The 57174-nt window shown below is 35.1% G+C and carries 63 protein-coding genes and 10 pseudogenes (2 of these 73 cut by a window edge); 35 read left to right on the forward strand and 38 right to left on the reverse strand.

Going from position 1 to position 57174, the window contains the following annotated elements; translation table 11 throughout:
• A pseudogene (locus AAGD91_RS01345) lies at positions 1-331 on the forward strand (winged helix-turn-helix domain-containing protein) (its annotated part extends 250 nt beyond the left edge of the window); the annotation flags it as partial.
• 50 nt (positions 332-381) lie between these two features.
• Here AAGD91_RS01345 and AAGD91_RS06310 read toward each other — a convergent pair.
• Positions 382-540: pseudogene (locus AAGD91_RS06310) on the reverse strand (hypothetical protein); the annotation flags it as partial.
• Between the two features lie 260 nt (positions 541-800).
• Between AAGD91_RS06310 and AAGD91_RS01350 the strand changes: the two are divergent.
• The 6 genes from AAGD91_RS01350 to AAGD91_RS01375 all read left to right on the forward strand — a co-directional run bounded on the left by AAGD91_RS01350 (position 801) and on the right by AAGD91_RS01375 (position 6392).
• Positions 801-1988: an MFS transporter gene (locus AAGD91_RS01350; protein WP_341821225.1), complete on the forward strand. Its 1188-nt coding sequence runs from the start codon at positions 801-803 to the stop codon at positions 1986-1988.
• A 60-nt stretch (positions 1989-2048) separates the two neighbouring features.
• A complete protein-coding gene (locus AAGD91_RS01355) occupies positions 2049-2354 on the forward strand; it encodes an integration host factor subunit alpha (RefSeq protein WP_341811964.1) in 306 nt (101 codons plus the stop codon).
• Positions 2354-2689, forward strand: a complete 336-nt coding sequence (locus AAGD91_RS01360) for a MerR family transcriptional regulator (RefSeq protein WP_341821226.1) — start codon at positions 2354-2356, stop codon at positions 2687-2689. The genes AAGD91_RS01355 and AAGD91_RS01360 overlap by 1 nt, the downstream gene beginning before the upstream one ends.
• Before the next feature lie 53 nt (positions 2690-2742).
• On the forward strand, positions 2743-3348 hold the full coding sequence (locus AAGD91_RS01365; protein ID WP_341821482.1) for a M23 family metallopeptidase: 606 nt from the start codon (positions 2743-2745) through the stop codon (positions 3346-3348).
• A gap of 12 nt (positions 3349-3360) precedes the next feature.
• Positions 3361-5802, forward strand: coding sequence for a leucine--tRNA ligase (gene leuS, locus AAGD91_RS01370; protein WP_341821227.1), 2442 nt, complete (start codon positions 3361-3363; stop codon positions 5800-5802).
• Between the two features lie 371 nt (positions 5803-6173).
• The gene (locus tag AAGD91_RS01375; protein WP_410541925.1) at positions 6174-6392 is read left to right on the forward strand and encodes a transposase; all 219 of its coding nucleotides are present in this window, start codon (positions 6174-6176) and stop codon (positions 6390-6392) included.
• 18 nt (positions 6393-6410) lie between these two features.
• On the opposite strand, the pseudogene AAGD91_RS01380 reads toward AAGD91_RS01375, so the two are convergent.
• From AAGD91_RS01380 to AAGD91_RS01440, 13 genes and pseudogenes are all read right to left on the reverse strand, one after another.
• Positions 6411-6758: pseudogene (locus tag AAGD91_RS01380) on the reverse strand (IS110 family transposase); the annotation flags it as partial.
• Positions 6759-7067: 309 nt separating this feature from the next.
• Entirely contained in the window at positions 7068-8147 is a 1080-nt protein-coding gene (gene recF, locus AAGD91_RS01385) for a DNA replication/repair protein RecF (protein WP_341821228.1), read from the reverse strand.
• A gap of 16 nt (positions 8148-8163) precedes the next feature.
• The gene (bcp, locus tag AAGD91_RS01390; RefSeq protein WP_341821483.1) at positions 8164-8631 is read right to left on the reverse strand and encodes a thioredoxin-dependent thiol peroxidase; all 468 of its coding nucleotides are present in this window, start codon (positions 8629-8631) and stop codon (positions 8164-8166) included.
• Positions 8632-8933: 302 nt separating this feature from the next.
• A pseudogene (locus AAGD91_RS01395) lies at positions 8934-9380 on the reverse strand (Rpn family recombination-promoting nuclease/putative transposase); the annotation flags it as partial.
• 264 nt (positions 9381-9644) lie between these two features.
• A complete protein-coding gene (locus tag AAGD91_RS01400; protein WP_341821229.1) occupies positions 9645-9785 on the reverse strand; it encodes a hypothetical protein in 141 nt (46 codons plus the stop codon).
• Between the two features lie 229 nt (positions 9786-10014).
• Positions 10015-10572: an ankyrin repeat domain-containing protein gene (locus AAGD91_RS01405; protein ID WP_341821230.1), complete on the reverse strand. Its 558-nt coding sequence runs from the start codon at positions 10570-10572 to the stop codon at positions 10015-10017.
• Positions 10573-10574: 2 nt separating this feature from the next.
• Positions 10575-11324, reverse strand: a complete 750-nt coding sequence (locus AAGD91_RS01410; RefSeq protein WP_341821231.1) for an ankyrin repeat domain-containing protein — start codon at positions 11322-11324, stop codon at positions 10575-10577.
• Complete coding sequence (locus AAGD91_RS01415) at positions 11294-12613, reverse strand: ankyrin repeat domain-containing protein (protein WP_341821232.1); 1320 nt, start codon at positions 12611-12613, stop codon at positions 11294-11296. The genes AAGD91_RS01410 and AAGD91_RS01415 overlap by 31 nt, the downstream gene beginning before the upstream one ends.
• A 238-nt stretch (positions 12614-12851) precedes the next feature.
• Entirely contained in the window at positions 12852-13463 is a 612-nt protein-coding gene (locus AAGD91_RS01420; protein ID WP_341821233.1) for an RDD family protein, read from the reverse strand.
• A 22-nt stretch (positions 13464-13485) separates the two neighbouring features.
• Complete coding sequence (locus AAGD91_RS01425; RefSeq protein ID WP_341821234.1) at positions 13486-13911, reverse strand: RDD family protein; 426 nt, start codon at positions 13909-13911, stop codon at positions 13486-13488.
• 68 nt (positions 13912-13979) lie between these two features.
• A complete protein-coding gene (locus AAGD91_RS01430; RefSeq protein WP_341821235.1) occupies positions 13980-15134 on the reverse strand; it encodes an ATP-binding protein in 1155 nt (384 codons plus the stop codon).
• 568 nt (positions 15135-15702) lie between these two features.
• A complete protein-coding gene (locus AAGD91_RS01435) occupies positions 15703-15921 on the reverse strand; it encodes a type II toxin-antitoxin system RelE/ParE family toxin (protein ID WP_341821236.1) in 219 nt (72 codons plus the stop codon).
• 15 nt (positions 15922-15936) lie between these two features.
• Entirely contained in the window at positions 15937-16155 is a 219-nt protein-coding gene (locus AAGD91_RS01440; RefSeq protein WP_341821237.1) for a hypothetical protein, read from the reverse strand.
• Positions 16156-16305: 150 nt separating this feature from the next.
• Between AAGD91_RS01440 and AAGD91_RS01445 the strand changes: the two genes are divergently transcribed.
• Positions 16306-16542: an ankyrin repeat domain-containing protein gene (locus AAGD91_RS01445; protein ID WP_341821238.1), complete on the forward strand. Its 237-nt coding sequence runs from the start codon at positions 16306-16308 to the stop codon at positions 16540-16542.
• Between the two features lie 10 nt (positions 16543-16552).
• Here the strand turns inward: AAGD91_RS01445 and AAGD91_RS06315 are convergent.
• Positions 16553-16666 (reverse strand): annotated as a pseudogene (locus AAGD91_RS06315) (IS3 family transposase); the annotation flags it as partial.
• A gap of 32 nt (positions 16667-16698) precedes the next feature.
• On the opposite strand from AAGD91_RS06315, the gene AAGD91_RS01450 reads away from it, so the two are divergent.
• The 10 genes and pseudogenes from AAGD91_RS01450 to AAGD91_RS01485 form a co-directional block, all read left to right on the forward strand.
• Entirely contained in the window at positions 16699-16890 is a 192-nt protein-coding gene (locus tag AAGD91_RS01450; RefSeq protein ID WP_341821239.1) for a hypothetical protein, read from the forward strand.
• Complete coding sequence (locus tag AAGD91_RS01455; protein WP_341821240.1) at positions 16866-17156, forward strand: hypothetical protein; 291 nt, start codon at positions 16866-16868, stop codon at positions 17154-17156. The genes AAGD91_RS01450 and AAGD91_RS01455 overlap by 25 nt, the downstream gene beginning before the upstream one ends.
• Before the next feature lie 105 nt (positions 17157-17261).
• On the forward strand, positions 17262-19283 hold the full coding sequence (mnmG, locus tag AAGD91_RS01460) for a tRNA uridine-5-carboxymethylaminomethyl(34) synthesis enzyme MnmG (RefSeq protein ID WP_341821241.1): 2022 nt from the start codon (positions 17262-17264) through the stop codon (positions 19281-19283).
• A gap of 5 nt (positions 19284-19288) precedes the next feature.
• Positions 19289-20956 (forward strand): aminopeptidase P family protein, encoded by a 1668-nt coding sequence (locus AAGD91_RS01465; RefSeq protein ID WP_341821242.1) that lies wholly within the window; start codon positions 19289-19291, stop codon positions 20954-20956.
• A 119-nt stretch (positions 20957-21075) separates the two neighbouring features.
• Positions 21076-21414 carry a hypothetical protein gene (locus tag AAGD91_RS01470; protein WP_341821243.1) on the forward strand — a complete coding sequence of 113 codons (339 nt, stop codon included), beginning with the start codon at positions 21076-21078 and terminating at the stop codon, positions 21412-21414.
• 260 nt (positions 21415-21674) lie between these two features.
• On the forward strand, positions 21675-21800 hold the full coding sequence (locus AAGD91_RS01475) for a hypothetical protein (protein WP_341821244.1): 126 nt from the start codon (positions 21675-21677) through the stop codon (positions 21798-21800).
• A gap of 174 nt (positions 21801-21974) precedes the next feature.
• Positions 21975-22247, forward strand: a complete 273-nt coding sequence (locus AAGD91_RS01480) for an IS3 family transposase (RefSeq protein ID WP_341821245.1) — start codon at positions 21975-21977, stop codon at positions 22245-22247.
• Positions 22248-22290: 43 nt separating this feature from the next.
• Positions 22291-22485, forward strand: a pseudogene (locus AAGD91_RS06320) (IS3 family transposase); the annotation flags it as partial.
• A complete protein-coding gene (locus AAGD91_RS06325) occupies positions 22482-22610 on the forward strand; it encodes an IS3 family transposase (protein WP_410541921.1) in 129 nt (42 codons plus the stop codon). The pseudogene AAGD91_RS06320 and the gene AAGD91_RS06325, both read left to right, overlap by 4 nt.
• Positions 22611-22673: 63 nt before the next feature.
• Positions 22674-22820 (forward strand): annotated as a pseudogene (locus AAGD91_RS01485) (transposase); the annotation flags it as partial.
• A 247-nt stretch (positions 22821-23067) separates the two neighbouring features.
• Here AAGD91_RS01485 and AAGD91_RS01490 read toward each other — a convergent pair.
• Positions 23068-23448 carry a hypothetical protein gene (locus AAGD91_RS01490; RefSeq protein WP_341821246.1) on the reverse strand — a complete coding sequence of 127 codons (381 nt, stop codon included), beginning with the start codon at positions 23446-23448 and terminating at the stop codon, positions 23068-23070.
• A 249-nt stretch (positions 23449-23697) separates the two neighbouring features.
• On the reverse strand, positions 23698-24204 hold the full coding sequence (locus AAGD91_RS01495) for a hypothetical protein (protein WP_341821247.1): 507 nt from the start codon (positions 24202-24204) through the stop codon (positions 23698-23700).
• Positions 24205-25170: 966 nt separating this feature from the next.
• Here AAGD91_RS01495 and AAGD91_RS01500 point away from each other — a divergent pair.
• The 6 genes and pseudogenes from AAGD91_RS01500 (at position 25171) to AAGD91_RS01525 (ending at position 31623) form a co-directional block, all read left to right on the forward strand.
• Positions 25171-26613: pseudogene (locus tag AAGD91_RS01500) on the forward strand (IS4 family transposase).
• Positions 26614-26794: 181 nt separating this feature from the next.
• Positions 26795-27577, forward strand: coding sequence for an ABC transporter permease (locus AAGD91_RS01505; protein ID WP_341821248.1), 783 nt, complete (start codon positions 26795-26797; stop codon positions 27575-27577).
• Complete coding sequence (locus AAGD91_RS01510) at positions 27570-28274, forward strand: ABC transporter ATP-binding protein (RefSeq protein ID WP_341821249.1); 705 nt, start codon at positions 27570-27572, stop codon at positions 28272-28274. The genes AAGD91_RS01505 and AAGD91_RS01510 overlap by 8 nt, the downstream gene beginning before the upstream one ends.
• A 142-nt stretch (positions 28275-28416) precedes the next feature.
• On the forward strand, positions 28417-28914 hold the full coding sequence (locus tag AAGD91_RS01515; protein ID WP_341821250.1) for a hypothetical protein: 498 nt from the start codon (positions 28417-28419) through the stop codon (positions 28912-28914).
• A 73-nt stretch (positions 28915-28987) separates the two neighbouring features.
• Entirely contained in the window at positions 28988-30151 is a 1164-nt protein-coding gene (dxr, locus tag AAGD91_RS01520) for a 1-deoxy-D-xylulose-5-phosphate reductoisomerase (RefSeq protein WP_341821251.1), read from the forward strand.
• 242 nt (positions 30152-30393) lie between these two features.
• Positions 30394-31623: pseudogene (locus tag AAGD91_RS01525) on the forward strand (IS4 family transposase).
• Here AAGD91_RS01525 and AAGD91_RS01530 read toward each other — a convergent pair.
• From AAGD91_RS01530 to AAGD91_RS01540, 3 genes are all read right to left on the reverse strand, one after another.
• Positions 31607-32323 (reverse strand): hypothetical protein, encoded by a 717-nt coding sequence (locus AAGD91_RS01530; RefSeq protein ID WP_341821252.1) that lies wholly within the window; start codon positions 32321-32323, stop codon positions 31607-31609. The pseudogene AAGD91_RS01525 and the gene AAGD91_RS01530 overlap by 17 nt on opposite strands.
• Positions 32304-32582, reverse strand: coding sequence for a hypothetical protein (locus AAGD91_RS01535; protein ID WP_341821253.1), 279 nt, complete (start codon positions 32580-32582; stop codon positions 32304-32306). The genes AAGD91_RS01530 and AAGD91_RS01535 overlap by 20 nt, the downstream gene beginning before the upstream one ends.
• Positions 32583-32662: 80 nt before the next feature.
• Positions 32663-34066, reverse strand: coding sequence for an NAD(P)H-dependent flavin oxidoreductase (locus AAGD91_RS01540; protein ID WP_341821484.1), 1404 nt, complete (start codon positions 34064-34066; stop codon positions 32663-32665).
• Between the two features lie 166 nt (positions 34067-34232).
• Here AAGD91_RS01540 and coaE point away from each other — a divergent pair, with 166 nt between their 5' ends.
• Positions 34233-34820, forward strand: coding sequence for a dephospho-CoA kinase (coaE, locus tag AAGD91_RS01545; RefSeq protein ID WP_253307192.1), 588 nt, complete (start codon positions 34233-34235; stop codon positions 34818-34820).
• Positions 34821-34975: 155 nt separating this feature from the next.
• On the opposite strand, the gene AAGD91_RS01550 is transcribed toward coaE, so the two are convergent.
• The 6 genes from AAGD91_RS01550 to AAGD91_RS01565 form a co-directional block, all read right to left on the reverse strand.
• A complete protein-coding gene (locus AAGD91_RS01550) occupies positions 34976-36154 on the reverse strand; it encodes a ribonuclease D (protein WP_341821254.1) in 1179 nt (392 codons plus the stop codon).
• Positions 36155-36228: 74 nt separating this feature from the next.
• Entirely contained in the window at positions 36229-36357 is a 129-nt protein-coding gene (locus AAGD91_RS06330; RefSeq protein ID WP_410541921.1) for an IS3 family transposase, read from the reverse strand.
• Positions 36354-36542, reverse strand: a complete 189-nt coding sequence (locus tag AAGD91_RS06335; protein WP_410541926.1) for a hypothetical protein — start codon at positions 36540-36542, stop codon at positions 36354-36356. Before AAGD91_RS06335 ends, AAGD91_RS06330 begins: the two co-directional genes overlap by 4 nt.
• A gap of 49 nt (positions 36543-36591) precedes the next feature.
• Positions 36592-36864, reverse strand: a complete 273-nt coding sequence (locus AAGD91_RS01555) for an IS3 family transposase (protein WP_341821245.1) — start codon at positions 36862-36864, stop codon at positions 36592-36594.
• Between the two features lie 174 nt (positions 36865-37038).
• Positions 37039-37164, reverse strand: a complete 126-nt coding sequence (locus AAGD91_RS01560) for a hypothetical protein (protein WP_341821244.1) — start codon at positions 37162-37164, stop codon at positions 37039-37041.
• Positions 37165-37463: 299 nt separating this feature from the next.
• Positions 37464-38174, reverse strand: a complete 711-nt coding sequence (locus AAGD91_RS01565) for a class II aldolase/adducin family protein (RefSeq protein WP_341821255.1) — start codon at positions 38172-38174, stop codon at positions 37464-37466.
• 280 nt (positions 38175-38454) lie between these two features.
• Between AAGD91_RS01565 and AAGD91_RS01570 the strand changes: the two genes are divergently transcribed.
• Entirely contained in the window at positions 38455-39078 is a 624-nt protein-coding gene (locus AAGD91_RS01570; RefSeq protein WP_341821256.1) for an AAA family ATPase, read from the forward strand.
• Here the strand turns inward: AAGD91_RS01570 and tsaB are convergent.
• From tsaB to AAGD91_RS01585, 3 genes are all read right to left on the reverse strand, one after another.
• Positions 39073-39675 (reverse strand): tRNA (adenosine(37)-N6)-threonylcarbamoyltransferase complex dimerization subunit type 1 TsaB, encoded by a 603-nt coding sequence (gene tsaB, locus AAGD91_RS01575; RefSeq protein ID WP_341821257.1) that lies wholly within the window; start codon positions 39673-39675, stop codon positions 39073-39075. The genes AAGD91_RS01570 and tsaB overlap by 6 nt on opposite strands.
• Entirely contained in the window at positions 39675-40805 is a 1131-nt protein-coding gene (locus tag AAGD91_RS01580; protein WP_341821258.1) for a cation:dicarboxylate symporter family transporter, read from the reverse strand. Before AAGD91_RS01580 ends, tsaB begins: the two co-directional genes overlap by 1 nt.
• A gap of 263 nt (positions 40806-41068) precedes the next feature.
• A complete protein-coding gene (locus tag AAGD91_RS01585; protein WP_341821259.1) occupies positions 41069-42058 on the reverse strand; it encodes a ribonucleotide-diphosphate reductase subunit beta in 990 nt (329 codons plus the stop codon).
• 130 nt (positions 42059-42188) lie between these two features.
• Here AAGD91_RS01585 and AAGD91_RS01590 point away from each other — a divergent pair, with 130 nt between their 5' ends.
• Positions 42189-42527: an outer membrane protein assembly factor BamE gene (locus AAGD91_RS01590; protein ID WP_341812605.1), complete on the forward strand. Its 339-nt coding sequence runs from the start codon at positions 42189-42191 to the stop codon at positions 42525-42527.
• A gap of 129 nt (positions 42528-42656) precedes the next feature.
• Here AAGD91_RS01590 and AAGD91_RS01595 read toward each other — a convergent pair whose 3' ends face one another.
• Entirely contained in the window at positions 42657-43145 is a 489-nt protein-coding gene (locus AAGD91_RS01595; RefSeq protein WP_341820774.1) for a transposase, read from the reverse strand.
• Between the two features lie 158 nt (positions 43146-43303).
• Positions 43304-43597: a transposase gene (locus AAGD91_RS01600; RefSeq protein WP_253309376.1), complete on the reverse strand. Its 294-nt coding sequence runs from the start codon at positions 43595-43597 to the stop codon at positions 43304-43306.
• Between the two features lie 450 nt (positions 43598-44047).
• Here AAGD91_RS01600 and radA point away from each other — a divergent pair, with 450 nt between their 5' ends.
• Positions 44048-45391, forward strand: coding sequence for a DNA repair protein RadA (gene radA, locus AAGD91_RS01605; RefSeq protein WP_341821485.1), 1344 nt, complete (start codon positions 44048-44050; stop codon positions 45389-45391).
• On the opposite strand, the gene ftsY is transcribed toward radA, so the two are convergent.
• Positions 45378-46289: a signal recognition particle-docking protein FtsY gene (gene ftsY / locus AAGD91_RS01610; RefSeq protein WP_264731680.1), complete on the reverse strand. Its 912-nt coding sequence runs from the start codon at positions 46287-46289 to the stop codon at positions 45378-45380. The genes radA and ftsY overlap by 14 nt on opposite strands.
• Positions 46290-46492: 203 nt before the next feature.
• Here ftsY and iscU point away from each other — a divergent pair, with 203 nt between their 5' ends.
• The 4 genes from iscU to hscA are packed head-to-tail and all read left to right on the forward strand — an operon-like array spanning position 46493 to position 49477.
• Complete coding sequence (gene iscU, locus AAGD91_RS01615; RefSeq protein ID WP_114516867.1) at positions 46493-46885, forward strand: Fe-S cluster assembly scaffold IscU; 393 nt, start codon at positions 46493-46495, stop codon at positions 46883-46885.
• Between the two features lie 10 nt (positions 46886-46895).
• Entirely contained in the window at positions 46896-47300 is a 405-nt protein-coding gene (locus tag AAGD91_RS01620) for a HesB/IscA family protein (RefSeq protein WP_264328899.1), read from the forward strand.
• Positions 47293-47751: an iron-sulfur cluster co-chaperone HscB C-terminal domain-containing protein gene (locus tag AAGD91_RS01625; RefSeq protein WP_341821260.1), complete on the forward strand. Its 459-nt coding sequence runs from the start codon at positions 47293-47295 to the stop codon at positions 47749-47751. The genes AAGD91_RS01620 and AAGD91_RS01625 overlap by 8 nt, the downstream gene beginning before the upstream one ends.
• Positions 47729-49477, forward strand: a complete 1749-nt coding sequence (gene hscA / locus AAGD91_RS01630) for a Fe-S protein assembly chaperone HscA (protein WP_341821261.1) — start codon at positions 47729-47731, stop codon at positions 49475-49477. Before AAGD91_RS01625 ends, hscA begins: the two co-directional genes overlap by 23 nt.
• 3 nt (positions 49478-49480) lie before the next feature.
• Here hscA and lepB read toward each other — a convergent pair whose 3' ends face one another.
• A complete protein-coding gene (gene lepB / locus AAGD91_RS01635) occupies positions 49481-50227 on the reverse strand; it encodes a signal peptidase I (RefSeq protein ID WP_341821486.1) in 747 nt (248 codons plus the stop codon).
• A gap of 94 nt (positions 50228-50321) precedes the next feature.
• Positions 50322-50630, reverse strand: coding sequence for a hypothetical protein (locus AAGD91_RS01640; RefSeq protein WP_341821262.1), 309 nt, complete (start codon positions 50628-50630; stop codon positions 50322-50324).
• A gap of 80 nt (positions 50631-50710) precedes the next feature.
• On the opposite strand from AAGD91_RS01640, the gene AAGD91_RS01645 reads away from it, so the two are divergent.
• Genes AAGD91_RS01645 through AAGD91_RS01655 form a run of 3 tightly spaced genes read left to right on the forward strand, consistent with a single transcriptional unit; the run spans position 50711 to position 52791 of the window.
• Complete coding sequence (locus tag AAGD91_RS01645; protein ID WP_341821263.1) at positions 50711-51910, forward strand: phosphoglycerate kinase; 1200 nt, start codon at positions 50711-50713, stop codon at positions 51908-51910.
• 54 nt (positions 51911-51964) lie between these two features.
• Positions 51965-52405 (forward strand): hypothetical protein, encoded by a 441-nt coding sequence (locus AAGD91_RS01650; protein WP_341821264.1) that lies wholly within the window; start codon positions 51965-51967, stop codon positions 52403-52405.
• A gap of 5 nt (positions 52406-52410) precedes the next feature.
• On the forward strand, positions 52411-52791 hold the full coding sequence (locus AAGD91_RS01655) for an EndoU domain-containing protein (protein ID WP_341821265.1): 381 nt from the start codon (positions 52411-52413) through the stop codon (positions 52789-52791).
• 131 nt (positions 52792-52922) lie between these two features.
• Here the strand turns inward: AAGD91_RS01655 and AAGD91_RS01660 are convergent, their stop codons facing one another.
• The 4 genes and pseudogenes from AAGD91_RS01660 to AAGD91_RS01675 form a co-directional block, all read right to left on the reverse strand.
• The gene (locus tag AAGD91_RS01660; RefSeq protein WP_410541927.1) at positions 52923-53816 is read right to left on the reverse strand and encodes an RluA family pseudouridine synthase; all 894 of its coding nucleotides are present in this window, start codon (positions 53814-53816) and stop codon (positions 52923-52925) included.
• A gap of 53 nt (positions 53817-53869) precedes the next feature.
• Complete coding sequence (locus AAGD91_RS01665; protein WP_341821266.1) at positions 53870-55264, reverse strand: hypothetical protein; 1395 nt, start codon at positions 55262-55264, stop codon at positions 53870-53872.
• Positions 55265-55294: 30 nt separating this feature from the next.
• Entirely contained in the window at positions 55295-55717 is a 423-nt protein-coding gene (locus tag AAGD91_RS01670) for a hypothetical protein (protein ID WP_341821267.1), read from the reverse strand.
• A gap of 35 nt (positions 55718-55752) precedes the next feature.
• Positions 55753-57174, reverse strand: a pseudogene (locus AAGD91_RS01675) (ComEC/Rec2 family competence protein) (it continues 509 nt past the right edge of the window).

Below are 57174 nucleotides of genomic sequence, written 5' to 3' on the forward strand. Positions count from 1 at the left end.
ACGTGAACAAGTTGAGGTGTGGATAGAGGAAAACCCCAATATTACTATAAAAGAAATGAAAATAAGAATTCAGGAAAGGTTTGGTTTAGCAAGTTTACAGTACACCGTAATATGCAAAGAATGAAATTCTCATATATCACACCAAGACCAGTGCATAACGGACAAGATAAAAGTAAACAAGAGGAGTTTAAAAAAAAATCTTAATGAAACTATTGTCATGTATCCTGAAAAAGAGCTGTTTTTCTTCGATGAATCGCGGTTTGGCACACATTCAAAGATTGGACACGGGTGGTTTAAAAAAGGCATTAGGACACAGGTTAAGGTAAAACTACTATAAGGACTATCTTGTACGTTGGGATCAGCTCCCTGATCTAACAAGCATTGGACTAGTGGTGCACATGCAGCACTTTTCCTGCATTGAATGGCAATGTGCAGTAGCGTTGTTTCTACTTCATAACCATCGTCTAATTTGAATCTGAAGTTTGGATTAAATTCACTACTTTTCCATTCTTCATATACATTATTAAGTTCTTCTCTCAGCTAATTTTTTATTTCATCATAAATCTCAATAGAATCACCCTTACCAGAATCAATGGTGTCACTTATTCTTGCTAATATATTGTCAAACTTTTTGAATTGAGATTTATCTTGTGGTGCCATATTACCAACCTCTAGAATAAAATTATTTAATTGTACAATAAAGCTAAAGAAAGTCAAGTCCAGCACTTATTCAGGAAACAATAGCTTAAAAAGAGACTTAGTGTTAAATTTCTAATAGATTACTTATAAAAATAAATCTTATGGAAAGCAGAGCTAAGGCTTGGTTCATTTGGCTGATCAGTAACTTGGTTGTTATATTCAGCAATATTCAGATAGTTTATACTTTTATAAGTGTGAATCTTGAAAAAGAACTTGGACTTACAATCGCGCAAGTTGCGCTAGCTAACTCAGTATATACTTGGACTTTTGCTATCTTACAATTTTTTAGTGGGGCAACGTTTAATGTTTTTTCCAGTAAAAAAATTTATTTTTTCTCGTTATCAACTATGATCTTGGGGTTTTTTGTCCTTATTAATAGTGACAATTTTTCCCATTTGATTTTATCTCAAGTATTGATTGCAACTGGAGCATCATTTGGTTTTATTGGTGCTGCTCATACAAGTAGCATATGTTTTTCCATTGCCCAATTTGGATTAATGTTTTCACTAGTGCAGACAATTTCAAGTCTTTCCGCTTTGGTGATTCAAATGTTGTTCTCTAGCTTGCTTGCCGAAGGTGCAGATTGGAAGAATCTGATTGTATGCATAATACTATTTGGTGTGTTGATATTTGTACTTACGCTTTTTTGTCCAAACACACTTCCAGAAAGCAGTTCAGAAGAATGCACAATAAAAAGCTCTATAAGAACAGTAATGTGCTCTGTACTCAAAGTGCTAAAATTAAGAGATATCTGGATAACTTCAGTGGTGGGTGCTATTACTTTTGGAACATTTTTAGCACTGAATACCTTGTGGGCTCCAAGGTTACTGAGCAACTCAGAACTTGATGCAGTGGAGTCAGGTGTAGCAACCGCAATATTATGGCTTGGTCTTGCAGTTGGTGCTCCAATTGCAGATCGAATCTCAAATCTATTTAAAAATAGAAGGCATGTAATCTCTGCTTTTGCTCTGTTACAAGGTATTTCAATGATTATTTTGTTGTACAGCCACTTAACAGTCCACGTTGTGTACTTTTGTATGTTAATGTTCGGGTTTTTTGCGGGAGGACATATGCTTAATTTTACTGTCGGCAGCGAGATTGTGAAACGAAAATACATTAGCACATCATCATCCATTATCAATGGGTTTATGTTTATTGTCAGCGGAATTATAGTGTCAATGCTAGCACTTTTTACAGATCATCAAATGGCGCTTTTTGCAATATTTGTAATGTTGGCAGTTGCTAGTATTTTAAATTATGCTACAGAAGAGACATACCCTAAAAAATAAAGTAGCTGAATCTCGAGTCGATTGCTATATTATATTTACGTATTGTAATATTTATCAATAATGGATCACGTTACAACAAAAGACACAACAGTAACTAAGGCAACGATAGCTGAAAATATAAACCAAGAAATAGGATTATCAAAGGAAGACTCTGCTTCGATAATAGATGATATATTGAACGAAATAAAGACAAGCTTGGCAAAGGATGGAATAGTAAAAATATCGTCATTTGGAACATTCTTGGTTAAGAAAAAGAAGGAAAGACCAGGAAATATACCAAATACATCAGAGAAAGTGATGATTCAGGCAAGAAATTCAATTTCTTTTAGGCCTTCAAAAATTATAAAAAAATTAATCAATAATTAATGAATAAGGAAAAATTATTTTATACGATTGGGGAAGTAGCTGAAGAGCTACATTTGGAACAGCATGTTTTAAGATTTTGGGAAGGTCAATTTCATCAAATTAAGCCTACAAAGCATAAAGGAAGAAGGCTATATGATCTTAAGTGTATAGAGGCTATAAAGAAAGTAAAATACATGCTATATGATAAAGGATATACAATAAAAGGAGTGCAAAAAGAATTTGGTAATGATATAAAAGTCAATCGTGATCCAAAGAATTTGTTGCAAGAACTTACCGATTTGAGGGATTATTTAACTAGTAAAATAAATAACGAGGAAAGTAACGAACAGGCGTGAAACACTACGTCTCGCTAAAATTTTGGAGTTTTGTGAGAGTTGATATATCTAAAATGTGGCATATAGCTTCATTTCTTATATTATTAGCAATATTAATAGGCTGTGGCCTGCAAAAACCTGCACCTGTGCTGCTTAAAGGCGAAGAATTTTACGGAAAAAGAGAGCTGGAATATACAAGAGAGTACCATTTAATTAGGGAGCCTTTAATAAAAAAAGAAAATAGAAAAGCCATCATAAACAGGATATACAAAAATAACAATAATGCACAAAACGTGGGGGTAAATTGCAAATTTGTAATGCCAGTTAAAGGTACAGTTATTTCAGCTACCTCTTCTGATGAAATGTGTAAGGATGGCATAAAAATTGCTGCTCAAAATGGAACGAATGTAGTTGCCTCTGCACCCGGCAAAGTGGTATATGTAGGCAAAGGGCTGAGATGGTATGGAAATTTAATTATAGTAGAACACAAAGATAATTACATGACTGTGTACTCCTATTTAAAAAACATACATGTTGAAATTGGTGATAAAGTAAAGCAAGGTCAAGTGATTGGATCTGCAGGTAAATCAAGCACACAAGATAAAGATCCACAGATGTGTTTCACAATACGGCATAATGGCCAAGCGGTTGATCCTTTGATGCATATGAACTGTAATTGAATTTGGATTTATATGAAATATGATTTTAAAAGTGTTGAAAAATTTTATCAAGATAAATGGGATTTTTCTGTAAGCAAGAATAGTGAACAAGAGAAATGTTACGTATTGGAGATGTTTCCATATCCATCCGGTAAAATTCATATGGGGCACTTACGTAACTATGCAATAGGGGATGTGATAGCGCGTTACAAGAGAGCTCGTGGATTTGAGGTTTTGCATCCAATTGGCTGGGATGCGTTTGGATTACCAGCTGAAAATGCAGCAAGGGACAATAATATTAGCCCTGAAACATGGACAAAAGAGAATATAGATAATATGCGTACACAGTTGAAATCTATAGGTCTTTCTTATAATTGGGAGCGTGAACTCTCCACATGTGAGCCTGATTACTACAAACACGAACAAAAATTTTTCCTGGATTTTTTAAAGCATGGGCTTACCTATCGAAAAGAGTCATGGGTTAACTGGGATCCAGTGGACCAAACAGTGCTTGCAAATGAACAGGTGGTTGATGGAAAAGGGTGGCGATCAGGTGCAGTTGTTGAAAAACGTAAGTTGTCCCAATGGTTTTTAAAGATTACTGATTTCGCTGAAGACTTACTCAAGTGCCTGCAAAGTTTGAAAAATTGGCCAGAAAAAGTCAAAACAATGCAGGAGCGTTGGATAGGAAAATCTGAAGGAGCAACTATAGAGTTTGAAGTAGTTGGCTTAAATAAGAAATTGAAGGTTTTTACAACTTATCCTCATACTTTATTTGGGGCTTCTTTTTGTGCAGTGGCAGCAGAGCACCCTATTGTGCAGGATTTAAAAAATAAAGAAATACAGGACTTTATCGATAACATAAAAACAAATGGGGAGAATGATGAAAAAATAGGAGTTTACACCGGATTAAACGTTAAGCATCCATTTCTTGATAAGGAATTGCCGCTTTACATAGCGAATTTTGTGTTGATGGAATATGGGGAAGGCGCGATTTTTGGTTGCCCTGCACATGATCAGCGTGATTTTGAATTTGCACAGAAATATGATTTGCCGATTATTCCCGTAGTTCGTGAAGAGGGTACACAAACTATAGAGACCTTGAAGGTCGTTGATGGGATAATGTTTAACTCTGAGTTCTTAAACGGATTAACGGTAAGTAGAGCAAAGGAAGTAATCATTAAAAAGCTCAAAGAAAAAGGGATAGGTGAGAAAACAACAAACTATCGTTTACATGATTGGGGAATTTCGAGACAACGTTATTGGGGATGCCCTATACCTATAATATATTGTAAAGATTGTGGAACTGTGCAAGTGCCAGAAAAAGACCTTCCTTTGGTTCTACCTGCAGATGTAGAATTTACAAGTGGTGGCAATCAGCTGGATAAGCACCCAACTTGGAAGTTCGTTGATTGTCCAAAATGTGGAAAGCAAGCAGAGCGTGAAACTGATACATTCGACACCTTTTTTGAGTCTTCCTGGTATTTTGCTGCATTCTGTAGTGAAGATAAATCAATAGACAAAGATGCATGTAATCGTTTTATGCCTGTTGATTATTATATAGGTGGGATAGAACATGCAATTCTGCATTTGCTTTACTCACGATTTTTCTGCCGTGCTTTAACCAAATGTGGCTATTTTGCTATTAAAGAGCCTTTCTCTACTTTAATCACTCAAGGAATGGTCTGCCATGCAACTTATAAAGAAGAAAATGGTAAGTGGCTATTTCCCGCAGAAGCAAAAGAGTTGATTGCACAAGGAGCTAAGGTTCAAGTGGGCAAAGTTGAAAAAATGAGCAAGTCGAAAAAGAACACAGTTGATCCAAATTTTATCATAGAAAAGTATGGTGCTGATACTGCTCGCTTGTTTGTGTTGTCCGACACTCCTCCAGAAAAAGATATGGAATGGTCCGATGATGGCGTGGAAGGTTGTTCTCGTTATGTAAATAAATTGTGGCGTATGGTCATGCAGCTGAGACCTGTAAATATACACTATGATAATGAAAGTATTACGGGTGGACTTCTAGAGTACAGAAAAAAAATTCATAAACTCTTACACGGACTTACAGATGACTTGGAAAACTGCAGATTAAACTGTGTAGTGGCAAAATTTCGTGAGATGACGAACTTAATAGCTGAAATAGATGTAAAAACTGGAAAATCTCTTATTGATGAAGGTATATGTATATTAATCAGAGTAATCGAACCATTCATACCACATCTAGCTGAAAGCCTATGGCAAGAAATAGGAGGTCAACCTTGGCCAAAAGCTGATGAATCATTATTAGTTGACGATACGGTAACTATAGCAGTGCAAATCAATGGAAAATTACGCACAACAATAAAGGTAGCAATTAACTTACCTCAAGAAGAATTGAAGAAAATAGCGATAGACTCTGTGTCCAGTAAGATCGGTCAAAGCAAAGTTCGCACTGTATATGCTATACCAAATAAGATAGTAAATATAGTTATATAAAAAATCCGAGTGTATCTGTTCAGGCAATGGCGTCAACTTAAGGGAAAATATCAGTGATAGTGTATAAAATTTCTCTCTAAAATTTTTACCATTAAATTACCCAAAAGCTGCAATAAACAGCACTTTTGTTTCTGTTTTATAGTATTTTCAAAAGCGAATGATAAAGGTATAATATATTCTATACTGAGAATATGCACGAGCTCCAAGAGGAGAAAAAATATATGCTGATGTTCCAGGAAAAAAGCGGGAAAGAGTGAGTATAATAGGTGGATGGATTGAAAAGAAGTTTATTGCACCAATGACCTTCACAGGAGGGTGTAATAATGTATGGTTAGAGCGAACCACAATTGCAGCGTAATACAACCATAGTTATGGATAATGCTATATTCCATAAAACTCCCAAAACAAAGTCATTAATAGAGTCTTTTGGCTGTCATTTGCTTTATCTTCCAACATATTCACCTGATCTAAATCCGATAGAGCATTGTTGGCACACCATCAAAAGTCGCCTCAGACCTCTAATGCATCAATGTACAGACTTACACCTTTTAGTTGGTAATACCATTTTAGACGTTTATCATTCGTTTTAGAAAATACTATAACTGCTAACATTGTTTGCTTTTATGCCTTGCCTCAGGCAACATATCTTTGCTTAGAAAGAAAGCAATAGCTCTTGCATCATGCTTGTCTGTTTTGTGTATAGAGCGGCGCACAACTTCAAACTGTCCGGGAGCGACTATTACCACACGCTTAACGTAAGGTGAAACTGCATCATAAAAGAAACAGCTATTGCCTGTTGCTTCTATAGCCACTTTATCTGTTTCTTGAAGATTTTCGATAAAATTATCCAAGTCTTTTAAGCAAAACGTTTGAATATACTCTGGCTTCCCTTCTTGCAGATAACAAGCAGTAAAGCTATTAGTATAACTCCAATGTGACGCATTTTTTCCTCCAATTGCATATTTCAATATATCAGAGTACCGGTTGTTCCAAACTCCTATACGAGGTCATCACATTTTGTGAGCCTCGCCGGTGGCAGGGGTGGTTAATCTGGGTCACGAGGTCTTCTTCCTACACTCCATGTAAGAGCAGAAAGTGCCTCAAAAGAAGTACCAACCTGCCACCTATCCACTCTGAAAAGTTATTATCTTCTCTTGCTTTCAACCAAGCAATACTTATTCATATCATCTGGGTAAGGTCACATTCATATAATAAAAGGCCAAGGACGTAAGTATTTCTTTCCTTTTGCAGAAGAATATTGTCACTTATTTACTTAACAATTCAAAAAACTTGAAAGAATAAAGATAGCTATTGAAATTATCTTGATTTACATCAGTTATCCAAGTTTGACATTGAATACTTAACACTTCCTCTATTAACGCCTTTCTGTAATGTTTATCCAGATGAGACATTATATCATCAAGTAGAAGAAGTGGTGCCTTATTGTAATGAATACACCTTGCTTTTACACTGGATAAAATAATAGAAAGCAGTAATAACTTTTGTTCTCCAGTGGAGCACAGATTTATTGGTACGTTTCTTTTTTGACAAAAAACCCGAAAATTATCGTTATGCACACCAAGGGTTACTCTACCAGTCAATGAATCTTTTTCTCTGTTTTCCTTTAGACGATTCTGAAAATATTCTACAGTATCGTCCAAAGTTAGCTGGCTGCTGAATTTCAAACTTGCCTTCGGAAAAAGCTTACTGGAATGGTTATCAATTGTATCTTGTAATATTTTTAAAACAGACGATCGCATATGTAAAATACTAACTGCATTAACGGCCATTATGTTTTCAAGACTAGAGAACCAGTTTTTGTTCAAAATGTTCTCCCTCAATAGTTTACTTCGCTCATGTTTAGCTTTTCTATATTTCATGTAGCAGCAAGTGTAATTTTCTTCAAACAGTGAAACTATACGGTCTAAAAATTTTAATCTGTCACTTGGAGAATTAAGAAGAACATAGTCCATTTGTGGAATCAGCCATATTACATTGGATATCTTATACAGAGATGAATAACTTGATTGCGTTTTTCCATCAATTTGTATTAGTTTCTTATCAAAACTCTTTGCGATACCAATTGAATTAAAATCCGTTCCATTAAAAAAATCATAGTGCACTACCCAATCTTCATTACTGAATCTATTTTGTATCTCACTGGCTTTTGCTTTTTTCATTCCATTGCTTTTAGCAAGCAACGAGATTGCTTCAAGTATATTAGTTTTACCAATACCATTTTCGCCAGTTATTACAACTGAGCTATCATCTGAATCCAGTTCAAAGTTTGAGTGGCTACGAAAATTATGTAATTTCAGCTTTTTTATGTAGCAATGGGTAGCCATTAACCTATTCTTTAGTTTACATTCTCCTTACTTCTTCCAGAACCTCATCAACATGCCCACTAACTTTTACATTTTTCCAGATCTTCACTACTTTACCTTTTTTATATATTAAAAAAGTAGTGCGCTCTATTCCCATATACTTTTTGCCAAACATACTTTTCTCTACCCAAACACCATATTTTTCCAACATTTCAGCATTCTCATCAGAAACTAAGGAAAATGGCAGAGAATATTTTGCTTTGAAGTTAGCGTGGCGCTTAACACTATCTTTTGATACACCAATTATCACTGTGTCAAGGGAAGAAAAATCATCTATTTTATCTCTAAAGCCTTTTGCCTCCATCCTACAACCCGGAGTATCGTCTTTAGGATAAAAATAAAGAACTACATTTTTTTTATCAAAAAATTCACTCAATGATAAATTTTCACCAGAATCTGTTGGTAAGCTAAAATCAGGTGCATTATTTCCTACTGCTAATTCCATACCTTGCTCCATTAATAACACTTTTATGGTATTATAGTAATATGGTGCATTATTTCCTACTGCTAATTCCATACCTCGCTCCATTAATACCACTTCTCTGGTATTATAGTAGTATGGTACATTATTTCCTACTGTTAATTCCATACTTTGCTCCATTGATAACACTTTTATCTATAGTAGTATATTGTAGTCAGAGTATCAAATTTTATATATAGCTAACAGATAAGATTCTTGATGGGGGCTTATTGATAAGTTTCTGCCTTGTATCTTGTAAAAAGCATCTAATGCTTTAAGCGTAAGCATTGTAAGTCATGCTCATTAGTTTCCTCATCTCTTATAGTATGGGTAGATATATAATTGGATTTCTTAGGAAACAAAATACAATTTGAAATCGCAATAAAGAAGACCTTCTTTAAATCAGTGTATCTGCCAGACTGTCTTGAGTAAACTTTACCAGCATATGCTTGTGCGCGTTTTTCAAAGCCCTTGTCGTGAGCGAGCTGCATTTCGACCACAAATCTGTTCCCAACAGAATCTTGACAGAGAACATCAACTATACTTTGTCTCTCAGAGGCAAATTCAGGATTCAGAGCAGTATTGATGAATTCTATTTCTTGTATAACGTTAACTTCAGTACACCCTAAAATATCGTTCAAAAAATGGATGAGAATCTTCTTGTTTTTTTCCGTATCAAAGATTTTTTTGAATGTTAAATCTAATTTTGGATCTAAAAATTTAGAAAAAGACATAGAAATCCACTTAAAAATTATTAATAGTATACACTATTTTCCGCGATTTTTCAACTTTCCTGTATTAACCTGATATGGTACTGTAACCTTTCCTGTTAATCCACTACGGTTTTCTATCGGAAAGCGTAACTTCTACTACAACTCAGCTATTTTAAGTCTGTATATTATTTTATCTATGTCTCGTCAACAATAAAAATTCTCCCATACACCAAAACTATATACCATAAAGATATGCTTTTAAGTCTAGTACAGGAGGCACATTAACTATTTATTTCTTTCCACATTCCTAGTCTTGTTACCACTGACTTTTGCTTCATCCATCTTAGTATCAGGATCCCCAAACTTTTCTTCACCCTGTTGTATGGCTTTTATAATCATGTTCTCATCTATATTATTTAACCTCATTGATTGCTCTCTTGGTGACAAAAGATTTTCATAAATTGGTTGCTTATGTTTTGTTAAACAGGCTAGTTGCTAGAATGCCTAACATTAATGTGTTATTTACTACAGTAGTGTTTATTTCCGGTACAGCCGTAACAGTATGATTGTTCTGCTCTCTAGAAGTAAGCAGGGCTGGAGAATTCGTAGATGATATTAAGCCTTTAACCCAATTAACAATACTATTACTTGTCCATCAGTTGCTTGATGCTAGATCACGGCGATCACGATGATGATTAGCTTGTGCCTGTTTTAAAAATTCTACTACAAGCGATAGATTAGCTATGTCTAGAGGGATATCACCTTCTTTATCTTTGGCCATTAAATCAGCCCCTTTCTCTACAAGATACTTTACTGCACTAAAACTACCTACACTGGCAGCTTCATGTAAAGGAGTACTACCATAGTCATTTTTAGCATTTAAGTTAGCTCCTCTGTTTATAAGATATTTCACTACATCTAATCTATCACTATGAGCAGCTTCGTGTAAAGGAGTATTACCTTTTTTATCTTTAGCCATTAGATCGGCCCCTTGTTCTACAAGGTATCTTACTTTACCTAAATTACCTGCGCTGGCAGCCTCATGTAAAGGGGTATCACCTTTTTTATCTTTAGCATCAACGTCAGCTCCTTGTTCTACAAGGTATTTAACTATATCTACCCCACCTGTTTCAGCAGCATAGTGTAAAGGAGTTTTACCGCCGTTGTTCCTAGCACAAAAATCAGCTCCTTGCTCTACAAGGTATTTAACCACATCTAACTCACCCCCCCCCCAGCAACATACCTGCCCCCTTTAGCAGCTATATGTAAAGGGGCACTACCATAATCACTTTTAATATTTATGTCAGCTCCTCTATCTATAAGATATTTTACTATATCTAAGCGGCCATTGAGATCAGCAGCATAGTGCAAAGGAGCGAAGCCTCTGTAATCGTCGTCCTTTAAATTCAAACCAGCCCCTTTCTCTACAAGGTACTTAACCACATCTAACTCACCCCCTCGAGCAGAATACCTACTCCCTTGAATAGCATAGCCCAGAAGAATACGACCATGCCAACCTTTAGCATTAACATCGGCCCCTTTCTCTACAAGGTATTTTACTATATCTAAATTACCTTGCTCAGCAGCTAGGTGCAAAGAAGTCTCACCATTTTCATTTTTAGCATTAATATCAGCGTCTCTTTCTACAAAATATTTCACTGCATTTAAATTGCCTTGCTCAGCAGCTAGGTGCAAAGAAGTCTCACCATTTTCATTTTTAGCATTAATATCAGCGTCTCTTTCTACAAAATATTTCACTGCATTTAAATTGCCTTGCCGAGCAGCTGCGTGTAAAGATATATTGCTATAATCCTCTGTAACCTGCTGCCTTTCTGTAGTCTGTGGTACTTCTGTTGTAACTTGCTGCCTTTCCGTTGTAACCTGTTGTCTCTCTGTAATTTGTTGTTCTTTTTCCTTAAGGTATTCAACCACATCTAAGTGACCTTTCTGAGCAGCCCTTTGCATAGGAGTCTTGCCATCACTATCAGTAGCTTTTGGGTAGCTCCCTTCTCTATAAGGTATTTTACTATATCTAAGTGACCTTTTGCAGCAGCTAAATGTAAAGGTGCTCGACCGAATTTATTTTCTTGAGCATCAACATCAGCCCCTTTCTCCAATAAAAACTTTGCTATATCTAAAAGACCTCTCCTAGCAGCTATATGCAAAGGTGTATTTCCATCTCTGTCTTTAGCATTAACATCAACCCCTTTCTCCATGAGGTACTTTACTATATCTAAATTGCTCTGTTTAGCAGCCAAGTGCAAAGGTGTCTTACCTCTTTCATTCTTAGCATTAATATCAGTCCCTTTTTCTACAAAGTATTTCACTGCATTTAAATTACCTTGCTCGGCAGCTAAGTGTAAAGATGTGTTACTATAATCCTCTGTGACCTGTGGTACTTCTGTAACTTGTAGTCCTCTACTTGCAAAATATTCGACTATATCTAAATGGCCGTTCTCATTAGCCCTTTGCAGAGGAGTTTTGCCGTCACCATCAATAGCTTTTGGATTAGCGCCCCTTGCCATAAGGTATTTTACTGTATCTAAGTGACCATTCTGAGCAGCCAAGTGAAGAGCAGTGCTATAACCCCATCCGCCTTGATAAACATCAACATCAGCCCCTTTTTCTACAAGGTATTTTATTATATCTAAATTACCTTGCTTAGCAGCCAAATGCAGAGGTGTGTAGCCTATTTCATCTTGAGCACCAATGTCAGCCCCTTTATCTAATAAAAACTTTGCTATATCTAAAAGACCTCTCCTAGCAGCTATATGCAAAGGTGTTTTACCATGATTATCTTTAGTATTTATATCAGCTCCTTTATTAATGTACTCTTTAACCTCATTAAGATTAGATCGTTTTACAGCATTAATTAGCTCTAAGTTAAGCTGTTCTAGAGACATCACTGTTTGGCTATTTTGAGTAGTAGCCCCTTGTGACGTTCTGTTGTAAATAAGTTGATCTTCATAACCATCAAAATAATCTGCAGCCTCGCCTACTATTTCCCGAGCTCTTTCCCTATTCTTCTTCGTATTCCACTTATTCCGTACACGCTGTTTACTTAAACCTTTCTTACCTTTTTTACTTCGCTTTGAACGACTAAGTTTAACTGTATCATCTATTAGCCCACTTACCCCTACATCACTAATTTTATCACTAAGACTTTTTTGCTTTAAAGTGCTAGACCGTAACAACTGAATGGTATTATCTCTTGTAGCTGTGCCACCAGTTGACTGTTGCTGACCTATACCCATTTCACCCTCCCTTAAGTGTAACTAAAAAATTACCCCCACTATAAAACTAAATGGTTGTAAACAATTTATGTAAATACTAAGTATAGCCTTGCTTATAACGCAGATATTTTTAGTGTCAACAATTTTTTTCCATGTTGATTAGAAAATTGATTTTATTGCAAGAAATCACGTAGTTTATTTGGCATTGAAAGAATTACATCAACCACAGTAGGCATGTAACGTACAGCAAGGAGAAAAATTACCTTGAAGGTTTATAGTTTATTGCTACTGTTTTTGCAATTTTATCATGAAGAAACTGCTTGCGCCTGTCAAATATTGCACATACAAAAATTAGTATTATGGCCATAAGGATTAAGTCTGATAAAGGGCCAAACCACCATTCAGAAGTATACTTAACAGAAAATCTTCTCATAATGAATATGGATGAGCGAATCACTTTAAACGAAACATACCTGATTATTGCTTGTGCTAGAGTGACATTTTCAATTGTATCTGCATCTTTTATACGAATACGGCACAGCAATTGCCCTGGAGTACCACCAAATCTTCTTACCATGAATATTTCTAAAATAATTGATGGCAAAAGAAATAAACATATAGGTAAACACATGATTAATAGTTTAGATTCAAAAGGGGAAAAAATCATTTTTGCAAGAAAAAAAACAAAGACTAAAAGAATCCCCTTAATAATAAAATGATCAATAATATATGCTATAGCGCGCCTAATTATTCCCGCATAGTTTAAATTTAAGTGACATTCTTCAGGTTTGTAATCTATTACTACTGTTTCTGCAATTTTGTCGTAGAAAAGTTGCTTGTGTTGATCAAATATTGCAGGTATTAGGATCAATATTGGTAAAATTAAAAACCACTCAGAAATATAGAGAGGTAAACAAAAGCGCCTTGAGAGTGCTTCTTATCACCACTTGCATTAAAGCAGCGTTTTTAAATGTGGTTGCATCTTTTATGTATATACCAAATAGTAATTTTCCTGGAGTCCAACCGAGTTTTGTTATCATTAATACTTCTAATGCTATATATACTAAATCTTCCAATAATATATCTAAGTCTTCTAATATTTCATATCGCTCTGATATAAGGTCTGTATCAGTGTCAGCATTAGTATCAATATCAGAAAAGACATGATTAAAAATGTCAGCAAGCGGTTCTCCTGATAATATGAATAAAATTAATAAATAGAATAATGAATAAAAGGCTAGAAATATTATTTGGTCAACTGCATATGCTGCAACGCGTTTAGTAATTCCCGCATAGTTATCCATTTTTGTATCCAACATGATTGCCTAACATATCAGACTAGCAATTAAATAATAGTAAATTTGTACTCCTTGTCTTCTTCTTGCTTTCAACCAAGCAACTGGGTAAGTTGATCTATTTCATTTATTGGCACAAGTTTAACTTTTGCGTGTGAACCATTCTGCTGACCTGTATAGATTAAATACCCCTTAGCTGTTTGAGAGAGTTCACAGAAATACTGTACATTTTTAAAAAAATCACTCTGAAGCGTGGAACCAACCTTAATTTCAATAGCATGAATGTTACCACCCCATTCTGCTAATAAATCTATTTCGTGTCCCGTTCGGTCACGCCAAAAGTATAGATTGGCAGGTAATCCCTGATTGAGGCGCTTCTTGAAAATCTCCAAAACAATCAAATTTTCAAACAGAGCTCCTTTAAGGTAGTGCGTTTCTAGTTGACTCTCCTTTTCAAGGCCAAGGAGCGTACAAGCAAGACCAGTGTCATAGAAGTATAACTTTGGCATCTTGATTAAACGCTTGTTGAAACTTTGGTGAAATGGTTGAAGAAAAAATATTAGGTAACTAGCTTCCAAAATATTCAGCCACTGTCGTACGGTTGTATGAGAAATGCCACAATCTTGAGCAAAAGATGATAAATTAAGAATCTGACCTATTCGACCTGCACACAATTTGAGGAAGGTTTGGAATCTACCAATGTTTTCAATACTTTTAAGCTGTCGAACGTCTCTCTCAATGTAGGTTTGGATATAACTAGGATAGAAATCCAGTGGGTGCATGTTAAGGCTATGTAACCCAGGGTATCCTCCCTTAAAAATAGCTGAATTAACGTTTATAGGCATACCAAGCTCAGATAAACTGAGAGGCAATAGTGTTGTCATGCCTATACGCCCTGAAAGAGATTGAGAAACATGATGACTGAGGGCAAAATTTTGAGACCCTGTTAGTACATATCGACCCTTTACAGGAAACTCATCAGCTATTTCTTGAAGATATGATAATAACTCAGGCACGTGCTGTACTTCATCAAAAATAGCGCCCTGCTGATAATTAGCTAGAAATGCCCTAGGATCATTTTGCGCTTGAAAACGAGTGTCAATATTTTCTAAAGATACGTACGGCAAATGCTTAAACAACGTTTTTGCAATAGTTGTTTTACCAGACTGTCTAGGTCCTGTAATGCCCAGAGCAGGATAAAGCTTAGAAAATCTTTCTAAAACTGGGGTTATAGAACGTAAATACATAAATTGAATTTTATAGTTTCAATATGCAAGAATACTATAAAAGGTTAAAGATGGCAACACTTACACGAACATTATGATTTGAAAACAGGGTTTTGCACAAGGCTTGCTGAACTTCCTACAAAAACATAGTTGATCTCTCTGGAATTAAGTAGTTTATCACTTAAACAACTAATTTTATATCTTCATCAACGTCCATCGACCCTGAGCCCTCCTTCCTGATCCATTCTCTACCTTAAACCGGAGGCTCCTCAAACTCTAAATCTTGTTTTCGTCGCCTCTTCCCCTAATTATATACTATATTATATATAAAATATAATATAGTATATAATTTATAGGGGGGTAGCCAAAAAAATGAGTTATTTTTGAGCTGAGCAAAGCCACCTAAGGTAGAGAATGGATCAGGAAGGAGGGCTGTATAATATATATAATCTTTATGATTTTCTGTATAATTTACTTATGTAACTTGATAAAAAAGGAGGGTAAAATTTATTGAAAAATATATTTATTGATTATCTTCAAAGCCTTTTCGTAAATGGTGTCTCTATGTCCTATTGCAACGATAGTTACTTCATATTTCACAGTGTTTACATGATATATAATACGGAACTCTTAGTCTTCTAAACCTTTTAAAGCTATAGTGTAAAGGCTCACCAAGATTCACTGGATCGACCGTAAGCCGTTCCTGTATTGCTTTATTTACTCTTGACTCTATTGTTACCGGTAAAGCTGAAAGATCTTTTTCAGTAACATTCTTTAAAAATTTAATTTTGTAATGCTTTATTTCCACTTGGCGTCTTTATGATCAACATCTCCACTTAACGTCTTTGTAATCAACCGTTTCTGCACTTTCAATATCATATTGATCAGCAACCACAGATAATAAAAAGTCGTCCATTTCAAGTTCAATTGCTTCTCCGAGTAGTTTCTCTGCTAATTCTTGAGCAGGCTGCTTAGTAAGTTCAGATAACTTAGTAAGATTCTGCAAAATTTCTTTACTGAGAGCTATGTTAGCGTTTGCCATATGTTTTACCAAAATCTACTACTGTAATAATTATACAACATTTTTCTAAACTTTTCAATAAAGAAAGGAAGTAGGGCTGTATAGAAATAAATTTTGTGTTTATAGAATATCTTCTATAATTTCTGTATGTAATAGTTTTTAGGTATGACTATGAATGAAGCTAACGGAAAAAAGATAGGTTTACATATTGCCGCTAGAGAAGGTTTACTAAATATAGTTAAATATTATATAGAAGAAATGGGATATGATGTTGATTCAAAAGATAGTCATGGTTGTACTTCCTTATTTTGCGCTGTTATAGAACGTGAGCCTGAGGTAGTAAGGCACTTGATAGAAAAGGGAGCGGATATAAATGACCTTACTCAGAAAAAGTGGAGAGAAAGTTAAGGCGTTTTTGTCATGAGAATGATGCATCAAATTGTGCAGGAATGCAATAATTAATAGTAGAATGACTACGTTGTTTGTTATAAAAGATTTCTATGTATTCAAATATGGCAGTTCTGGTTTGTTGAGCGAAAAGTATCAATAAGCAGCTCCCTTTTGATGGACAAAGAGAATTTAATATTTGCGATTGGAGCATCATTAGTAGGCCCTGCAATAGGGGGACTTACAGGTTTGGGATTAAGTGTCACAGCTTTTTCACCTTTAGCCATAGGTGGAATTGTTGGTTCTATAATTCCCACAGCGGCTATATTTTTTTTGCAGGATGTTTGCTGTGCAAATCTGATGGAATAGATTCTAAAAAAGGTTGTACAGTTTTCAGTATTGCAGCACCCATAAGCGCTGCAATTGGAGTTGGTCTTGCTGCAGCTGCAACTGCTATTTCTCCTGGTATAATGCTTGGAGCCGGATCTGCAGTTTTAGCAGGTGCAACAATAGGAGTAATAGCAATAATAGCACCAATCGCAGGGTTCCTTATAGCTGAAAAAGTGAACGATTATATTATCTCTCCTATAGTTGAGCACTTTTCTTCAAAAGGGAAGGAAGAAAGTTTAAGCTAATCAAGTAAGGTTTCTGTTATTCCAGTGTGTAACATTGGAATAACAAGATTTGACATTAACCGTTGATAATCGGAATATTAGTAGAGTAGAATTACTCAAAAAAGCATGCATAAATATGACGTAGTAGTAGTAGGTGGCGGTCATGCAGGGTGCGAAGCTGCTGCTGCGGCAGCTCGCCTTGGTGCAAACACGCTGCTTATAACTCATAAAATTTCAACTATAGGAGAAATGTCCTGCAATCCAGCAATTGGAGGAATTGCAAAGGGTGTTGTAGTCAGGGAAGTTGACGCTCTTGATGGAATAATGGGAAGAGCAATCGATCAAGCAAGCATACACTCAGTCATTTTAAATAGCAGCAGAGGTGCAGCAGTATGGGGACCACGTGCACAGGCAGACCGAAAATTATATAAGCAGGCAATACAGGAAATTATTCTAAATTATAACAATTTGACGGTAAAAGAAGAGTCAGTTGACAATTTTCTTATAGAAAGTAATGGCAATGGAGAACCGTGCATTAAAGCTGTAATGATAAGCTCAGGTGAACGTATATCAACAAGTAAAGTCGTTCTAACTACAGGGACTTTTCTGCGGGGTGTGATTCATATAGGAGAGCAAACAACTCCTTCAGGAAGAATGGGAGATAAGTCTGCAGTAGAACTTGCAAATACGTTGAAGAAGTATGATTTTAGATTAGGTAGACTGCGTACCGGAACTCCACCAAGGCTTGATCGTAATACTATAAACTGGTCAATATTGCAAGAACAAGTGGGTGATAAGCCACTTGTGCCGTTTTCTTATCTCACAGAAAAAATTAACCAACCTCAGGTATCATGCTTTATTACCCATACTAATGAAAATACGCATAAAATAATTAGAGAAAATCTTCATAGGTCAGCTTCTTCGTATTTGGATGACATTGTTGCACCAAGATACTGCCCATCCATTGAAGTTAAAGTTAATAAATTTGCAGAAAAAAGTAGTCACCAAATATTTTTAGAACCAGAAGGGCTGGATGATGATACTGTATACCCAAACGGAATTTCAAATTCATTGCCTGTTGAAGTGCAAAATGAAATGATAAAGAGTATCAAAGGACTTGAAAACGCAGAAATATTGAGGTCTGGATATGCAGTTGAGTATGACTATATTGATCCACGAGAACTAAGCCATACTCTTGAAACTAAGAAAATTAAAGGTCTATATTTTGCTGGCCAAATTAATGGCACCACTGGATATGAAGAAGCAGCAGGGCAAGGAATTATCGCCGGAATTAATGCAGCACTCTCTACATCTGAAAAAAAAGAAAGCTTTGTTCTTCACCGCACAGATTCATATATCGGTGTAATGATAGATGATTTGGTCACCAAAGGGGTGATAGAGCCTTACAGATTATTTACCTCACGTGCAGAATATAGGCTAGCTATCAGGTCAGACAATGCGGATAGAAGATTAACACAAAAAGGTTATGATATTTCCCTTGTTTCGCATGAGAGATACTCTGTTTTACAGAATAAACTTAAATCCATTAAGGAGCTTGAAGAGAAGTTAGGGAGTCTGACGATTACTCCTGAGCAGCTTAGGTCTTATGGTATTAAAATATCTTATGATGGGATAAGAAAAACGGCACTAGATTTACTCAGCTATCCAAACATCGACTGGAATAAATTACAAGAAATATGGCCGGAGTTAAGCAGCATCACGCGCTGCACAACGGATACTGGATCCTCTTCCGTCATCTCAGGACACTCTCATATCATCCCAGTGCGTGACACTGGGATCCAGGAAAAAAGCAGCGTTACGTGCTGGAATGACGCCGCAATGGGTAGCATAACTAAGAATGAAATATGCGAAGCAGTTGAAATTGAAGCAAAATACAAACCTTATCTAATAAGACAAGAAGCAGATATGAAGTTTTTACGAGAGGAAATTAACACTCAAATTCCAATTGATTTTAACTATTCACAAGTTAAAGGCCTGTCAAGTGAAGTAATAGAAAAGTTGGAGACGATAAAACCAGCGACGATTGGCATTGCAAAGCAAATACAAGGCATCACTCCCGCAGCGATAGTGAGCATATTAGTGTACCTTAGGAATAAGAAAACGAAAGTAGCTGCTAGTTTTGCGTGAGGTATATGTCAAAAATCGAAGAATTTCGTTCTTTTATGTGTGAAACAAATGTTGACGCATTTATGTTGCATACTAAAGATGAATATTTAAATGAGTATTCAGAGGAGCTAACAAAGCTGTGTGGCTTTACAGGAACAAATGGGCTACTTATCGTTACAAAAGACAACAAGTGCCCATTTTTTACGGATGGACGCTATATCACACAAGCTCGCAATCAGCTCGATCGGGGCAATTTTCAAGTATATAATATACAAGAAGAGGATCCACGCGAATGGGTAAAAGCAAACTTAACATTGACCACCTCACTAGGTTACTATTTGCAATATTTTACCATAGAAGATATAAGAAAGTATGAGAATATCTGTAAATTAATACCCTGTTTAGCTGGAAAAAAAAGTGACTATCGAAAACAAGCAGTGGTTTTACATTCTATTAAATATGCTGGTGAAAGTAGCAAGAATAAATGTGAAAAAGTCGCTAAAAGCATAGATAAAGAAGCTGAAGCAGTGCTTTTAACTGATCCAAATTCAATTTCATGGCTATTAAATTTAAGAAATGAAAATGCCAAATATACTCCATGTATATTGGGCCGTGCTATATTGTATAAAAGCGGTAATGTTGATTTGTTTATTCAAGATAAAGAACATTCAACTATAGAAGCAAATTTAGGCAATCATATAAATATTTTTGATATTAGTGAGCTAGAAAATTCGCTGCACAAGCTAAATTCAATAGTTATAGATCCAAACACAACTCCAATGAGTATCATGGCTGTAATAAAAGATAAACAGGTAGCTGAAAGAGAAGATCCTTGTCTAATTTATAAAGCAGTAAAAAACCAAACTGAAATAGCTGGGGCTATAAATGCGCATATCAGAGATGGAGTGGCAGTTACAAACTTTCTACATTGGCTTGAAAGTAATGTTGGTACAGAACTTGAAGCTGAAGAAAAGATTTTAGAATACAGAAAAGAACAGAATTTGTTTAAGCAACCAAGTTTTCCAACAATTTCCGCATTTAATGAAAATGGTGCAATAATTCACTATCGTGCAAGCAGTAAGACGAATAAGGTAATTCAGAAAAGAGGACTATATTTGATTGACTCTGGTGGCCAATACCTTAATGGCACAACTGATGTGACAAGAACTGTAGTGGTTGGTAATCCGACTAGTGAGCAAATAACCCACTATACAATAGTATTGAAAGCTCACATTGCTGTAGCAAGTGTCATCTTTCCTTCTGGAACTACTGGTGGAGAATTGGATATATTGGCACGTACGCATTTATGGAAATTTGGAATGGAGTATATGCATGGTACAGGGCATGGAGTAGGAAGTTACCTATCAGTACATGAAGGACCACAAGCAATATCAAAGGGCAATAAAGTGAAACTCACGCCAGGAATGATACTTTCCAACGAACCTGGTTATTACATTCCGGGAGAGTATGGAATAAGAATTGAAAATCTGATGTATGTCGACAGACAAGAAAATAGCTTTTTACATTTCAAACAACTGACCTTCATTCCATATGATAGAAGGCTAATAGATGTGCAAATGCTTACTAAAGATGAAATTGAATGGATAAATAGCTATCATCAATTTGTCTATGAAAACTTAGAAAATAGCGTAAAAGATAAGGAATGGTTAAAGAAGGTATGTGACCATTTGTAAGCAAAGGAGCATTTTTTATTGTTTAAAAAGTATTAATGCAATTGTGATAGGTATTTTATATTGTTTTTAATTTAAAAACGATATATAATAAAGAATACGTATTTTTAGGTAGACATATTATGATAGGCAAAGGACAAGAAGATGAATTTATGAAGCAGTATATGGATACTTGCAAAGAGCAAATAGAAAAATTAGCCAAGGATCCTGAATTGCTTAATCATACTTTAAAACCATTTATCCAAATGTCCCAGCAGCTTATGGCTGGCATGGTACCTGATTTGGGTAGTATGGATGTTAACAAGATGATTGCTCAGATGAAGGAAATGATTGACTACATAAGAGGTAACTATAAGGAACTAATGAAAGAGCATAGCTCGCAGATTCAAGAGCTTGATGAATCCAGTAAAAAGCTAAGAGGCTTAGTTAAAAAATTGATAGAAAAGATCGAAAGTAAATAAACAATATCTAACGCAAGTCTCTTCTTTCATTCTATGCACAGCTGCATAAGTGTCTAGTGACCTTACCCAGAAAAAGTAGAGAGAAAGTTAAGACGTTTTTGGAGTAAAATAAAACGTTTTTTCAAAATATGGCAAATAGAAGGGAATATACAGCAGGATTCAAATTAGAAGCTGTTAAGCTGGTTAAAGAAACAGAAGTACAAAAATAGCAAAAGATCTAGGCATAGATGGCAGTATGTTAAGTAAATGGGTAGGAAAATATGATGGAAAAATGTCAGAAGCATACGCATTTCCAGACAAAGGCTCCTTATGACAAAGAAAGATTTGATCTAAAAAAAGAACTAGCAAGAGTAATAAGAGAAAGAGACATTAAAAAAAAGCCCTGACCAAACAAAAAGAGTAAAGTATTCTTTTATATAGAAATTGCTATAAAATACAGGAACTATGTAGGGTTTTAGACATATCTGCTGGTGGTTATTATAAATGGGTTGCTAAGGGAAAAAGCAGTAAGGAATTAGCAAGAGATGGGCTTCTAGCAGATATTCAAAAAGGGCATCCAAATGCAGATCCCTAAAATTCACGCTGAATTAAAAGCTTTAGGCAAAAATTATAACATCAAAACAGTACAAAGTGTTATGCAGAAAAATGGTATTCGGGCTATATTGAGAAGAAAATTTAAAACTAAGAAGCAACAAACGGACAATAGAGTCGTAGCTCTCAATATATTAGACCAAAACTTTATTGTTGATCAACCAAATAAAATATGGGATTACTTATATAAAAACCAAAGAAGGATGGCTATATTTGGCAGGATCTATATTCACGCATGGTAGTTAATGAGCAGTTCAATAAATAAACAATTAGGTTGTTGACTCTTTATTGATGGCCGTTAATAAGCGCAAACCCGATAAAAATCTGCTGTTACATAGCGATCAAGGGTCACAGTATACCTCTCAAAATTACCAATTTCTATTGAATACAAAAAACATCATTTCCAGCATGAGCCATAAGGGATGTTGTTACGATAACTCTGTTGCAGAAAAGTTCACTCAAAAGGGAGCTGCTTATTGATACTTCTCGCTCAACAAACCAGAACTGCCATATTTGAATACATAGAAATCTTTTATAACAAACAACGTAGTCATTCTACTATTAATTATTGCATTCCTGCACAATTTGATGCATCATTCTCATGACAAAAACGTCTTAACTTTCTCTCCACTTTTTCTGGGTAAGGTCAGTCTGAAAGAACGAGAAAATTAATAGAAAGTGTTGGATGTAAAGTTTTATTTTTGCCGCCATACTCGCCTGATTTAAATCCAATTGAGAAGTTCTGGTTTGCCATCAAGCATGCCATAAAAAAAAGCGCTGCCAAGCTTTTGGCCCGATATCAATTCGGCTATTGATTTTGTTTTTCAGCACTCGGGAAAACCTTACTTAGGTTAGCTATATACAGCATATTTATAAGTATAATAAGATTATATTAAAATTTACTTACTTATTGATATGCTTAATTAGGTATAGAAAAAATGTCATATGAGATGGCTTTGTTAGCTGCTTTAGGTGGTGATAAATGGATAGTCAAGCAAAATTACGTTTGTAACTTTGCTTGACTTGTCCGTTTTTTTTATGTCTTTATTACAATCATAACCTCTAGCTCTGAATTACATCCCTTGCTGTATTAGATGGAGGTAGAGCAGAATTAAAATTACTGCTTGGTTGTGAATCTTTCTTATTGAATAACAATGCTAAAAGTTCTTCTGAAAGATCTGGGTACAATCCTAGCTGCTTAGGTTCATCGTATGGTGGTGCCGAAGGTTCTACCTTATAATTCATCTCACAATTGCCAGAAAGATCTATTAAATCGCCTACTTCTGTTTCTTCTTGTTCTAATTTCTTCACATCTTCAGTATTAGTTGCTTTATCTACATATTTTGGTCCTTCTATAAAGTCTTGCATTTCTTTTGCAAAACTATGCTCTAGATAACAACTTGCTAAGTAAGCTACACCTGCTATTATAAGCGTTAATGCCATAACAATGAAAGGTGAAACTGCTATATACCTAAAAACCGTTACTTCATGCATACTCATATGAGTGGGTGGGTTAATGGCTATTATTATTGGGAGAAAGAAGAATACAGAAGTAAGCATTAATATTATAGCAGTGATACCTAAACATCCTAATGCTACTTCTTTTAATAATCCTCCGTTTTTCTTTTTATTATTAAGGCCTTGATATATTTCATGAATGTTAGTGTTGTTAGTATAGTCTTCTAGTTCTTTTTAAATCTCAGCCTTTAATTCTTTAACCTCATTTTCTAGTATAGAATAGTATTTTTGCTTCAATTGATCACTCAATACTGATTTACCGCCACTAAGAACATTTAAAATGTCTTGTTTGCATACCTCAATTTTTTTAGAAATTTTAGAATTGTTTTGTAGCTCCGCTTCTTGTATATCTTGATCCATTTTGGCCTGTAATTTTTTACTGATCTCATCAAAATCTTTAGATAAATTCCTGTGAACAAGGTATTTTAATATAATAGGTAAAGCTACTGCATTTCCTCTATAAAGTGAAGATAAAAGCTGCAAAGCGAAAGAATTAGGTATTGCTTCTCTTGGTAGAGTTAAAGTTTCATTGTATCCATGTTCGATAACTAACTTTACTGAAGGTTCTTTGAACCTTTTTCTATCATTTATATGAAATACCCCTTTAGCAAAGAAGTTTTCTAATTCCTCAAAAGGACAACAGTTTTTCTCTAATTTTACTTTTATAATACTGCTTAACATTGCAACCTCACTAATTATTTTATGCACACAGTTTAACACTATTTTAATTACTTGTCAAAAGAGTATAATTATTAACTATAATATTTAATTAATAAGGCTTTGTTTTTTTTATAAGAAGCAATCTAAGATAGACGGCTGCTATAGCTAAAGTGGCTGAGGTTTACCTACAATTTGAAAAACCGTCATTCCGCTACTCGTTAGCGCCGCGGCGGTATGACGTAGGGAAACCTTTCTTAGGTTAGGTGTGCCGTAGAGACACAAAGAATGTTCAAGTAAGAGCAAACTAAGTGCAAAAGCTACGCAATAGATGAGGGTGGGCCCCTCGGAGCCGGTTTACAAGAGCAGGCTTCAAACAACCATAAACTGCTTTAGTAAAGAGCCAAGGTAGTAAGCGTTATGGAAAAGGCGCAATTATGCGTCATGTGTGAAATAGAGAGACGAATGCAAATGAACCACTGATAAAGTGTCGAAAGGAACTAGACGACGTCAAAACCAGGGGTCTAACCTAACCTGGGATAAATCTATCGGGAGCTTGTTTACCGGATAGGTGGCGTCTGGCATAGAGGTGGCGTGAATCTATTTTGGGCTATTGCGTGGAACTGCGGGAACCTGTCGTTTCGATGATAAGGGAGAAATCCAAGGAGCTAAACTCCAAGGGTGAGAGTACCGATGCGAAAAACAGGGGCGCGTAGTAGTGAAGAAGTCTCTGTAATGGAAATGGAGCGAAGGGATTTAGTTTTAATTATTTGTCAACCAGAAATGGGATGAGCAATTGATTAAAACAGAGTCCTTGATTATGCTATAATTAGTAGCAAGGGCTGAATAATGGGAGCTGTGTGAGTCGAGAGGTTCATGCACAGTTCTGCGACTTACTATTACCCATAAATCTAAAAATGGAGAAAAAGCTGCTATTTTACTAATTCAACTTTCTATTATAAATAGATCTATGGTCTAAAAATGGAATATATGATGAAAAGAACTATAAATACCTCAACTGGCGAATGGGCAGAAAGTGAATTTGGAATTGTTAATTTTGGTGATATAAGATTAAGTAAAAGGCTTCTAAAAATAGTTAATAGTTTTGCTGAATCGCCTGAGCGTTCAATAAATCAAGTTTGTGAAGAGTGGCATCAAAGTAAAGCAGCTTATAGATTTTTCCAAAACGATGCCGTTTCTGAAAGAAAGATATTAGACAGTCATATAATTAAAACTGTTGAAAGAGCTAAAGAATACTCAACTATCTTAGCTATCCAGGACACGAGTTATATTTCATATAAAAATCATAAAAAGACCGAAGGGTTAGGGATTATAGCAGCAAGATTAACATCTAAAACAACTAATTTTAAAACCCATGATGCATACAACGTTTGCAGTTACAACAGAAGGACTACCTATAGGATTATTGGATCAAAAAATTAGTACTAGACCTTCCTTAGCTGAAGACCTAAAGGAGTTGAAAAGAAGAAGCCATAATACTGCTCTTCCCATAGAAGAGAAAGAAAGCATACGGTAGATAGCATCACTTAAAGACTCTACTAAACATCCTGGATTAAAGGATGTTAAGGTAGTTACCGTTTGTGATAGAGAAGCAGATATTTATGATTTATTTGAAGTTGCTTCCACTAATCAATCTCTTTTTGTAGTAAGAGGAAATCAAAACAGAACAGTAAACAAGAAGTCGACTTATTCTGAAAAAGGTGGTGAAAGATTGTGGGATTTGATGAATCGCATGTCTTGTCAAGGAGAAATTCAAGTCTGCTCGCGATAACAAACCTCAAAGAACAACAGTTTTAGAAGTAAGGTTTAGTAACTTTGTGATGAATGCATCAAAAAACAACGCTAGACGTAAAACCCAAAAACTTCCTAATTTAAATTTAAATGCTGTCTATGTTATAGAAAAATATCCCCCATTTGGCAAAGAGCCCATGAACTGGATTTTGTTAACAAATATAAATATTAATAATTTTGAAGAAGCAGTAGAAAAAATACAATGGTATTGCTTAAGATGGAGAATAGAGGTTTTTCATAAAATTTTGAAATCCGGTCTTAAAGTTGAAGAATGTAGGCTCCAAACAGCAGATAGATTGATCCGCTTTCTTACAATTGTGAGTATAATTGCATGGAGAATATTTTTTATCACATTGGTAGCTAGCGAATCTTTCTTGCACTGTCATACTGACTGATGACGAATGGAAGGTTTTATATACCAAAATGCTTAAGACAAAAAACTATCCTGAGACTCCACCACCTATAAGAGAAATTGTGAGGTGGGTGGCCAAGTTAGGAGGGTTTTTAGCTCGCAAAAATGACTTAGAACCAGGCCCTATAGCTTTGTGGAAGGGATGGAAACGTCTCTTTGATTTAGCAGAAGGATGGAGACTTGCTCATGAATTCTATACTTGTGGGTAATAGTAAGGTTCTGCGAGAGGCTGGCGGGGAAGGTCCGCCGGTCTACTCTCCCTATATGAGCTTTAAATTAAAACATCAAGTATGTTGAACTTAAAACATATCTCAGCTATACTTTGCGATAAAGTTAATAAAAATTTTAATAAAATCAGTAAGACTAACCTCTAGCTAAAATGAATACAAAGTGAGCTTTTTTGATATAAATAGTGTTAGAATAATTGGTAGGTACTTTATCAATTTTTTGTTAAGGCTTGGTAGTGCATTCATATTTTTTATTCAATCTCTATACCACTGCTTTGTGCCACCATATTATTTTAGCAACGTAGCAAAACAAATTATAGAGATAGGCTTTTTCTCTCTGCCAATTGTTGGGCTCACTGGAGTTTTTATAGGAGCGGCGATAGTTTTACAAAGCAGCTTGAGTGACTCATTAATTAACCAAGAGCAGATAATACCCAAACTTGTTACGATCACTATCATTAAAGAGTTAGGACCAGTTTTGATCAGCTTAATAATGGTAGGGAAGGTTGGATCATCAATTGCAGCAGAAATTGGTACAATGCGCATCACCGAGCAAATAGATGCCCTTACAACTTTGAACATCAACCCTTTCAAGTATTTAATTGCACCAAGGATTTTAGCGTCAATCATAGTATTTCCCATACTTACAGTATGTGCAGATCTAATAGGAATATTTGGAGGATGTATCACTGCAGTCTTCGAATTTAACCACAATTTAAATATATATATTAAATACACAGCTCAGTTCTTTAATACGTACGATTTTATAACTGGGCTAGCTAAAGCAACTGCATTTGGCGCCATAATTTCTGTCTCAAGTTGCTATTACGGTTATCATTGCAAAGAAGGTGCACGAGGAGTAGGTGTTGCTACAACATCAACTGTTGTTTTATCGTCCATACTGATCATTTTAGCAAACTACATGATTACTTTGATACATGCGTAACCCCATAATATCAATATTGAACTTAAGCTTATCTTTTGATGATAGGACAGTACTAAAAGATCTAAGTTTCGATATATTAAAAGGGGAATCATTAGTCATACTTGGCGGCTCAGGAAGCGGCAAATCTGTACTAACAAAAACAATTATCGGCTTGCTTGCTCCAGACTCAGGGTCTGTTAAAATAAATAGTAAAAGCAAAAATAAATTTGGGGTTTTATTTCAAAATTCCGCTTTATTTGACTACGTTAAAGTGTGGGAAAATATATCTTTTAATTATAAAAAGCGCTTTAATATCAGCAAAAAGGAGGCAAAACAGCTAGCAATCGAGAAGTTAAATGATGTTGGACTGGAGGAAAGCATAGCAGATATGTTTCCAATAGAGCTATCAGGTGGAATGAAAAAAAGAGTAGCACTTGCAAGGGCGATTGCACACAATCCAGAAATCATCGTATTAGATGAGCCAACTTCAGGATTGGAGCCAATTATGTCAGATATAGTAAACGAGATAATAATAAAATTATCTAAAGATCTTAACACTACAATTATCACGATTACACATGATATTCATAGCGCATTTAAAATAGCTGATAAAATAGCAGTATTACATGAAGGGGAGATCATTTCCAATGGAACTGTTCAGGAAATACAAAATACTAATAACGAATATATAAAGAAATTCATTCGTTATATAAGGTAGCAGACATTGGAATTCGGATTTTTTCAAACTGGGTCCTATATAAGATGACAGAAATTGTTTGTATTAGCTATATTCAAAAGCTCTATTGATATTTTGCAATATTTGTGATAAAATAATAGCTTAAGGTTGAGAGTAAAAATTTATGAGTGAAGCTCAAGGTCCAAATATTGCAGAATGGCAAGCGCAGCAGCAACACCAAGAAGCCGCTAGTGAGAAAAGTGGTTTTGGTCTTGGTCATAGTGACTCTGTTTCAACAGTCGTAGATGGAATGAAATGGTTGTTCAACTTTCATGAAGGAGCAATTGCTGCTTATAGTAACGTGTTTGAAAGTTTGGTAAGTGGCAGTAGTTTAGTAACACTGTTTGGAAAATCAGGTAATATGTTTGGCATAAAATTTCTTGAAAGCCTTGGAGAACATTTTTCAGGTGGAGGTGGGGAAGATATGCCATCAGAAGGAATGGATATGGCTCATGGTGATGAGGGACCTCACTCAGATGATTACCCTCATGCCAATAATGAAATGGCTCATAATGCTGATGGTTTGCAAGACATGCATGACGCAGGTGATCACCATGGTCAATCTTTTTCACCTGGTCCTTCACCATCTGTTGGCGATGACCACGGACATGAACTTGGTTAAACGCTTAAAAACTGCTGAATAGTATGCGAGAAGACCTAATAAGAAAAGTTGCTATTGTTGTGAGTTTGTCTTAGTGAAAAAGGTTTCAGTTTTAGGATCAACAGGAAGTGTTGGAAAAAAGACTGTAGATTTGCTCTCAAGGAGAAAAGAAGAATACCAAGTGGAAGCACTAAGTGCCCACTCAGACTTTGCTCTACTGGCACACCAAGCAAAACTGCTGAATGCAAAATACGTTGCTATCTCCGATGAAAGGTTTTACAAAGATTTAAGAGAAAACCTACTTGGTACAGATGTAAAAATAGCAATTGGCGCTACAAATATTGCTACCATACCTGTTGATCTCTCAGTTGTTGCAATAATTGGCATTGCAGGCCTTGAACCAGTTATGCACATCATAGAAAGCGGTACTAAAGTCATTGCACTAGCAAACAAAGAAAGCATTGTTTGCGGTGGAAAGTTATTACTCAAAAAAGCTAAAGAAAAAAACGTACAAATAATCCCTATCGACTCTGAACACAACGCAATTTTTCAAGTTTTGCAAAATGACGACAAATGCGTAGAAAAGATCATACTTACTGTTTCTGGTGGACCATTCTTAAACTATAGTTCTGAGCAATTAAGAAATGTCATGGTAGATCAGGCGCTTAGTCACCCCACTTGGAATATGGGAAGGAAAATCTCAGTTGATAGTGCAACAATGATGAATAAGGTACTAGAGATAATAGAAGCACATAACTTGTTTAACATCAGCCCGGATAAAATTGAAGCAATAGTGCATCCTGAGTCAATAGTACATGGAATTGTAACTTATAAGGATGGGTTCAACTTTGCTGTGCTTGCAGAAACTGACATGGCAATTCCTATTTCATATGCTTTGTCTTGGCCGGAAAGATCAGCTTTAAATCGTAAATTAGATTTAACAAAGCAAGGAAAATTGACCTTTCAAGAACCAGACCATAAGCGTTTTCCTGCGCTAAAGCTTAGCATGGCAGTGTTAAACTCTTCTGCTCCACAAACAAACAGTATTGTGCTCAATACTGCAAATGAAATAGCTGTTAATGAATTTTTGAAGTCACGAATTGGCTTTTTAAAAATAGTAGAGGTAGTGGAATCAACAATGGAAAGTTTTGATAGTTACACTGATATTAATTCACTATCTGATATAATAAATATTGATTGTGAAAGTCGTATTATTGCTAATAAAATTGTTGAAAGTAAAGTTGTTGCGTATAGCTAGAGTAATGTAACCAGACTGCATTCTGTGATTTTAGCAAAGCACGATCTTTCATTTGAGCTTTCTTCAATTTAAAATAAATACAGAAACTAGCTATCTTCAAAAATATGGTTGAATAATTGTATCCGTTCAGGCAATGGCGTCAACTTAAGGGATGTTAAGGAGTAAAATACTACAAGAGACAGCACTTTTGTTTCTATTTTATTGCAACAAAAAAGTTTAAAATGTGTCGTTTTAGGTGAGGCATGCAAAAAGGAAAAGATCTTATCTTACAAATTAAAAATGCAATATACTCGAAAACTTTTCAGAAAATCCATTGTGTTGGAAAAAACAGTTTTACACGAACAAGAAAACTTCCTTTTTCGACAGTATTTTCTATGATTTTAAAGTTAGTTAAAAAAAGTTTGGGAATAGAATGTGAACTTATGGAGCCGTTGACATGTAAAACTCCACCCTCAAAGCAAGCTTTTTCTAAAGCAAGGTATAAGATTTGCCATACAGGCTTTCAAGAATTATTAGAGCTAAGCATCCAAACAGCCTATCAGGATGAACCTGAGTATGGAACTTGGAGAGGCTATAGACTTATTGCAGCAGATGGTTCTGGTATGAGATTACCCAGCTCTGAGGAAATTGTATCCGAGTTTGGCCGCTTTAAACCAAATGGAACAACAGGCACAATGCCACCATTGGCAATTTGTTTGTTGATTTGTGTACTTCGCTGATTTGTAGTGCTCGTCTTGCGGCTTGGAATATAGGTGAACAAACGTTGGCGGAAGAGCAATTACCAGAAGTTATCACTCAAATGCGTTCATTAAATCAAGAGAAATTATTATTTATCTATGATCGTCTTCAGTAAAATTCATTCAGCAGCATGATGATTTGGAAGTAGATTTTATTTTTCGCTTGCAAGAAAGAAATTATAGCAAGCTATGGGAACGCTGGCGAATTAGATTTTGATTTTATATTGGAAAATGAAAGGACAGAAAGTAAGAGTTATAGTGCTGACATTAGCCAACGGAGAAACAGAGGTATTGGTTACTTCACTTTTTGATCGAGAAAAATTTACTTTGGAAGATATCAGTAAAGCTTATGTATTAAGGTGGCACATAGAGGAGTGCTATAAACGACTCAAAGTAGGAGCAGAGTTAGAGAATTTTTCTGGGGTAAATTTAGAGGCTGTATTACAAGAATTTTGGGCAAACTTGGTCATGTGCAATATATTATCGCTTCATATGTGTGATGCACAAGGGCCTTGGAACCCAGATCAAATTGCTGAGTATCGTTTAAATTTTTCAGTTTTATTTGGTGTGATGAGACAGAAACTTTATCAAGTGCTTGTTGCGCCAAAAAACTTTCAAGCCCTTTTTGATAGAGCAAGTATACGCGCTAAAGTTAAGATCCGACCGGGAAGATTGTATAGCCGCGATAAAGTAGATAAGCCTAAACGTCATCATGTCTTTAGGAGAGTTTGCTAATGAAGGCTCTTAAGTTGACGCCATTGGGAGAACAGTTGCTACTGTTAGCGGATGAGATGCCGCGAATGAATCGCGGTATGACGGTTAAGTAGGGTGTCATCCCAGTGCCCAGACACTGGGATCCAGGAAAATTGATTGTAAACGAGCAAACATTTTCGATAAAATTACCGAAAGGAGCACTTGGAGAAGTACCCTGAAGATAGCTTCTTACCGCTCCTTTAGCCTTCTCAATATTATCTGATTCTTTCTCATGCTTCATATGAAAAGCTAAACCACCAGCAAAACATACGAGAGAATTAACGCCAAGGATAACTAAACCCCACACTGGTAACACTGGATAAACAGCACAAGCTACCAAAGCCGCTAAAGAAACAGCGCCAACCGCAAATTCTATATTCCTAAGCATCTTAAGCTTATTATCAAGATAATCTATTTTTTCTTCTTTTCTAGCCGCTTTTCTGCTGCTGTTATACCAAAAACACATACCAGCATGGAAAGCAAAACACACAACTGCAGCTACCATACCTAAAGCTAATAGCTTTCTACTGTCTTCCGAGTCTTTTTTCTTATCTTCTCTGCTTTGATGGCTACCACTACTGAAACCAGGGTTATTTATAACTGTAGTATGACCACCAAACAGGCTGCGAAGTAGTAAATAATCCCAAAAATCTAAACCTCTATCATTTATCATTGTGTACATGTACGTGTGTAACCTGAGGGCCTGTAGGTTGCCTGTTATTCCCTGCGTTATATCGATTATTTCTGCTTTCTGTATTGCGTCTATTAGTTGAGTTTAGACGTGTATGCTCTTTATACGCCTCTGCAAATGTATCCTCGTCCCAAGTTAAATTCCGTGTATTGTTAAAATACCGCAAAAACTCTTTAACATCACTGTTACCACCTGATTTCTTTATATAGGCTAACGCATACCTTTTTAAAACACTATCACTTGCTACCATAAATACCCTCTTAAGTTAAGACTAAATTAATAAATACTTATTATAACAAAGTAACGTCTTCTTGTCAAATCAACCATAACTTAATACCCAGTTAATATCCTTTCCACCAGCTCTTTTACTGTCGGTACGTAGCCATTCTCATAAAACGGATCTTGCTTAAATTTGTACACATTGTGCCCGGAAAACATGAGTTCATTTTCAATATCGCCGTCATGTATAATGTTTTGCAGTGTTTTTTGTATACAAAAACTCCGTGGATCTGGCTTTCGTCCTGTTGAATGATCGCCGTGATCCTTCCAATTGCTAAACAAACAATGACTTAAGCATCCCATACAATTGATTTGATCTTTTCTTATCTCTGCAAATTTGCCTGGCGTCACAAAAATGACAGTTGTATCTGGAGTTTTCATTGCTTCTGTATACCCTGCTTTAGTCCATGTATTTGCCAGCTCTTTGTCTTTTGAAGTAAGGTAGATCTTCCTACCTCTGCTACCCATTGCAAATTCACTACTAAATTCTTCGCTGGCATTTTCTGAAAACTTTATTTGACGTGAATTACGTTTCTGCAACTCATGTATGAAGTTATTTTTTACTGCAGATGAGTAAAACCCTGTTGGACTGAATTTATTTAAAAATACATCACCTTCTTCTAAAGTGAGTAGCTTCTTTTTCCACTCTGCAGAAATTGTGCTTTCTTTCGTCAAAAGTGGACGAGTGCCAAACTGAAAAGCTATTGGTCCAATTTGCAGATTGTCAAACCAATGTTCCCAATCTTTCAAATGCCACACTCCTCCTGCCATAACAATTGGTGTTTCTGAAAGACCGATCTCGTTCATGAAAGATCTAAGCTCTGCAACTCTTTCAAATGGAGCCTGTGGTAGCTCTGGGTCTTCACTGTTACTGAGTCCATTGTGCCCTCCAGCAAGCCATGGATCTTCATACACTACTCCACCAAGCAAATAGGAAGATATTCTTTGGTAAGTACGCTTCCATAATGCTTTAAAAGCACGCACCGATGAGACAATAGGGTAATAATAAACCTGATATTTAGCTGCAATCTCTCCAAGCCTATAAGGCATACCAGCACCGCAGGTAATACCATGAACTAAGCCTTTTGCTTTTTCTAATATGCCATGAAGCACGCGTTCTGCTGCTCCCATCTCCCAAAGCACATTCATATGTATTCTTCCATGACCTTTTGATATTTCATTCGCTATTTTTGCCTGACTGATTCCAGCTTTAATACTATACTCAATCAATTCACTGTGTTTTTCATTTCTTGTTTTGCCTTTGTAAATCAGCGGCACTAACTCACCATTATCATCAATAAGCTTAGCATTTGCACCAGAAAACGTACCCACAGCATCTGCTGCAGCAAATGCTCCACTTGACCTTCCATCACTGATTGCGATGCCTTTGCCGCCCTCAATGATTGGCCACACTTCCTTTCCTGAAATTACTATCTTTTTTATCTTATTTTTCAAAACTTTCTCACAATCTTTCACTCTATTTTACTTAATTACTAAAAAAATAATAGCTGTTTATTTTTTCTTATATCATCAGAGCCTCTGCATAGCCAAATTTGGGTTTTGAGTAGACACAGCAGCTACTGTAATATAGTTTCGAAAGAAGTCTAATGTATTTTGCTATATGATCATAGGTCTAACAGGCGGAATTGGGGTAGGAAAGAGCTTTGTAGCTAATTGCTTTCAAGAGTTTGGTGCTGCTGTGTTTGATGCTGATTCTGTTGTACACCAACTTTATAAAGTGGATAAAAGCATAATAAGTTATGCAGAAAAAAATTTTCCTGGAGTGGTAGTAAATGGTGAAATAGGTAGAACAGTACTGTCTAAATATTTCTTAGCCTACGATGAAAATTGGAAACAATTTCAATCTTTGGTTCACTCTGCTGTGCTGCGTGAATTAGAATTTTTTATTGCCAAGGAAAAAAAGATCGATAGAAAGCTTTTAGTTTTAGATGTGCCACTTCTATTAGAAACAAAATTTCATTCATACTGTGACCTTATTATTTTTATCTATGCAGATAGCGTTGTGCAAGCTCAAAGACTTAACGAACGCAACATAGATAAAGAAAAGCTAAATTTAATCTTCAATGTTCAGTTATCTATTGAGGAGAAAAGGAAGATGAGTGACTTTATTATCGACACCAGTGTAAGCAAAGAGTATGTTTTTTCTCAAATAAAAAAAATAGTGGATTCATTAAACCTCAACACGTAGCTCTACGTCATACCGCCGCAGTATCTCTTGGCCGCTAACAAGCAGCGGGATGACGAGGTTATCTTCATACTGCCGCGAACCGCCATACCGCCGCGGTATCTCTAGATCCCGCTAACAAGCAGCGGAATGACGATTGTTGATAAATCTAAGTTACTTTAGCAACAGTTATTCTCCACCAAATTACTCCGAATTTTAGTTGTATTATTTGCGGATTTCACTGCTGAAATCTCAAATTTTGAGCTTGTGTTCAAAAATGATTCAACTGACCTGCCAAAAAAATCGTATCTCCACCCCTTGAATAGTTTATCTATCTGACCAGATATTGACCCGGTTAACTCATCTTTTGAAGAAACTAATTTCCTTGATATGTTACTTTCTTTACATTTACTATCTAAAATAATTGAGACTATATCGAATACAGATTTGTCATAATTATTCGGTAAGATGTTGTTTTGCTGCATCCAATTTTTTTCATTTTCATTAAAAATATTCACAAACTCTAGTAAATCTGCATCTTTTATATTTTTTGCATTCCTCTTGAGATCATCTAAAATCTCATCAACATGCTCTACATTTTTTTCAATAAAACCAGCTATTACAGCATTATTAATTACTTTATTACGATTCATATTATAGCGCTGTGCTAAGGTCTCTTGCCATTCACTAACTGCTTTAACAGTTAATAACAATCTTGGATTTGCTTCATAATTAAATTTAATTCTCTTCCATGCATCTTTTGGACTATGTAAATACTTATTTATATTAACTATTGATTCCATCTCTTCTTGAAACCAACACATCCTATTATTTTCTTCAAGTTTATTGCACAATATTTGGTATAAGTCATATAGGTGTACCACGTCGTTTATTGCATAGTCTAACTGATCCTCGGACAACGGACGCCTTAACCAATCTGAATTTTTAGCTTTAATTTTATCCAGCACTACTCCTTGATATTGCTCTACTACTTTTGAGTAACCAATAAAGTCATGATAATAATGACAAAACATAGCGGCAACTTGGGTATCAAAAATGGGAGTGGGAATACATTTAAACACAGTGAGTAAGGATTCTATATCCTGCCGGCAGCTATGAAACACTTTGGTTATCCCCTGATTTAGCATTATTTTCTTAATGAATGATAAATCAATTTCTGGCACTAATGCGTCTACAATAAAACTCTTCTCTCCGTAAGAAATTTGAATTAACGATAATTTTGGGTAGTAGGTTAAATTATTTCTAATGAACTCCGTGTCAACTGCTATAAATTTCGGCTTTTTTGCTATTAATTCTTCACACGTATCTTCTAGCTCTGATGTTGTACTAATTAGCATATATTTTTCACTTGGTGGTTCTACTTTATCTGACCTTACCCAGAAAAAGTGGAGAGAAAGTTAAGACGTTTTTGTCATGAGAATGATGCATCAAATTGTGCAGGAATGCAATAATTAATAGTAGAATGACTACGTTGTTTGTTATAAAAGATTTCTATGTATTCAAATATGGCAGTTCTGGTTTGTTGAGCGAGAAGTATCAATAAGCAGCTCCCTTTTGAGTGAACTTTTCTGCAACAGAGTTATCGTAACAACATCCCTTATGGCTCATGCTGGAAATGATGTTTTTTGTATTCAATAGAAATTGGTAATTTTGAGAGGTATACTGTGACCCTTGATCGCTATGTAACAGCAGATTTTTATCGGGTTTGCGCTTATTAACGGCCATCAATAAAGAGTCAACAACCTAATTGTTTATTTATTGAACTGCTCATTAACTACCATGCGTGAATATAGATCCTGCCAAATATAGCCATCCTTCTTTGGTTTTTATATAAGTAATCCCATATTTTATTTGGTTGATCAACAATAAAGTTTTGGTCTAATATATTGAGAGCTACGACTCTATTGTCCGTTTGTTGCTTCTTAGTTTTAAATTTTCTTCTCAATATAGCCCGAATACCATTTTTCTGCATAACACTTTGTACTGTTTTGATGTTATAATTTTTGCCTAAAGCTTTTAATTCAGCGTGAATTTTAGGGATCTGCATTTGGATGCCCTTTTTGAATATCTGCTAGAAGCCCATCTCTTGCTAATTCCTTACTGCTTTTTCCCTTAGCAACCCATTTATAATAACCACCAGCAGATATGTCTAAAACCCTACATAGTTCCTGTATTTTATAGCAATTTCTATATAAAAGAATACTTTACTCTTTTTGTTTGGTCAGGGCTTTTTTTTAATGTCTCTTTCTCTTATTACTCTTGCTAGTTCTTTTTTTAGATCAAATCTTTCTTTGTCATAAGGAGCCTTTGTCTGGAAATGCGTATGCTTCTGACATTTTTCCATCATATTTTCCTACCCATTTACTTAACATACTGCCATCTATGCCTAGATCTTTTGCTATTTTTGTACTTCTGTTTCTTTAACCAGCTTAACAGCTTCTAATTTGAATCCTGCTGTATATTCCCTTCTATTTGCCATATTTTGAAAAAACGTTTTATTTTACTCCAAAAACGTCTTAACTTTCTCTCTACTTTTTCTGGGTAAGGTCAGAGTATCCACTTTAACCTCTCTAAATTTGCTCATAACCTCTTAACTTGACGCGTATGACTCCCTACTTGGATGACAGATAGTAGTGCGAAAGCCTCTTACAACTTACTTTTAATTAGTCTAACCCATGCGTGCCAATCCCTCTCACCAAGATTGCTTTCAAAAGATAGGAGATCCTTTACAGCTTTTGAGCAAATTTCTTCACTTGGAATTGATAACTCCCTATTCATTGCTAACGTTAAACATTGAGTTTTGCACGCTCGTTCTAAATGATACGTGTAAAACATTGCTTCTTGTATAGTCCGACCACACGTTATAGATCCATGATTGCACATTAACATGACAAAATTTTCTTTCAGATCAGCTATTAACCTCTTTCCTTCTGTATTGCTAAGTGCTAGGGAATTATAATTATGGTAAGAGATTTTATTGTAAAAGTGCAGTGCCCATTGACTTATTGGAAGTAGTCCATCTTTTAGAGAAGAAACTGCTACAATAGAAGGTGTATGCAGGTGAAAAATTGCTTGAATGTCTTTTCTTGTTTGATAAACAAAACCATGAATTATATAGCCAGTTTTATTATATTGATATTCTGTACCCTCAATCACATTTCCATCTAGTGATACTCTCATCAATGAATTTTCATTCACTTCGTCAAAGCGTATACCAAATGGGTAAATATAAAACGACTTTTGATCTTCAGAACATACCGAGAGGTGAGTATATGTATGATCATCCAGTTTAAGGTAAGACAAAATCTGATAGGCATAGACTAGATCCCTTTTTACTCTGCTCTTTGTTAACAACACAATCCTCTGTTAGAATCTTCTGAAGATTTATACACGAAAAAAGGCTTGTAGTAAACTAATAAGTCTATGCCACTCTGTCTTGCTTTCTGAATACCAAACACTTTTGTGTTGTAGCTTGCTTAAAAATAGTTATCGTTATTATAGAGTTTATATACAGAATTTATGTTTCTAAATTACATAATATCTTAACTATAAAAATAATTTTCTATGTAATATTTCATATGTTTTAAAGCTTTATTTTTATGTTATTATAAATGTAAGTTTCAAGATTGAAAATAATATGGTAAATATTAACACAAAAAAACAGCCAGCAGGATTTTTCATATATCTCTCTGGTCTTTCAGGAAGTGGTAAACTTTCCACAGCAATAGAATTGTCTAATATGATAGACGCATTAATTGTAAATAGTAAGTTCTATAACAATGTTCAAGTTTGCTCTATATACAATGGTGTCTTTGAACGTGATCAAATACCTCAAGAAGTTCAAGATAGAATATATGGCATTATGCAAATTATGCTTCAGGTAATAGAAAATTATCCGATTCACTCAAAAAATTACATATTTATTGATGGGTTGATGGAAAATAATGACCAGAACATGAGGATGTATGATTCAATAGTAAGGCTTAGTAAAAAAATGAACACAGAAATCCTTCCTGTGGTACTTAGGTGTGATCTACCGACATTACAAAAGCGTATTGCATTAAAAAGGCAAAGAAAAAATAGGAAGGTGACTAATGTAAATAGCATGATAGAGCAATTTAGGATTAACAATTTATTTATACCACCGAGTGCCATAGAGATAGAAAATTCAGATATGAGTATAAAAGAAGTAGCTCAAGAGATAGTAAACCAGATGCACAGGCTTAGCCACATTGTATGTACGCGAAAGAATAGTCTATAATGATTTCATATACTGAGGCTTATTTAAATATAGAGCCTCAACTTCATTTAATTTTTGCTTGTTCTTCAGTCTATAATGAACCAATAGTCCTGCATGGCTAGCATTTAAATTGCAATCCATATGTGTAATGCAGTCACTGCTTGTAGCGTGACACTTGGATCCAGGGTCACGTGCTGCAGCTGGACCAGATAGAGGCAATAAATTGAAATCAAATAACTGCGTATAAAACCCTTGAGCATTTTTGATTATAGCTCTGATATTTTTTTTGCTATTCGTACAAAGCAAAGATATTGTGTAAGCTTGAACTTCCAGCGCATTAACTCCGTATAATGGCTTATTTGTAGCAAGATTTATACCTTGTGCTGCTGATATACCAACTCTAATTCCAGTGAAACTTCCTGGTCCAACTACTACCGCTAAATGATCTATTTTATCATAATTATAATTGTGCTGATCAAACAAAGTATTCAGAATTTGAAAAAATGATTCTACATGATTGTTGCTGGCGGAATTGCGCTCTACAAAACAATTACCATCATAATCAACTATTGCTATTGAACTACCAGTACCTACAGTATCAATCGCTAAAATAGACATTACTTAAGCTTATCATAGAGTTTTGTAAACATCATAGTAAAGGCACCATTACCCATAACATTTGCTGAAGTGATTATTGGATCGAACACTATATACAAGGCTGTGATTAACGAAAGCATTTCTGGAGAAAATTTGAGGTATTTCTCAAGAATAGGTAGCATTACCATAATTCCTCCTGCCGGCACTGCAACGATAGCAAACTTAAATAACAAAAAATAGAGAAGAAAAGTTATATAGTCCGTTGTGGACAATAAATAACCAGAAGTAATTACCATTGATAATATTATAACAAAAAAGCAATCACCTACTAAATGGAAGCTAGCAGTTATTGGTATAACAGACGATGCTATATCAGGTTGCTTTACATTTTTTTTGCTTCCTTCAAGAGTAAGCGGCATAGTTGCATTACTAGACATTGTACTCATCGCAGTAATAGATGCCGGTATCATATTGCTTATACTAGCTATCCAGCTTGTGATCTTGAATGAATTTGCTGCTCCATATAAGAGGAAAACATAAAGGTAGGTTGCAGATGCTATAATAATAAAAATTATTGAGTAATTCTTAAATATTATAGATAAAACTTGATCATGCTGCATTTTTAAAGCAAGCCCAAGTACAAATATTGGAATAATCGGCGTCAAAAACGTCTTCAAAATAAAGAGAGTTAAATCTAACATTTTGTTCGAAAGCTCTTTGCTTTTCTTAGGTAGCAGTATAGACACTACTATGCTGGACACAAATCCACAAGCAAGAGCATGAAAGTTAGAAAGGAGTAGCGGAAGCCTAAACGACCATAAAGGAACAATTGTTTCTTCATACGTTATATCTTGTATTGAATAAGTGTTTTGTATGATAAAATGCCCAACAGAATAAGCTATTAAACTTGAAGCCAGATTCGATAAGAAGATCATTATAATAAGTAACAATATAAACTTTATAGCTGACTGCTTAAGATTGTTAACACTGCTAAAGATTAACGCAAAAATAATAAAAGGCATTATAAATAGCAAAACCTCTTTTATACTCAGGCTCGTTGAGTACAAGAAGGTTTTTGCTTCCATTGGAACTAAATGACCAAAGAATGCAACTGAAGTGATGACCGTGAGTAAAATTAATAGTTGTAGCACGTTCTTATATACAAATGTCCTATGGACATATATATGGTAAGTTAGTTGTTAAGTAAAGCAAAACTGCCTATTGCTACGAAACATTATGAAAGACAAGCAGCTTTTGTTACTCCCGCGCGTACTGCACGAATATTATCTATTAGATCCCAGTGCCTTGACTACTTCGATGCAGGAAAATTGATTATGCACTATACAACATTCTCGATCAAAAAACTGATTCCAGTGTCAGCTACTTGCATGACAAAGAAGAGTGAAATTAGCACTCACCTATTATTCGTGTCGTTTTCAGTAAAAGCCTCCTCCCATGTGCCTTGAGTTGCTGCACGACTATACTCTGTTACTCTATTTTCAAAGAAATTCGTATGTTCAACGCCATTTAGTATTTCATCGAGCCATGGAATAGGATTATCATTGATATCATATATGGACTCAAGACCTAATTGCATTAACCGTCTGTTTGCTACGTAGCGTATGTAATTGCGCACTTCTTCTGCGGATAGTCCTTCAACATCTCCTAAATCAAAGGCAAGCTTTATGAATTCGTCCTCAAGCTCAACAATAGTGCGGCATGCAGAATATAATTCCTCTTTAAACTCGTTGTCCCAAATTTCATTATTCTCTTTAATAAATGTATTAAATAACATAATAATTGAATTGGTGTGCAAAGTTTCATCACGGGCTGACCAGGCGATTATCTGCCCCATGCCTTTCATTTTTCCAAAGCGTTGGAAATTGAGCAAAATTGCAAACGATGCGAATAACTGCAACCCCTCGGTAAATGCACCAAACACTGCTAGAGTTTTAGCTACATGTTTTTTATCGTGTTTTTTACTTTCCTCAAATTCCAGCATGTATTCATATTTCTTTCTCATAGCATCATACTTTAAAAATGCTTGATACTCGCTTTCTGGCATGCCAATTGTGTCTAAAAGATAAGAATAAGCTGCAATGTGTATGGTTTCCATATTGGAAAAACTTGCAAGCATCATGCATATTTCTGTTGGCTTAAATATATTTGAATAATGCCTCATGTAGCAGTTATTTACTTCAATGTCCGCTTGAGTAAAGAATCTAAAAATCTGAGTTAGTAGATTTTTCTCTACGTTTGAAAGTTTAGTTTTCCAATCCTTCACGTCATCAGCAAGCGGAACTTCCTCAGGTATCCAATGGATTCTTTGTTGCTGCAGCCACGCATCATACGCCCAAGGGTAATTAAAAGGTTTGTATATTGGATCTGCTTCTAACAATGACATAAGACACCTATTATTTTCTAAAGTAAATATTATATTAAGTGATATTGAGAATCGGTCAATTTAACTTTTTGAAATTTGACGGCAGGTAATTTATTAGTGTATTATAGCTTCAAGTAATTTATCAACAGAAATGCGAGTATTAATATCTTTTATTTTATTATTTACAGTGAGCTGCACACACACTATTCACAACCACGGAGCTCCTGGCATTAGTGTTGAATTGTGGAGCAAGATAAAAGCAGGTGACGATAAAGAAAAAGTGGTTCACACTTTAGGATCACCAACATTAGTATCAAAGTTCGATGACAATGTTTGGTACTATGTCTCATATAAAATTAAACAAGCTAACTTCTTAGGAAAAAGGAAGTATAGCAGTAAGTCTCTGCAAATTTCATTCGATCAGGACGGTAAAGTTGCAGATACAAAAGAAACTGACATCTTAGAGAGATCTTTGGCTGTTCCTGATTGAAAATCTGCTGACTACAGAGTTTTCCCCGCCCTTCTTTGTCATCCAAGAACCGTATTACGTCATCCCAGTGCTTGAAACTGGGATGGCTTTGTTGCATCACACTTTATGAGATGGTGATTTATGGTAAATTCATGTAACTATCTCAAATTTAGCCATACCAATATCAGTGAATTTATTAAGCAAATAGCATTTGATTAGCAGTTCTTTTTCTCGATTTATCTCAGATTTATTCCTAAAACTAAATCCGAATATTTGCTTTAATCTTGAGAAAAACCCTTCAATATAAGATCTTTTCCCATAATTTACTTCTTTTTTCCATTCTTTCATGCCATCTTCACCGTATAATTTTATTAACGTAATAGCAGCATTCCTGTCAGACATATAATCTATTTCTGGATGTTCTGCCGCATTGTTTATTGGTGGAATTTTTGTCTTTATATCATATTCGTTACACAACTTATAAAACTTGTGCCTATCACATGCTCTATCTGCATATAGTGCTTTTATGGCATGCTGAAAATCAACTTCTTTTAGCAAATCACAAGCTCCATAGTGATCAGAGTAGACACCGTTACTGTATTTTACAGCTATGGCTTTTTTGTTGTTTATATTCAACATTACGTGCAATTTTCTCGTTTTCTCATAGCCACGATATTTTCTGTCAGTGCTATTTTCCTTGCTGTGTGTTGTTGTATATACTAATTCCTGTACTGTCTATAGCAATTTCGATATCTTCCATATTATTTTTATCAATTCTGCAATCATTTATCTTAATATTAAGTTTCTTTTGATGCTTGTGAATAGCTGATAACTGCCAAATCTCTTCCTATTTGTTGCAAATACCCTTTTATAAACCCGACTGTTTGTCTTAAACCAATTCTAAAGAAACTGACGATTATATGCACCAAAATCACAACTTTATCACTATAAATATAGTTGCCGCCCTGCATTTTTGGACAATTCTCGTACCAATTTTCTATGGCATCATTGATATAACAAAAAATGCTTCCTCTTTCTTGGAGAAATTTGTTATATTCATGGCAGTTACTGACTCTCATTTTTTGTGGCATATTTTTTCTTCAACAGCTAAATGGCTATTTATAATGAATTTTGTCAGTAACTGCCAGTTCTTTTTACTTGAGCGATGCAACAAAGCCCACTGGGACACAGTTTTCTTTACAAATTCACCAAAAGTGCTTCATTCTATAACGCAAAACCCATGTTCACCAAACCCAATGCATTACTTGCAATTAAGTTTCCTGGATCCCAGTCTCTGGGCACTGGGATGACAAAAAAGGGGCTACTCGGATGACAAAAAAATGATGCTACTGGAATGACAGGAGAATGGGCTACTTGGATCCTAGAGGGAAGCGTTCGTGCAATTATTGTGCACGAATTTAAATGGCACAACTTATGACAATTATCTTTGCACCAAAACGTTTGTGAGACTCAGTGTTTAGATTTACTTCGCCTATTCAGCTAATTTTTATTACAATTACAACAAAATAATTTTGGCTTTGATGAAAACTGTATATGTATGTCAATCCTGTGGTTACAGCACTGGTAGGTGGGTAGGAAAGTGCATTGCATGTGACAATTGGGATACAGTTGTTGAAGAAATAGCAGTAAAAACGGGCAAAAGAAGTATATCTGCGCCAATTTTAATAAAGACGTTATCTGGTAGCGAAATTATCACTCCAAGTCGTTTTCTAACAGGAGTAGAAGAATTAGATAGAGTTTTTGGTGGGGGTATCGTTCAAGGTGCTAGCATTCTAATTGGAGGCGAACCTGGTATTGGAAAATCCACCCTTTTGCTTAGAATTGCAGCTAATGTTGTGCAACTTTCCTCTTTTGAATGTCTTTATGTATCCGGCGAGGAATCTTTAGAGCAGGTGAGTTTAAGAGCAAAGCGTCTTAAGATAAATGAACCTAAAATTAAGCTTTTATCTACAGTGTCTTTAACTGATGTAGTAGCAACAATAAAGGAAAATAAAAGTATTAAATTCTTAGTAATTGACTCTATACAAACAATGTATGATAGCAGAATTACATCGGCACCAGGCACTGTAACTCAGGTTCGTACTTGCGCTCATGAATTAACCATTCTTGCGAAACAATATGGTATTTCTCTTTTAATAGTTGGTCATATAACTAAGGATGGACAAATAGCTGGACCTAAAACTTTGGAGCATATGGTGGATACGGTATTATATTTTGAAGGTGAAAATAGCAATCAATATCGTATTTTGCGTACTATTAAAAATAGATTTGGCCCTGCAAATGAAATTGGTGTTTTTGAGATGTCTGAAGCAGGACTTGTGCCTGTTGATAATCCATCATCATTGTTTCTGATGGCCCATGACAGAGAAGTAGTTGGCAGCGTCGTATTTGCAGGAATTGAAGGTTCAAGACCAATTTTAATGGAAGTGCAAGCATTAATAGCAGGGACTAATATGGCAACCCCAAGAAGGGCAGTAGTTGGGTGGGATATTAATCGATTGGCTATGATCATCGCGGTGCTAAATGCTCGCTGTAAAATGTTTTTGCATGATAAAGAGGTATACCTAAACATTGCAGGGGGACTCAAAATACAGGAACCATCGGCTGATCTTGCTGTTGCTGCTTCCCTTATTTCAAGTGTAGTAAATTTACCGCTGCCAACTTCTTCAATAATCTGCGGTGAAGTTGCACTTTCTGGAGAAATTAGGAATGTCTCGCATGCTGATCTTAGACTAAAAGAAGCACAAAAGTTAGGATTCAAAAAAGCAATTATGCCTAAAAATGGTAATTACTCTTCTCATGATATTGAGATAATCAAGCTTAGTCACGTAAGGGAATTAAGAGAAATTTTTAATTACAATTAAATAATGCTTCAGCAAACTCTTTACTAGTAAACTCCTTTAAGTCCTCTATACTTTCACCAATTCCTATAGCATGTAACTTTACCTTATAAGCTTCTGCAAGTCCAATTACTACTCCGCCTTTAGCAGTGCCATCTAGCTTTGTTATGATTAACCCTGTAACACTAACCATCTTACTAAATGCCTCTAATTGGCTATAAGCATTTTGGCCGGTAGTTGCGTCAAGAACTAAAATAACATCATGAGGGGCAGTGTCATCCAATTTCTTTATCGTTCTATATATTTTTGATAACTCCTCCATAAGGTTCACATTATTTTGCAGCCTTCCTGCTGTGTCAATTAGAACAACATCAACGTTATCTTTTATAGCTTGACTTACAGCTCTATATGCCACACTCGCAGAATCGCTACCATGCTCTCCAGTAACAATCAAGCAATCAGAACGTTCTGCCCAAATGTTTAATTGTTCACTAGCAGCAGCTCTAAATGTATCACATGCAACAAGCATAACGGACTTTCCCATCTCCTTATATTTATATGCGAGCTTACCTATAGTTGTGGTTTTACCATTACCATTTACTCCACATACCATTATTATATGTGGTTTTCTGTTTAAAATTAACGGTTGCACGACAGGGTTTAATATAGCTTCTATTTCGTTCATTAACTGCTGTGTGATAATGTTATGTTCAACTTCCTTGTCAAACTTGATGCTTGTGAGCCTGTCAATAATCAACTTGGAAGTTTTATGACCAATATCCATGCTAATTAGCAATTCTTCTAGCTCATCTAAAAGCGACTGATCTAATTTTTTTTTGCCAGAAAAAATACTTTTCACCCCGTCGCTAAAGCGAGAAGAAGTTTTTAACAAGCCTTTATAAAGGTTACTAAACAAACTCAAGGGAATACTCCTTTTTAAATTATAAACTTTATGACAACATAGAGACGCTGATTGTAAAGAAATACACGTATTATGTGTATTTGTAAAGTTAAACAGTCGTTTTACGGGAATTTTGAAAGTAAAATACATGTAAAACGACTGTTTTCCTTTAGTTTTTAACCTAAATATGTTATAATGTAGAATAGCGGTTCACAGGTAATTTTATGAGTTATAATGAGAAAATTTTAGATCATTACGAAAATCCAAGGAATGTTGGCTCTCTGGATAAAAATGATCCAAATGTTGGTACTGGTTTAGTTGGTGCACCATCGTGCGGTGATGTAATGAAATTGCAGATAAAGGTCAATGACAAAGGTGTTATTGAAGATGCAAAATTTAAAACTTTTGGTTGTGGTTCTGCCATTGCTTCAAGTTCCTTGTTAACAGAGATGATAAAGGGAAGAACCATCAGTGACGTTACACAGATAAAGAATACTCAAATAGTGGAAGAGTTGTCTTTACCTCCAGTGAAGATACACTGCTCGGTGCTTGCTGAAGATGCTATAAAGGCTGCTATTCATGATTATCAAAGCAAACAAAGTAAAGGTGGACATTGAGAACTAAAGCATGAGTGAATATCAAGGAGTAAACGCTATAAAGAAAGATAAAAAACTTATTACTATAACTGCGAAAGCAGTAGAAAGGATAAGGTATTTATTGGACCAAAAGAAGCATACTAACCTTGAGAAACCGGAAGAAGCAATAGGAATAAGAGTGCTAATTAAACAAAAAGGATGTTCTGGTTTAAAATATGATATTGAATATGCGTATGATACTCGTCCTTTAGAGTCGATAATTGAGGAAAACTGCAGTGATGACCAAAAAGTTAAAGTGTTGATCGATCCAAAATCTGTCATGTTTATTCTTGGCTCTGAAATGGATTATGTAGAAGAGAAATTTTCATCGGGTTTTGTTTTCAAAAATCCTAATGAGAAAGGAAAATGTGGTTGTGGAGAGAGTTTTCATGTCTAGCAACTATTTTGCATTGTTTGAAATTGAACCAACTTTCAATATCAGCTTTGATGAGTTAGAGAAAAAATATATTGAGCTAAGCAGGACTGATATAAACGAAGGACAATCTAAAAATATAATTAATATTAACAAAGCTTATCAGGTGCTAAAGTCACCTCTAAAACGTGCCGAGCATTTGTTGAATCTTTTTGGTATGAAAAGCCAAAAGGATCATCTAAATTCTGAAATACTAAATGAATCAATAGAAATAAGAGAATATTTGCTGGACTGCGATGATCTACAATTTGCAAGTAGGATGGTTGATGAAAAAATAAAAGATTGCGTTAAAAACCTAATTAACACTTTTGCTGTAAAGAATTTTGATGGAGCTGCTACACAAGTCTTAAGATTGAAATATTTATATAAGTCATTTGAGGAGGTGAAAAAGAATGCAACCAATTCAAATTTCTGAACCAAATTCAAGTGAAGTAGTTTTTGGTATAGATCTTGGCACTACTAACTCTTTAATTGCTATGGTAAATAAAGCTGGCAACGTGGAGATATTTAAAGATGAGCAGGGAAGAGAGCTACTGCCTTCTGTTATTTCGTATGAAAATAATACATTGAAAACTGGCTGTGACGTCGGTCAAAATGCAATCTACTCAATAAAGCGTTTAATGGGTGAAAGTGTTGAAGAATTAAATAAAGAAGGCCTCAATTTTGAAATAGATAACGAAAGTGAAAAAGTTATTAGAGTAAAATGCTCAGAGGAGAAGTATCTTACTCCTGTTGAGATTTCTGCTGAGATATTAAAAGCTTTATGCAAGAGGGTGAAAAAGTCTACAGGAATGGAAGTAAAAAAAGCAGTGATCACTGTGCCAGCTTACTTTGACGATTCAGCACGTAACGCAACTAAATATGCAGCAAAATTAGCTGGCATAGAAGTTCTTCGTCTCGTTAATGAACCAACTGCTGCTGCACTTTCTTACTCCATTGAAAAGAACAACAGCAGCGGAATATATGCAGTTTACGACCTTGGTGGAGGAACATTTGATATTTCAATATTGAAATTACATCAAGGAGTGTTTCAAGTTCTTGCAGTTGGTGGTGACACCAAACTCGGTGGAGATGATTTTGATCATCTTCTGAGTTCAATTGTACTTGATAAGTATAGAGAAAAAGTAGGTTTAAACAAGGAGTCGACAACACACCTTAATGTCATTCCAACACATAACGCTGGAACCTGCAATATCCGTACCGCGAAAGAATACTTAAGTGAAAATGCATCAGGCACTTTTGGCTTTAACATTAACTGCAAGCCATTTGAATGTGAAATAACTAGAGAGAAGTTCGAACAGGCAATAAGTCCTTTAGTTAATAAGACTATCAATATAGTCACTCGTACTATAAGTGATATAGATCTTAAAATTGATGATATAAAAGGAGTAATTTTAGTTGGTGGTGCAACTAGAACACCATTGGTTCAAAATTCACTAGTCAAGCTCTTTGGAAATAAAGTACTAAGTGACGCAGATCCAGATAAAGCAGTGGTCATTGGAGCAGCTTTGCAGGCTCATTCTGTTCTCCTTGATGTTCTACCTTTATCACTTGGCATAGAAACTATGGGAGGCATAGTTGAAAAAATCATACCAAGAAATACACCACTACCAGTTTCAGAGATAAAAGAGTTTACAACTTATGTTGATGGGCAACCAGCAATGAAAATTCACGTTTGTCAGGGAGAACGTGAAATGATCGAGGATAACAAATCTCTAGCGCAGTTTGAACTAAAAGGTATACCACCACTACCTGCAGGTTCTGCAAGAGTTGAAATAGAATTTACAGTTAACGTTGACGGAATCTTGACTGTTACTGCAAGAGAAAAAGCTACTGGAATTGAGCAGAAAGTTGAAGTAAATTCAAATTTTGGCTTGAGTGAAGCTGATGTTCAAAATATGGTTAACCAGTCAATAAACAGCTTTGATGAAGATATGAAGGCTCGTTCCCTTGCAGAGGCTAAAATTAACGGTAACAAGCTCATACATCTAGTTGAAAATGTTTCCACTGATCAAAAGTTGAAAAACCTATTACAAAACGCAAAAAACGCTTTACAAGGCAATGACTTGAATGAAATTAACAACGCTATCGCTGAGTTAGAAAGTTCTGCTTTAGAATTGTGTGAATTAACAGATAGGTAGAGTTTACACAACTTTATGCAATATCCTGTCAAATCTCAGAGCAACAGGTAACCTGAAATTAAATGGTAACCAATCGACCTTCCCCAATTTAAATGATAAACCAACTATACTTACACGCCCAATGATATTTTCCATTGGTACAAAACCAACTTCAGGAAACCTGCTATCCAAAGAATTATTTCTATTGTCTCCCATAACAAAAAATTGATCGTTAGGTACATAATAAACCGGAGTGTTATATGATAGCTTATTAGAAATGTTATCTACCAAAATCTCATGCTCCTTGCTACTTAAAAGCGTTTCTATATATCTTGGTATGTTACGATTTGACTCATAATCAAAAAAACTTTCAATTTGCCTTCGCTCTACTTTCTGATCATTTAGGTATAATTCTCCCTCTATCATTTGCACTTTGTCACCTGGTGTTCCTATTACTCGCTTAACAAACCTGATGCTGTCATTTCTTGTGGGTTTGAAAACTACTATGTCGCCACGCTTTGGAGGGGTATAAAAAATCCTGCCGCTAAAAATGTTTGGAGAAAATGGAAATGAGTGTTTATTGTAACCGTATGAATATTTACTAGTAAAAATGTAATCCCCTTCAAGTAGGGTGCTTTTCATTGAACCAGAAGGTATATGAAATGGCTCGAATAAAAAACTACGTATTGATAGCGCAATCAACAGTAAAAAAAACAATGAAGATAAAAATCTTCCCGTTCTTATCACCCAGTTTTTGCTTAGTTCTTCCAACTTTTCCAACTTTGTTTTTCTTATAGATTAAGCTTATTATAATACATAAATTAAAAAATGGTAATATGAAATTTTACTTGTGAATGTTATTCCTCTATTCAAAACAATTTTGAAAAGGCGGTTCATTTCTTTCAACGGTGTCATCCAAGTAGCGTGACACATAACTGTACGAACATTGCAATTTGCAGGTGGCAGATGAAAGTAGCTGACACTGAGATCCAGAAAAAAGAATGGTGTCATCCGAGTAGCTGACACTGGTTCCTGCAATCTCATCGAAAACGTTGTAACCACTTTCTATGCTAATTTGCTTGTAAGCAACCTGGATCCCAGTGTCGGCTACTTGGATGACACCATTACAGAGTGAACCAGTGTCAGCTACTTTCATGACACCATCTGGATGCAAATTTCCTTAAACGTTCGTAAACTTAAAACTTTACTTTAGGTCAAACTGCTGTATAGTGGCTTTATAGCTTTAGTTTTACAATGAATATACCTAGTATAGAAAATTGTGATCTTCACAATAAAACCGTCTTACTCAGAGTTGACTTCAATGTTCCTATAAAAGATGGAGAAATTCGTGACGTCACTCGTATTTTGAGAGCATTGCCTACTATTGAGTATTTAGTGAATGCAAGTGCAAAGATTATTATTATATCGCATTTCGGACGCCCAAAGGCCAGAGACAATAATCTGTCGCTAAAAAATGTAATTGATACTTTATCGCAGTTACTAAATAAAAAAGTGAAATTCATTGATGATTGCGTTGGTGAAAAAGTGCAAAAAGCAGTGAGTGCTATGGATGCAAGAGATATAATATTACTAGAGAATCTAAGATTTTATAAAGAGGAAGAGCAGAGTGACTCAATTTTTGCCAAACAACTAGCATCTCTAGCGGATATATATGTAAATGATGCATTTTCTTGCTCTCACAGAGCTCACGCTTCTATTTCACGCATTACAGAGTTTTTACCTTCCTATGCGGGATTTTGCTTACAAGATGAGCTGAAGTATCTTGAAAAAACTGTATTGTTTAAAGCTAAACCTATTACTGCGATAGTTGGGGGAGCCAAAATGTCAACTAAGATAAAAATGCTTATAAAGCTAACAGAAAAGGTTGATTACCTAGTTCTCGGAGGTGCAATTGCTAATAATTTTTTGTTATTTAGCAAAGTAAATATAGGAAAATCTTTCTTTCAAAATGGTGTTGACGACCTTCTACATAATATTGTTGAAATAGCAAATAAAAACAATTGCAAAATAATTGTGCCAGAAGACGTTCTGGTTGCAGTAAACTCTGATTACAGCACTAGTATTTCAAGAAGAACTGAGTCCATTTTGGACGGTGATATAATTTTGGATATCGGACCACAAACTTTGAGTACAATAAGCAGTATAATAGCAAGCAGTAAGACTCTGCTGTGGAATGGACCTATTGGTGTTTTTGAACATTCAGCTTTTGCAAGTGGTACAATAGGGGTAATGAAAGTCGTAAGTGACTTAACGCACAAAGGAAAGTTAACCAGCATAATAGGGGGAGGTGATAGTCTATCTGCAATAAGCGCTGTAGGCCTTACCGATAAGGATTTTACATATGTTTCCACTGGTGGAGGAGCGTTTTTAAGTTGGCTGGGTGGTGATGAAATGCCGGGAGTTGCTGCTCTGCAAAAATGCACTCAACATTAGATTAAAACTTTTTTAAATTATTTCTTATAATCTAGCTTTTTTGTGAACGTGATTATGTCGAAGACAGTTAAACTAATTTTGTGTTTAATAATACCAATAATAGGATTTATTTTTTATATTAGGGATCATTATTTTCACACCAGTTATGTAGAAGAAAATGTTAAGGTCAATTTTGAACCATTTTTCAGTTCACAACCAGGTTATATACCACCGTTTCCAGAATTAACTGACTTCGATAGAGGAGTGTTGAAAGTTTGTGGAGATTGGGGAGCACATCCAGATAAAGAAGATTTCAAAATTTTACTTAGTTTTCCTCAGCATCAAGAAGTAGTGAAAGGAATATATGATAAGCTTGATCATCAAGTGGTTACGCCAGATGCGGATTTGGAGTTATTTAAAGATGAACTGGCTAACATTTGGTTTACAAATAGTGGAAGTGAAAAAGAAACTATAGGGTTTGGACATATTTTTGTGGTGAGTCAAACGATAAATTAGGTGGTATGCATTTTGTAGGTAGATATGTTGAAGCTCAAGAAGATAAATGGGCAGGTGCAATTTGGAATGATAAGTCCCTATGCAATAAATCAGATATTAAGCCACCAGTTTATACATTTGGAATGAAATATTTGGGTAAGGATGGGGAAGTGAAAGTTAAATGCCCAAATGGATACGCATATAACCTTCATGCCGATGATATTTTAATTTCTGCAACTAAGGCGTTCAAGGAATTAGGAAAAGATGGAATGTGCCTATATGAAATGGAAGATGACAATTATCAATCAGTGTTTGTAAGAAAGAATGATGCTATACTCACGTTCTATCCCGACTTAACACCAAAATGTGATGATAAGAGTACTAATTGTAGTTGCAATAAATCTTAATTTCAAAACCAATAGGGTGAACAAATGATAAAAATGTTATAGCCAATTTATGCTGACCCAAGCAACACCCGCGGTATCTCATCCGCTAACTAATAGCGGAATGACGGTTTTTCAAATTGTCGGTTTATACTTCAAAAATCAGGTAAACCTTTCTTAGGTATATTTTCAAACTCACCAATTAAAGTTTTTATATCTTGCGGTAAATCAGAGACAAATTCCATGTATTTATTACTTTTTGGGTGGTATAAGCCAAGTGTATAAGCATGTAGTGCTTGCCTATTGAAATTACGAATAAAACTAGAGTTTTTAGCATATTTTGTGCTTTTACTACTATTTTTTCCGTAAACTTGATCACCAACTATGGAATGTCCTATGTGGCTCATGTGGACTCGAATTTGGTGTGTTCTGCCTGTCTCTAAAGTGCATTTAACCAGGCTTGCTTGTCCTATAACTTTTTGCACTAAGTAGTAAGTGATTGCTAATTTGCCTGTGATTTTTGTTACACACATCATTTCTTTATTACCGCGTTTGGGAGCAATGTTAGTTTTTATAGTTCCCTGCTGGGAAGATAATGCTCCCCAAACTACTGCTAAATATTCTCGCTTTATTTTACGATTTGATAACAATTCAGACAAAAAACTATGGGCTTCCTCATTTTTTGCAATTACCATCAGCCCACTAGTATCTTTATCGAGTCTATGAACAATTCCTGGTCTTACATCAAGGTGAGCGATAACTGCGTTCAAGAGCGTATCATTGTTTGTCCCAGCACCAGGGTGCACTGTTAATCCACTTTGTTTACTCAGAACTATAATGTCCTCATCTTCATAGACGATATCAAGTTTTATGTCATAATTAGGCTCAATTGATGTGGATATGTTAGGTTGAACGAGATGTACTATATACTCTTCACCTGATTTTACTATGTGATCATTATTAATTATCGGTGTGCCAATTAATTTTACCTGCTCATTCTGTATTAGTCTTTGAGCTTTACTGCGCGATATGTTGCATTTTTCAGCTATATAGGTGTCTAACCTTAATTTTTTCTCATCACTATTAATGTTTAAGGTTATATCTATCCTGCACACGCTACTTTAAATGCTGCGTGAGTGTCTTTGTCTACAAAATCTAATTTTGTACTAGGAAGATCACCTTGTTTTTTAATATGGCAAGTTGTCTTAGAGCTATCTTTCCAGTGGATTATTATTTTATTATCAAAATCCCGTAGTGTTGCCTCAACCTTTTTTTCTTTATTATCTTTTTCTTCCAGCTTAATAGATTCTAATAAATAATATAAAAATTCACTTGGTTTGCCGTTGATTTTTTCTTTCCATTCATCTGTTTCTTTTTGTTCAGATTTTTTTTGCTCTAACTTTTCCTTCTTTTGCTGCAGCTTATTTTGTTCTGCTTCCAGCTCTAACTTTCTAATTGTGTCACGTAGTTCTTTGACTTTATTTTCTAATGTTAATTGGTCAATATTATCTACATCTTCAGATCCTAAAGCGCTATCAGGACTGCCGTTTGCTTGCAACGTTGCAAGCTGTTCTTGTATCGACTCAAGCTTATTCTGTACCACGTCATTTATTATTTTACGTACTCTTTGAATTATTTCTTTTTTATTTTCCTCAGTAAGCGCAGAACAATCAAAGAACTCATCATCACTTTCCAAAGAGTGATTTTGATCATGAGAATCTCCAGTATCGCCAGCTTGTCTGTTGCTTGTAGTTGGCACAAGTTTAACAAGATACTTTCCTATTCCTAAAGGCTGAAGTTGGTTAAGTTTTTCTTTCAATTCAGTACGTATCTCTTTCAATGACTCACCTATACTTTTGCTAATACTTTGCAAGCATTTAGCAATTTCGCTATTAGCCTCTTTCTTAACTTCATCTACATCTTTTTCTATATTTTTCTCTAAATTATCAAGCAAAATCTTAATATTATTTCCTATGCCATCAAGCGTTTCTTTAATGTTAATATTTGCAGGCTTTAAAAGATTGTTCTTAAATAAATAGCAAATTTTATCAATAAAGTCAGTTAGGTGTCTATTAAATAATTTTATCAATCGAGATATCGGATCATTCTCCTCTTCGCTCTTAAATTTATTCTCCATTACTGATACAACACTACCTTTTCTCCATGGGAGTAAAATATCCACATTATCGAATTTTTTAACAATATTGCATGCGTTATTTACTTCATTGCTTTTTAATTTACTCAATGCTATACATATTCCAGCAATGAAGAAAGCACTCACAAATGCAATGAAACCCCATTCTTCCCAACCCTGAACATTGGCAAAACTAAATTTATTTTGTATCAATGCACCAGCTACAATTAGACCGCTCAGCACATATGGCACAGTAAGCAAAATAACTTTATTTCTATTCTCTTGTCTTTTGTTTTCTAATATTTCTCCCTGTTTTTCAGAGATTGGTAAAATTATTGAAAAACCTTGCTTTTTATCGACCAAATCAGGAACAATTTCTATTGTTAATGCATTTTAAGCAATCTCATTTATTTCATCACTTTTTCCACCTCTAATCTTTATATCTATTGGGCTATCACCATCTTTTGATTTCTCATCTTTTATTTCTTGCTTGTATATATATCTTAGAGCAAGAGAGGTTAATAAAACTACTCCAAAAATAACAGAAACCAGAAAGTAAGTTGGCATTAATGTTGGGTTAAAAGTAGAAATAAAGCTTAAATCGTTAAGGGTTATTACCATTGCAGTTATGTAGGCTAGAGAAAATTGAAGCCAAGTGTTCACAACTGCTATAGGTAGGGTATTATTTACAGAATATTTTTTTGCTGCATGCCATGCTTTAGGGAGAAAACCAATGGCATCATTTATTCTGGCTACATTATGATCATGAGTTAGGTTGAGGTTTAAAGAATTTCCTTCTTGAGTACCTGAATACATAAATTTCCTTACATTTAAATTTAATTAATTATATGTTAACAACACTTTAAAATCAAGCTTTTTAACTTATGCCAAGGCCAGTTAGAGCGCACTGTATTAATCTTTACGTAACGATTTGTTAACCAAATTGAATGTGTGCCATATGTTTTTAGATTGGTGTATTTAATAGTTCTAGTATTACAAACTGAATAGTCGAATTCACTTAATTGAATTATTAAATCAACTTTATCACAATTTTCTGAAATATCTTCTTTTTTATAAGCAAGCAGTACTGATTTATTATTTCCTTTATTATATATACAGCCATAATCGTTGCACTTTAGTCTTTTATCTGGATTGCTATATTTTGTATGATTCAAAATTTGGTTCTGCCCATTTTGTTTCGCCCATGTTTTGACAACAAAGTTCCTATTTTTTCTGGTGAGAGAATATAGTAAGTTATCACTCTCCTTTGCAGCAACATTATCAGCATTTATTAGGATGTTGGGGGTTTTATATGCGGTGCTAAAGCAAATACCTAGTACAATAAAGAAAATTCCGAAGAAACGCCAATTTCTTTCCCACAAGCACAGCCACAATAAACCAAGTGTTATGATAATAATTGATGAGGCAGGAAAAGTACGAATGGGAATAACCAAATACTGAAGACTAGCGATTGCATTTGTTATATACAAGATACTGTCATTGGGCGCTCTATAAATGGTGCTATAATCCATTCAATACCTAAAGGAATCAATAAGACATAAATTATTCCAAGTGGAATAATAATTAATGTAACTATTGGTATAGCAACTAAATTTGTGATAATACCACTAATTGAAAAATAATTAAAATTGTATATCGTGTACGGAACAGTTGCTAAACTTGCTATTACTGAGCTGATCATTATCGACACAAAATATTTCATTATTTTTATTTTGAACAATTTATTAGCATTAATTTGATAACTGGCAACCAGTGCCAAAACCGCAGAAAATGACATCTGAAAGCCTGGCTTTAAAATTGCTTCTGGTTCTACTGAGAGTATCACTGCAGCAGCAAACGCAATTGCTATTAACCCTCAATATTTTCTCTCTATCATTATTGCAACGAGTACTAAAATCACCATGATGTAGGCACGCTGAGCAGAAATTTGCATACCGGTAATCAACAAATAAAACGTGGTTGGCAAGATAGTAAGGAATGCAGATATTTTCTTGGTGTTATACTTAAGAGTCAAAGTTTCAGATATTGCGAATAAATTACGAAACACTATAAAAAACAGGCCAGCAACAAATGATAAATGCAAACCAGATATGGCAAACAAATGTGCTATACCTGAATCTCTTATCGCATCCATAGTTTTTTGGTCTATTCCGTCCTTTTTGCCGATTAGTAATGCAGAAATTATATCTGCATGTGGTTTTTTAATATTTTGCTGCAGGTTTTCATAAATGTATTGACGGAAAGATTCTATA

Origin of the sequence: Wolbachia endosymbiont (group A) of Myopa testacea (assembly GCF_964027115.1) — a bacterium.
Taxonomy (GTDB): Bacteria; Pseudomonadota; Alphaproteobacteria; order Rickettsiales; family Anaplasmataceae; genus Wolbachia.

Excerpts from the sequence above, each read along its gene's own strand:
- AAGD91_RS01350 (WP_341821225.1), top strand. The coding sequence starts at position 801 with ATGGAAAGCAGAGCTAAGGCTTGGTTCATTTGGCTGATCAGTAACTTG.
- AAGD91_RS01355 (WP_341811964.1), top strand. The coding sequence starts at position 2,049 with ATGGATCACGTTACAACAAAAGACACAACAGTAACTAAGGCAACGATA.
- AAGD91_RS01360 (WP_341821226.1), top strand. The coding sequence starts at position 2,354 with ATGAATAAGGAAAAATTATTTTATACGATTGGGGAAGTAGCTGAAGAG.
- AAGD91_RS01365 (WP_341821482.1), top strand. The coding sequence starts at position 2,743 with ATGTGGCATATAGCTTCATTTCTTATATTATTAGCAATATTAATAGGC.
- leuS (WP_341821227.1), top strand. The coding sequence starts at position 3,361 with ATGAAATATGATTTTAAAAGTGTTGAAAAATTTTATCAAGATAAATGG.
- AAGD91_RS01375 (WP_410541925.1), top strand. The coding sequence starts at position 6,174 with ATGGATAATGCTATATTCCATAAAACTCCCAAAACAAAGTCATTAATA.
- recF (WP_341821228.1), bottom strand. The coding sequence starts at position 8,147 with ATGGCTACCCATTGCTACATAAAAAAGCTGAAATTACATAATTTTCGT.
- bcp (WP_341821483.1), bottom strand. The coding sequence starts at position 8,631 with ATGGAATTAGCAGTAGGAAATAATGCACCTGATTTTAGCTTACCAACA.
- AAGD91_RS01400 (WP_341821229.1), bottom strand. The coding sequence starts at position 9,785 with ATGAGGTTAAATAATATAGATGAGAACATGATTATAAAAGCCATACAA.
- AAGD91_RS01410 (WP_341821231.1), bottom strand. The coding sequence starts at position 11,324 with ATGCAAAGGGCTGCTCAGAAAGGTCACTTAGATGTGGTTGAATACCTT.
- AAGD91_RS01415 (WP_341821232.1), bottom strand. The coding sequence starts at position 12,613 with ATGGGTATAGGTCAGCAACAGTCAACTGGTGGCACAGCTACAAGAGAT.
- AAGD91_RS01425 (WP_341821234.1), bottom strand. The coding sequence starts at position 13,911 with ATGTTGGATACAAAAATGGATAACTATGCGGGAATTACTAAACGCGTT.
- AAGD91_RS01430 (WP_341821235.1), bottom strand. The coding sequence starts at position 15,134 with ATGTATTTACGTTCTATAACCCCAGTTTTAGAAAGATTTTCTAAGCTT.
- AAGD91_RS01440 (WP_341821237.1), bottom strand. The coding sequence starts at position 16,155 with ATGGCAAACGCTAACATAGCTCTCAGTAAAGAAATTTTGCAGAATCTT.
- AAGD91_RS01445 (WP_341821238.1), top strand. The coding sequence starts at position 16,306 with ATGAATGAAGCTAACGGAAAAAAGATAGGTTTACATATTGCCGCTAGA.
- AAGD91_RS01450 (WP_341821239.1), top strand. The coding sequence starts at position 16,699 with ATGGACAAAGAGAATTTAATATTTGCGATTGGAGCATCATTAGTAGGC.
- mnmG (WP_341821241.1), top strand. The coding sequence starts at position 17,262 with ATGCATAAATATGACGTAGTAGTAGTAGGTGGCGGTCATGCAGGGTGC.
- AAGD91_RS01465 (WP_341821242.1), top strand. The coding sequence starts at position 19,289 with ATGTCAAAAATCGAAGAATTTCGTTCTTTTATGTGTGAAACAAATGTT.
- AAGD91_RS01470 (WP_341821243.1), top strand. The coding sequence starts at position 21,076 with ATGATAGGCAAAGGACAAGAAGATGAATTTATGAAGCAGTATATGGAT.
- AAGD91_RS01475 (WP_341821244.1), top strand. The coding sequence starts at position 21,675 with ATGATGGAAAAATGTCAGAAGCATACGCATTTCCAGACAAAGGCTCCT.
- AAGD91_RS01480 (WP_341821245.1), top strand. The coding sequence starts at position 21,975 with ATGCAGATCCCTAAAATTCACGCTGAATTAAAAGCTTTAGGCAAAAAT.
- AAGD91_RS01490 (WP_341821246.1), bottom strand. The coding sequence starts at position 23,448 with ATGGCATTAACGCTTATAATAGCAGGTGTAGCTTACTTAGCAAGTTGT.
- AAGD91_RS01495 (WP_341821247.1), bottom strand. The coding sequence starts at position 24,204 with ATGTTAAGCAGTATTATAAAAGTAAAATTAGAGAAAAACTGTTGTCCT.
- AAGD91_RS01510 (WP_341821249.1), top strand. The coding sequence starts at position 27,570 with ATGCGTAACCCCATAATATCAATATTGAACTTAAGCTTATCTTTTGAT.
- AAGD91_RS01515 (WP_341821250.1), top strand. The coding sequence starts at position 28,417 with ATGAGTGAAGCTCAAGGTCCAAATATTGCAGAATGGCAAGCGCAGCAG.
- AAGD91_RS01530 (WP_341821252.1), bottom strand. The coding sequence starts at position 32,323 with ATGTACACAATGATAAATGATAGAGGTTTAGATTTTTGGGATTATTTA.
- AAGD91_RS01535 (WP_341821253.1), bottom strand. The coding sequence starts at position 32,582 with ATGGTAGCAAGTGATAGTGTTTTAAAAAGGTATGCGTTAGCCTATATA.
- coaE (WP_253307192.1), top strand. The coding sequence starts at position 34,233 with ATGATCATAGGTCTAACAGGCGGAATTGGGGTAGGAAAGAGCTTTGTA.
- AAGD91_RS01550 (WP_341821254.1), bottom strand. The coding sequence starts at position 36,154 with ATGCTAATTAGTACAACATCAGAGCTAGAAGATACGTGTGAAGAATTA.
- AAGD91_RS06335 (WP_410541926.1), bottom strand. The coding sequence starts at position 36,542 with ATGGCCGTTAATAAGCGCAAACCCGATAAAAATCTGCTGTTACATAGC.
- AAGD91_RS01555 (WP_341821245.1), bottom strand. The coding sequence starts at position 36,864 with ATGCAGATCCCTAAAATTCACGCTGAATTAAAAGCTTTAGGCAAAAAT.
- AAGD91_RS01560 (WP_341821244.1), bottom strand. The coding sequence starts at position 37,164 with ATGATGGAAAAATGTCAGAAGCATACGCATTTCCAGACAAAGGCTCCT.
- AAGD91_RS01570 (WP_341821256.1), top strand. The coding sequence starts at position 38,455 with ATGGTAAATATTAACACAAAAAAACAGCCAGCAGGATTTTTCATATAT.
- tsaB (WP_341821257.1), bottom strand. The coding sequence starts at position 39,675 with ATGTCTATTTTAGCGATTGATACTGTAGGTACTGGTAGTTCAATAGCA.
- AAGD91_RS01585 (WP_341821259.1), bottom strand. The coding sequence starts at position 42,058 with ATGTCATTGTTAGAAGCAGATCCAATATACAAACCTTTTAATTACCCT.
- AAGD91_RS01590 (WP_341812605.1), top strand. The coding sequence starts at position 42,189 with ATGCGAGTATTAATATCTTTTATTTTATTATTTACAGTGAGCTGCACA.
- AAGD91_RS01595 (WP_341820774.1), bottom strand. The coding sequence starts at position 43,145 with ATGTTGAATATAAACAACAAAAAAGCCATAGCTGTAAAATACAGTAAC.
- AAGD91_RS01600 (WP_253309376.1), bottom strand. The coding sequence starts at position 43,597 with ATGCCACAAAAAATGAGAGTCAGTAACTGCCATGAATATAACAAATTT.
- radA (WP_341821485.1), top strand. The coding sequence starts at position 44,048 with ATGAAAACTGTATATGTATGTCAATCCTGTGGTTACAGCACTGGTAGG.
- iscU (WP_114516867.1), top strand. The coding sequence starts at position 46,493 with ATGAGTTATAATGAGAAAATTTTAGATCATTACGAAAATCCAAGGAAT.
- AAGD91_RS01620 (WP_264328899.1), top strand. The coding sequence starts at position 46,896 with ATGAGTGAATATCAAGGAGTAAACGCTATAAAGAAAGATAAAAAACTT.
- AAGD91_RS01625 (WP_341821260.1), top strand. The coding sequence starts at position 47,293 with ATGTCTAGCAACTATTTTGCATTGTTTGAAATTGAACCAACTTTCAAT.
- hscA (WP_341821261.1), top strand. The coding sequence starts at position 47,729 with ATGCAACCAATTCAAATTTCTGAACCAAATTCAAGTGAAGTAGTTTTT.
- AAGD91_RS01645 (WP_341821263.1), top strand. The coding sequence starts at position 50,711 with ATGAATATACCTAGTATAGAAAATTGTGATCTTCACAATAAAACCGTC.
- AAGD91_RS01650 (WP_341821264.1), top strand. The coding sequence starts at position 51,965 with ATGTCGAAGACAGTTAAACTAATTTTGTGTTTAATAATACCAATAATA.
- AAGD91_RS01655 (WP_341821265.1), top strand. The coding sequence starts at position 52,411 with ATGCATTTTGTAGGTAGATATGTTGAAGCTCAAGAAGATAAATGGGCA.
- AAGD91_RS01670 (WP_341821267.1), bottom strand. The coding sequence starts at position 55,717 with ATGTATTCAGGTACTCAAGAAGGAAATTCTTTAAACCTCAACCTAACT.